Origin of the sequence: Pseudomonas sp. PSE1(2024), assembly GCF_050990555.1 — a bacterium.
GTDB classification, from domain to species: Bacteria; Pseudomonadota; Gammaproteobacteria; order Pseudomonadales; family Pseudomonadaceae; genus Aquipseudomonas; species Aquipseudomonas aphyarum.
This window is the reverse complement of sequence record NZ_CP158967.1, coordinates 2,725,172-2,782,842: the sequence shown is the minus strand read 5'-3', so window position 1 is coordinate 2,782,842 and position 57,671 is coordinate 2,725,172. Positions and strand designations below refer to the sequence as shown.

The following is a 57,671-nucleotide window of genomic DNA, read 5'->3' as shown; positions in this document are numbered from 1 at the left end:
GCAGGCGGCCAAGGGTGACGCCAAGGCCCGGCGTCAGGCCCGCGAGCTGGAATCGGCGCTGGCGGTGCTGTCGTCCTTCGACGAAGGCACGGATCTGGTGCTGTATTACAAACACCTGATGGTGCTCAACGGCGACAAGGAATACACCCTGCATTTCAACGAAACCGATGCGCTCAGCGACTCGCAACGCCGTTACGCAGAAGCCCAGTACACGCTGTTCCGTCACTGGTACGAAAACTGGTCGGCGGAACAGAACTTCGCCTGACCTGCCGCTGCGCTCAAGCCCGCCGCCCCCACGGCGGCGGGCCTTATTCGTGACCTGCTTTATTGATAAGGAATGCGCCATGACTCTGACGGGCCAACTGCTGATCGGTCAGCAAACCCTCACCGGCGACCGCGACGTCATCCACGGGATCAATCCCGCCACCAACTCGCCTTTGGAACCGGCCTACGCCGGCGGCTCTGCCGAGCATGTCGAGCAGGCCTGCGCACTGGCCTGGGCGGCGCTCGACCGTTATCGCGAGACAGCGCTCAAGGCGCGGGCCGAATTCATTGAAACCATCGCGGGCGAAATCGAAGCGCTCGGTGATGAACTGATCGACCGCGCCATGGCCGAAACCGGCCTGCCGCGTCCGCGTCTGCTGGGTGAACGGGGCCGCACCTGCCAGCAGCTGCGCTTGTTTGCCCGCACCGTGCGGGCCGGTGAATGGCTGGATGTGCGAGTCGATACAGCGCAACCGCAACGCCAGCCAATGCCGCGTTCGGATCTGCGTCAGCGGCAGATTCCACTGGGCCCGGTGGCCGTGTTTGGCGCGAGCAACTTTCCACTGGCGTTCTCGGTGGCCGGTGGCGATACCGCTTCGGCGCTGGCTGCCGGTTGCCCGGTGATCGTCAAGGCCCACGGCGCCCATCCCGGCACCAGCGAACTGGTTGGCCGTGCAGTGGCGCGGGCGGTCAAGGCCTGTGGTTTGCCGGAAGGTGTGTTCTCGTTGTTGTACGGCTCCGGCCGTGAAGTGGGGATTGCGCTGGTCAGCGATCCACGGATCAAGGCAGTCGGTTTCACCGGTTCGCGCAGTGGCGGCCTCGCGCTGATCAAAGCGGCTCAGGCACGGCCCGAGCCAATTCCGGTGTACGCGGAAATGAGTTCGATCAACCCGGTGTTGCTGTTTCCGGCAGCGTTGCAGAATCGCGCCGAGGCGTTGGCCCAAGGTTTTGTGGCTTCGCTGACATTGGGCGCCGGTCAGTTCTGCACCAATCCTGGTCTGGTCATCGCCCGTAAGAGCCCGGCGCTGGACGCCTTCATTGGCGCCACCACCGAACTGATCCAGCGCAGCCCCGCGCAGACCATGCTGACGCCGGGGATCTTCAATGCCTACGAATCCAGCGTGAATGCCCTCGCGGAAAATGCCCGGGCGCGCATTGCCGCTGTCGGCCAGCGAGCAACGGACCCGAATCAGGGCCAGGCCCATGTATTCGTCACCGAAGCCGCCGATTTCCTCGCCGATCATTCGTTGCAGGCCGAAGCCTTCGGCGCCGCGTCCGTGATTGTGCAATGCGCCAGCGACGCTGAAATCCGTCAGGTGCTCGAACAGTTGGAAGGCCAACTGACCGCCACGCTGCACCTGGATGACGAGGATCTGCAACAGGCCCGCGCATTGCTGCCAACCCTGGAGCGCAAGGCCGGGCGCCTGCTGGTCAACGGCTGGCCGACCGGCGTTGAAGTCTGCGATGCGATGGTGCATGGCGGGCCGTTCCCGGCGACTTCCGATTCGCGCACCACCTCGGTGGGCACCGCGGCGATCCTGCGTTTCCTGCGCCCGGTCTGCTATCAGGATTTCCCCGACAGCCTGCTGCCGACCGCGCTCAAACACGCCAATCCACTGTCGCTGCGTCGCTTGCTCGATGGCCAAAGGGAAACCGCGAAAAATGCCGAATGACCCGCACGACATCGCCGTGGTCGGCGCCGGCATCATCGGCGTCGCGAGTGCCCTGCGCCTTGCCCGTCAGGGTTTGCGGGTGGTGGTGATCGACCCGCAGGAACCGGGCCACGGCGCCTCGTTCGGCAACGCCGGGCACCTGGCGACCGAGCAAGTGTTTCCGATTGCCGACCGCTCGATCCTCAAACACCTGCCGGCCATGCTCATGGACCCGATGGGGCCGCTGCGCCTGGACTGGAAATACCTGCCCCGGGCCCTGCCCTGGTTTACGCGGCTGTTGCTGAACCTGCGCTCGGCGCCTTACCAGCGTACCGTTGCCGGATTGCGGGCACTGAATGAAAGCTCGCTCGACGCCTGGCACCGCTTGCTCAACGACATCCAGCGGCCCGACCTGCTGAAGATGGAAGGTTCGCTGCTGGTGTTCGAGCGCCCCGACTCACGCCCGGCCCTCGAAGCATTGCAGCGACGCATGCAACAGCAGCAGGTGCCAGTCGATTGGTGGCAGACCGGCGCGGTACGCGAGACCGCGCCGCAACTCAGCGAACAGATTCAGGGCGGACTGTTTTTCCCGAAAACCGGGCATTTCATCGATCCCTACCGCGTCGTGCGTGAGTTGGTGGAAGCGGCGAAAGCCAGCGGCGTGCAGTTTGTAAAGCAGGCGGTTCAGGGCGGGCAACTGCATGAGCATGGCGTCGACCTGATGACCGGAACCGGCACGCTGTCCGCTCGCCAGGTTTTGATCGCCTGCGGCGCCCACTCGGCAAAACTCACCGCAGCACTGACCGGCAAAAACGTCCCGCTGGACACTGAGCGCGGCTACCACCTGATGCTGCCTCACGAACACAACCGACTGCCCTTCCCCGTCACCTCGCTGGAACGCAAATTCATCATGACCCCGATGTCCGAAGGCCTGCGCCTGGCCGGCACCGTCGAATTCGCCGGCCTCGAAGCCTCACCCACCATGGCCCGCGCCTGGCAGTTGCATCGGTTGAGCAAGGGGTTGTTTCGCAAGGAGCTGAATGTCGAGGCAGCCACACCGTGGATGGGGTTTCGGCCGTCGCTGCCGGATTCGTTGCCGGTGATTGATCGGGTGTGTGGCGGGAAAGTGCTGCTTGCGTTCGGGCATCAGCATCTGGGATTGACGCAGGCGGCGGTGACGGCGGAGATGGTTGGGGGGATGGCCTTGCCATCGACGCAGAACGTGACTCGTGTTCTTCCGTCGAGCGAGCCTTATCGGCTGGATCGCTTTTGAGTGGCCGTCTATCTGGCGCCCTGCTGATATTCACGGGGCGTACACCCGAACTCTCGGCGAAACACCGTGTGCAGATACTGCGCGGATTTGAAACCGCACGTGCGGGCAACGTCCGCAATCGCCGTGTCGGTTTTTTCCAGCCCGCGAGTGGCCGCCGCCAGTTTGAAACGCAGAATCTCGTCATGCACGCTGCAACCACGCACCGCGCGAAAGTGCGACTCCAGCGAGGAGCGCGACACGCCGACATAAGCCGCCACCTGCGCGGTCTTGATGCCCTGGCAGGCATATTGGCGGATGAACAGCAGCGCCTGCATCACGTAGGGGTTGCCCAACGGTTGATGCAGGCTCGACACCTGCACGTTGATCGCTTCAGGCGGGATCAGGACATGCGCGCCCGTTGATGGTTTGCCGTGCAGCATCTGGTGCAGCAGTTGCGCGGCGGTGCGGCCCATGGTTTCAGTGCCCTGGATCACCGAACTCAGCGGGACCCGGGTCAGGCTGCGGGTCAGCGGGTCGTTGTCGATGCCGATCAACGCCACTTGCTCCGGAACGGCGATTCCGGCGGTCAGGCAGGCTTGCAGCAACTGCCGGGCGCGAGCGTCACTGACCGCGATGATGCCAATGGGCTTGGGCAGGCTCTGAAGCCAGGCGATCAGCTGTTCGACGGCGCTGTCCCACAGCGGCGCGCTGGTCCCCATGCCGCGATAGACCTCGGCGTGCAAACCGTCCCGCTGCATCAGTTTTAGAAAAGCCTTTTCGCGCTCCTGGGCCCATCGGTTCGCCTGCGCTTCGGGCAGGCTGAAGCAGGCAAACCGTTGCAGCCCGGCCTCGATCAAGTGCTCATAAGCCATGGTGATCAGCGCGTTATTATCGGTCGCAACGTACGGGATCCCTTTGGGGTAGGCCCGCTCATCCTGGTAAGAACCACCCACCGCCACCACCGGCAACTTGATGTCGGCCAGCGCCTCGCCAATCAGCGGATCATCGAAGTCGGCGATGATTCCGTCACCTTGCCAACGCTCGATGCCTTTCAAGCGGCAGAGAAAATCCTCTTCCAGGAACAGATCCCAGGACGCGCGCGTGCTGCTCAGGTAGTTGCCGATGCCGCTGATGATGCCGCGGTCATAGATCTTGCTCCCATTGAACAACAGGGCGATGCGGTGAACCGGCGGTACGGTTTTCATTGTTTTCAGGCTTGTTCCGGGCCCCTTGCCGTAGAGGCGGTTTGCACAGACTAGGCGCGCAGAGGGCGAATCTCAATACGCAAAATCGCACTCCGTGTTGGTGATTTTCGTAATCGGCAGGCACAGGGCCGTTGCTAGTATCGGGACACGCCCCAAGAACAACAACCGAGAACAACAACCAAGAACAACAAGGACATTGCCAATGCCGTACTTCCCCGATGTCGACCGGATTCGCTACGAAGGTCCTGCCAGCGATTCTCCCCTTGCCTTCCGTCACTACGACGCCGACAAGATCATCCTTGGCAAGCCCATGCGCGAACACCTGCGCATGGCCGCCTGTTATTGGCACAGCTTTGTCTGGCCGGGCTCCGACGTGTTCGGTGCAGGGACGTTCAAGCGCCCGTGGCAACACGCCGGTGACCCGATGGAGCTGGCCATCGGCAAGGCGGAGGCCGCGTTCGAGTTTTTCTCCAAGCTGGGTATCGACTACTACTGCTTTCACGACACGGATGTCGCCCCCGAAGGCCACTCGCTGAAGGAGTACCGCAACCACTTCGCCCAAATGGTCGATCACCTGGAACGCCATCAGGAAGAAAGCGGAATCAAGCTGCTGTGGGGCACCGCCAACTGTTTCAGCAATCCGCGCTTTGCCGCCGGTGCCGCCAGCAACCCGGATCCTGAGGTGTTCGCCTGCGCCGCCGCCCAGGTCTTCAGCGCCATGAACGCGACTCAACGCCTCAAGGGCTCCAACTATGTGTTGTGGGGCGGTCGCGAAGGCTACGAAACCCTGCTCAACACCGACTTGAAACGCGAGCGCGAACAACTGGGTCGCTTCATGCGCATGGTGGTCGAGCACAAGTACAAGATCGGTTTCAAAGGTGACCTGCTGATCGAACCCAAACCGCAGGAGCCAACCAAGCACCAGTACGATTACGACAGCGCCACGGTGTTCGGTTTTCTCCAGCAGTTCGGTCTGGAAAAGGAAATCAAGGTCAACATCGAGGCCAACCACGCGACCCTGGCCGGTCATAGTTTCCATCACGAGGTAGCGACGGCCGTCTCGCTGGGGATTTTCGGCAGCATCGACGCCAACCGGGGCGATCCGCAAAACGGCTGGGACACCGATCAGTTCCCCAACAGCGTCGAGGAAATGACCCTCGTCACTTATGAAATCCTCAAGGCCGGCGGGTTCGGCAATGGCGGGTTCAACTTCGACTCCAAGGTGCGCCGCCAGAGCCTCGACGAGGTCGATCTGCTTCACGGTCACGTCGGCGCCATGGACGTACTCGCCCTGTCACTCGAGCGGGCCGCCGCCATGGTCCAGAACGACCAGCTTCAGCGGCTCAAGGATCAACGCTACGCCGGCTGGCAGCAACCGTTCGGCCAGGCGGTTCTGGAAGGCGAGTTCAATCTCCAGTCACTGGCCGAGCACGCCTTCGCCAACGAACTGAATCCGCAGGCCGTCAGCGGCCGGCAGGAAATGCTCGAAAACGTCGTCAACCGTTTCATCTATCGCTGATCGCCAACAAGGACTGCGGGCGCTGTGACATTTGCGCGACAAATCTGTAGTCCGTTGCGTCAGCTGATTCTCTACAGTTCCACCAGCCCGATATTCATCGTCAGGCCGTGTCTTTCAAACAAAAATAAAAGGACGCACCACCATGAAGAACGTAAAACGCACGCTGTTTGCCGGCGCCCTGGCGTTGCTTTCGCTGCCGGTTATGGCCGACGCTGCCCACCCGAAAATCGGCTTCTCCATTGACGACCTGCGGCTGGAGCGCTGGTCCCGTGACCGGGATTACTTCGTTGCGGCAGCGGAGAAAATGGACGCCAAGGTCTTCGTGCAGTCGGCCGATGCCAACGAGCAGAAGCAGATTTCGCAAATCGAAAACCTCATTTCCCGTGGCGTCGATGTCATCGTCATCGTGCCGTTCAACGCCACCGTGCTGACCAATGCGGTGGCCGAAGCGAAGAAAGCCGGTATCAAGGTCGTGTCCTATGACCGCCTGATACTCAACGCCGATATCGACGCCTACATCTCCTTCGATAACGAAAAAGTCGGCGAGATGCAGGCCAGCGGCGTGCTGCACGCAGCGCCCAAGGGTAATTACTTCCTGCTGGGTGGTGCGCCCACCGACAACAACGCGAAAGTCCTGCGTGAAGGTCAGATGAAAGTGCTGCAACCGGCCATCGACAAGGGGGATATCAAGATCGTCGGCCAGCAATGGGTGAAGGAATGGAACCCTACCGAGGCGCTGAGCATTGTTGAAAACGCCTTGACCCGCAACGACAACAAAATCGACGGCATCGTCGCCTCCAACGACGCCACGGCCGGTGGCGCCATTCAGGCCCTGGCCGCTCAGCAACTGGCCGGCAAGGTGCCGATCTCCGGACAGGACGCGGACCTGGCAGCGGTCAAGCGGGTGATCTCCGGCACTCAAACCATGACGGTCTACAAACCGCTGAAACTGATTGCCTCCGAAGCCGCCAGACTCTCGGTGCAACTGGCGCGCAACGAGAAACCCGCGTACAGCTCGCAGTACGACAACGGCAGCAAAAAAGTCGACACCATCCTGCTCACCCCGACTCCGTTGACCAAGGACAACATCGACCTGCTGGAACAGGACGGCTTCTATACCAAGGCGCAGATCGCCGGAAAGTGACACTCACTGAGTGATGCCCCCGCAGGCGTTTTTCGCCTGCGGGATCAGTCCAGTATCTGTCGCTTATGAGTCTCTGCCATGTCCGACTATCTGCTGCAAATGAACGGCATCGTCAAAACCTTCGGCGGTGTCAAAGCGCTCAACGGCATCGACCTCAAGGTCCGGCCGGGCGAGTGCGTCGGGCTGTGCGGCGAGAATGGCGCCGGCAAGTCCACGCTGATGAAAATCCTGTCTGCGGTCTACCCCCATGGCACCTGGGACGGTGAAATCCTCTGGGACGGTCAACCGCTCAAGGCGCAATCGATCAGCGAAACGGAAGCCGCCGGCATCGTCATCATTCACCAGGAACTCACGCTGGTTCCCGACCTCTCGGTGGCCGAAAACATCTTCATGGGCCATGAGCTGACGCTGCCGGGTGGGCGGATGAATTACCCGGCGATGATCCACCGCGCCGAAGCCCTGATGCGCGAACTGAAAGTGCCGGACATGAACGTGTCGCTGCCGGTTTCGCAGTACGGCGGCGGTTATCAGCAACTGGTGGAAATCGCCAAGGCCCTGAACAAACAGGCGCGCCTGTTGATCCTCGACGAGCCGTCATCAGCCCTGACCCGTTCGGAAATAGAGGTGTTGCTGGACATCATCCGCGACCTCAAGGCCAAGGGCGTCGCCTGCGTCTACATCTCCCACAAGCTCGATGAAGTGGCCGCCGTGTGTGACACCATTTCGGTCATCCGCGACGGCAAACACATCGCTACGACCGCCATGGCGGATATGGATATTCCACAGATCATCACCCAGATGGTCGGTCGGGAAATGAGCAGCCTCTACCCCACCGCCCCCCACGATATCGGCGAGGTGATTTTCGAGGCGCGCCACATCACCTGCTACGACGTCGACAACCCCAAACGCAAACGGGTCGACGACGTTTCGTTCAGCCTCAGACGCGGGGAAATCCTCGGCATCGCCGGGCTGGTCGGTGCTGGTCGCACGGAGCTTGTGACCGCGCTGTTCGGCGCCTACGCCGGTCGCCACGAAGGCGAAGTCTGGCTGGACGGCAAACCCATAGACACCCGCACGCCGCTCAAATCAATCCGCGCCGGCGTGTGCCTGGTGCCCGAGGACCGCAAGCGTCAGGGGATCATTCCCGATCTGGGGGTCGGCCAGAACATCACCCTGGCCGTGCTGGACAGTTTCTCGAAATTGACCCGCATCGACGCCGAAGCCGAACTGGGCAGCATCGATCGGGAAATTTCCCGCCTGCACCTCAAGACCGCGAGCCCGTTCCTGCCGATCACCAGCCTGTCCGGGGGCAATCAACAAAAAGCCGTGTTGGCGAAGATGCTGCTGGCCAGGCCCCGGGTGCTGATCCTTGACGAGCCAACCCGAGGGGTGGATGTCGGCGCGAAGTACGAGATTTACAAACTGATGGGGATGCTGGCCGCCGAAGGCGTGTCGATCATCATGGTCTCTTCGGAACTGGCCGAAGTGCTCGGCGTTTCCGACCGCGTACTGGTGATCGGCGAAGGCCGGTTGCAGGGCGATTTCATCAACCATGACCTCACACAGGAACAGGTGCTTGCCGCGGCACTCAGCCAGCCTGACAGCCATAACAATAAAGATCGGAAATCCGCGTAAATGAATCAGGTCAAACAACTTTTCACCCGCTACAAGATGCTCGCACTGGTGTTTGCCGTGGCGCTGATCTGGCTGTTCTTCAGCTGGCAGACCGAGGGCGGATTCCTGACACCGCGCAACCTCTCCAACCTGCTGCGCCAGATGTCCATCACCGGGATCCTCGCCTGCGGAATGGTGCTGGTCATCATCAGCGGCGAGATCGATCTGTCGGTCGGCTCATTGCTGGGCCTGCTCGGTGGCGTGGCAGCCATTCTCGACGTTGTCTATCACGTACCACTGCTGGCGAACCTGAGCCTTGTGGTGGTGTGCGGATTGCTGATCGGCCTCGCCAACGGTTACATGGCTGCGTACCTGCGCATTCCGTCATTTATCGTGGGGCTGGGCGGGATGTTGGCGTTCCGGGGGATTTTGCTGGGAATCACCGGAGGCACCACCATCGCTCCGGTGTCGCCGGAACTCGTCTACATTGGCCAGGGTTATCTGCCGCATACGATCGGCGCGGGTCTGGGTGTCCTGCTGTTTGCACTGACGTTGTTCCTGACCTGGAAACAACGGCGCAATCGCGCCCTTCACGGCCTCGCGGCACACTCACTGGTGCGTGACGTGGCACGCGTGTTGTTGATCGGCGCGGTGCTGGCCGGGTTTGTCCAGACCCTCAACAGCTATGACGGCATTCCCGTGCCGGTCCTGCTTCTGTTGATTCTATTGGGCGGATTCAGCTACGTGACCAGCCAGACCGTGTTCGGCCGACGTGTCTATTCGGTGGGCAGCAACATGGAAGCGACGCGCCTTTCCGGTATCAATGTGCAGGCCGTGAAACTCTGGATTTTCGGGATCATGGGCGTGATGTGCGCCCTCGCCGGCGTGGTCAACACCGCGCGCCTGGCCGCCGGCTCCCCCTCGGCCGGCAGCATGGGCGAACTCGACGCCATCGCCGCCTGCTTCATCGGTGGCACCTCGATGCGCGGCGGTTCCGGCACGGTCTACGGCGCCCTCCTCGGCGCCCTGGTCATCACCAGCCTGGACAACGGCATGTCCATGCTCGACGTCGACAGTTACTGGCAGATGATCGTCAAGGGCAGCATTCTGGTGTTGGCGGTTTGGGTGGATGTGAGTACGCGGACTGGGCGGCGTTGATCGGGTGGTATCTACCCGAACGCCCCCCGCACGAAATCGATAAAGCTCCGCAGTTTGGGTGTCAGCCTCGGATCCGGCGCATACAACAGATTCATCGGCGAAACCGGCACCTTGTACTGCGGCAGCAGACTCACCAGCGTCCCGCTTCTCAGCGAATCCTTGACCAGCTCCAGCGGCAACATCACCACTCCCAGCCCCGCCACTGCTCCGGACAGCAACGGATCGCCCTGATTAATCGTCAATCGGCTTTTAATCGGCACGTCGATGCAGCCTTCCGGGCCTTCGAATCGCAGGTGTGAGCGGCCGTCCGAATAGGCGAACGCCAGGCATTCATGTTCCTGAAGATCCCAGGGTGTCGTGATGGGTGGGCGGCGGGCGAGGTAGGACGGCGCTGCGCACAGCACCATTTGATAGGGCATCAGCGGCAGTGCTTTCAGGCCGCAGTCGGCGAGTTCGCCGATGCGGAACACAGCGTCGTAGCCGCCGTCCACCAGGTCGACCAATTCGTTCGACAGCGTCAGGTCCACCGATACTTGCGGGTATCGGACCATGTACTCCAGCAGCTTCGGCGACAGCGAACTGACGCCGAACGTGACGGGCGCATTGATCCGCAGTCGGCCGCTGGGCACGCCTCGGGTCACGGCGGCCATTTCTTCGGCGGCGTCCATGTCGGCCAGAATCAGCTTCGCCCGCTGATAGAAGGTGCGGCCGAAATCGGTGAGGCTCTGCTTGCGAGTGGTGCGGTTGAGCAGCGAAACGCCCAGATGCTGCTCGAGCATTTTCACTTGTTTGCCGACCATTTGCGGGGACAGGTTGAGCTCGTCCGCCACCGCGCTGAAGGAGCCCAGCTCGACCGCTTTGACGAAGGTGGCCATGAGTGTGAGGCGATCCATTGGAAACTCGTTGTTTCTAGTGTTGCGCCATCCTAGGCCTTTATCCGGAGCAGGCCAAAGCCTAAATTGGCGTCCATGGCACCGGATCACGCCGGTGCAATTTCATCGATAACCGAGGAAGAGCAGATGGCACGCATTGTCAGGATTCATGAATACGGTGACGCGAGCGTCCTGAAACTGGAAAACGTCGACGTCCCGGCACCCGCAGCGGACGAAGTGCAGATCAAGGTCAAAGCCTTTGGCCTGAATCGCGCCGAGGTGATGTTCCGCAACCACGCCTATCTGCAGGAAGCGGAGTTTCCCAGCCGTCTTGGCTACGAAGCCGCCGGTGTGGTGGTGGCGGTTGGCGCCAACGCCAGCGAGTTCAAGATCGGTGATGCCGTCAGCCTGATTCCGCCGCTGGACATCGCGCGCTGGGGCACTTACGGCGAGCTGGCCAACGTGCCCGCCGACCTCACCGTCAAGCACCCGCAGAACCTGTCGTTTGAACAAGCGGCGGCATCCTGGATGCAATACGTCACCGCGTGGGGTGCGCTGGTCGAACAGGCCAAGCTGCAAAAGGACGATTTCGTGATCGTCACTGCTGCCTCCAGCAGCGTCGGCCTGGCAGCTTTCCAGATCGCCAAAATGGTCGGCGCCACCTCGATTGCCGTCACCCGAACACGCGCCAAGAAACAGGCCCTGCTGGACGCCGGCGCCGCACACGTGATCGTCAGCGACGAAGAAGACATGGTTGCAGCCGTCATGGCGCTGACCGATGGCAAAGGCGCGCGGGTGGTGTTCGATCCGGTGGGCGGCCCGTCGTTCGAACCGCTGACCCAAAGCATGGCGCGCGGCGGCATCCTGCTGGAGTACGGCGCCCTGAGCCCGGAGCCGACGCCATTCCCGCTGTTCACCGTGCTGGGCAAATGCCTGACGCTCAAGGGTTACCTCTACACGGAGATCGTCTCCGACCCGGCCATCCTGGCACGCGCCAAGGCTTTCATCGGCGACGGGCTGGCTTCGGGTGCGCTGCAACCGATCATCGCCAGGACGTTTGCCCTGGATGACATTCAGGAAGCGCATCGCTTTCTTGAGGCCAACCAGCAGGTCGGGAAGATTGTCGTCACGGTTTGAGGTGACGAGTCCCCTGCGCTTCTGTTTGCGGTAGAAACGACGAAAGCCTGCTTTTTTCAAAGCAGGCTTTCGTCTATTTGTAAGCATTGGTTTTTGGATGGTTGCGAGCTTGCGTAGCCGTTCATCAGGCTGTGGCTGTTCGGGACGCGCCGGCTGGAAAATCTGCGGAAGCGGCGTCATGCTATGCTCAGAGCAAGTGAACAAGGGCTTTCATAATGACTAAACCAGCCACTGACAGCGTCGCAACCGAGGTTCGTCGGCTTGCCAAGGCACATCACGTTACCGCAGACCGTGACAGCATGAGCTGCATGGCGGTTACCATCACTCGTCTGGCAGGAGATGTAGTTGAATTGGACGGTGTTGAGCAATTGCTCGTCAACCTCAAAAAGAAAGGTGTGCTGAACAAGTCCGAAATCATGTCGTACCAAGGACGCTACCTTGAGGAAAAGAGGCGTTCGAAAAAGAAGCTTAGTGCATGATATTTGATCCTTTCGGCGATTTCGAAACAGCGGGTTACCTTCAAAACTCGCTCAAGCTCAAAGACCCCACTGAAGTAAAAGAGTCCGAGCATCTCGCCTTCGAAGCGAGTATCGAAGACGCTTTGGCCTATCTGGCAAAGAGAAAAACCATCGATTTCAAATCCGTTCTAAAGACACATGAAATCCTGTTCTCCGGTTTCTATCCCTGGGCGGGAAAAGACAGGAACGAACTCGTCCCCCACCTCGCTGTTTTCAAGGGATCGAAAGAAGATCCTCACCACACAGTCTTTGAACGTCCCGACCTCATTAAAAGGTCCGTCGAGTACGCTCTTGAACTTGCAGCAAACAAGAAACGCTTCAGAGATCGTCCAGGGGAAGTGATGGGGCAGCTCGCCTCTGCTCACCCGTTTCTGGATGGCAATGGCCGCACAATACTGCTCGTGTACATGGAGCTGTGCTATCGGACGAGGTTTGCCATCGATTGGTCAGAAACCAACAAGGACGAGTATCTCCGCGCACTCAGTAATGAAATTCAAGATCCGTTCAAAGGGCATCTCGACACCTACCTGTTACCGTTCGTCATCGACATCTCCAGCCGTGACGAATGGCCGGAGATGATCGGCGGCATAAAAGGATTGGATGGTCTGGACAAAGAAGGCATTACGTACGGGAGCCTTGACGACCCAGAGATTCAGCAGCTCTATAAAACCTATAGAGCTCAGCCAATCGAATGACGGGCGCGTCCGGAGTAACGCAATAAAAACGAAAGCCTGCTTTTTTCAAAGCAGGCTTTCGTCCATCCAGCATCCGGTTATTTCTGATGCGCCGTCAGTGCCGCGTAACCATTCATCAAGTTGCGGTAGTTCGGGATGCGCTGGGACAGCAGGTTGCCCAAGCCTTCGATGTCGTTGCGCCAGTCGCGGTGCAGTTCGCAGGCGACCGAGAACCAGTTCATCATCTGTGCGCCGGCCTGGGTCATGCGGTTCCACGCGGCTTGCTGCACGGTGGTGTTGAAGGTGCCGGAAGCGTCGGTCACCACGAACACGTCAAACCCTTCCGCCAGCGCCGACAGGGTCGGGAACGCTACGCACACGTCGGTCACGACACCGGCAATGATGATCTGCTTGCGACCGGTGGCCTTGATCGCCTTGACGAAGTCTTCGTTGTCCCAAGCGTTGATCTGGCCTGGGCGGGCGATGTACGGCGCGTCCGGGAACATTTCCTTGAGCTCCGGCACCAGCGGGCCGTTCGGGCCTTGTTCGAAGCTGGTGGTGAGGATGGTCGGCAACTCGAAGAATTTGGCCAGATCAGCCAGCGCCAGCACGTTGTTCTTGAACTCGTTTGGCGAGAAGTCCTGAACCAGAGAAATCAGACCGGTCTGGTGGTCGACCAGCAGAACTACGGCGTCGTCTTTGTTCAGGCGGTTGTAGGATGGAGTGCTCATGTTTGAATCCCTTTTTAGTTGTGGAAGTGCGTTTGCGTTCAAGATGGGCACAGATTACTGACTCGCCTGAAAGCGATAAATCGCCTGAAAAGCGTTTCACCGTCAACCCAAAACGGACAATCCACTCAAACTGCCAGGCAGTTCACACAGCCACCCCGACCTTCGCGCCTATCCTTGTCATAATGTTCACCCGCTCAGAACGACCTCCAGGGAAATGTTGATGCCCGGACGCAAGACGCAAGCGCCCACTCCAGATGAAGCACCGCGCGCGCCCCGCAAAGGGGTGAAGGCCGGCTCGACCTTTCGGCTGACCGTCAGTTTCATGCTGATGGTGGTCGTGGCCTTTCTGGCGGTAGAGAGCTGGCGGACTTGGCGCGACTATCGTTCGGTCTTTGCGTCCGCGCGTGATTCGGTGACCAACCTCGCCCGCGCCACGGCGCAGCATGCCGAGGACACCATCCGCCAAGTCGATGTGCTGACTGCGGGGCTGGCCGAGCGGGTCGAAGGCGATGGTCTGCAGAACCTGGATGTGGCGCGGATTCACAAGCTGCTCATCCAGCAGTCGAAAATCATGCCGCAGCTGCACGGCCTGTTCATCTACGGTCCGGACGGCCATTGGATCGTGACCGACAAGGAGGTCACGCCCGAGACCGCCAACAACGCCGACCGTGATTATTTCCAGTACCACCGCACCCATGAAGACCGGCGCGTGCGCATCGGTCAGGTGGTGGAGAGCCGTTCCACCCACGACCTGATCATTCCGATCTCACGACGTTTGAATAACCCCGATGGCTCGTTCGCCGGCGTGCTGCTGGGGACGGTCAAGGTCAGTTATTTCGTCGATTATTACGGTGACTTCCGCATCGATGACAAAGGCGCGCTGGTGCTGGCGATGCGCGACGGCACGATTCTCGTGCGCCGGCCGTTCATTGCCTCGGTGGTCGGCAAAAGCCTGGCGAACAGCGAGATCTTCAAGACCTACCTGCCCAACGCCAATCAGGGCATTGTCCAGATCAGGGCGGTGGTTGACGACACTGAGCGGCTTTACGGCTATCGCGCACTAACCACTTACCCGCTGGTGGTCGAGGCCGGTTTGTCCCGGGATTCCATCATCGCGCCGTGGCGCCAGGACCTGCTGAAAAACGGCTTCGTGCTGGTGTTCCTGATTCTGGTGCTGGCCTGTTTCGGGCTCATCGTCCTGAGCCAGTTGCGCCAGCGGATGGCGATGGAACGGGAGATCCGTTCCGCGCACAAGACCATGCGCGACATGGCGCTGACCGACAGCCTCACAGGCCTCGGCAATCGCCGTCGACTGGACGCGGCGCTGACGGATGAGATTCGCCTGGCCCGACGTCAGGGTTCTCCGCTGTCATTGATCATGCTCGATGTCGACTACTTCAAGCGCTACAACGACCAGTACGGTCACGCTGCCGGCGATGACTGCCTGATCGCGGTCGGCGACGGGATTCGCAAAGCGGTCAAGCGGCCTTCGGATCTGGCTGTTCGCTACGGTGGCGAGGAATTCACCGTGCTGCTGCCCAACACCGACAGCGCCGGGGCAATTCAGGTGGCTGAAGACATTCTGCAGACCATTCGCTCGCTGGAGCTTGAACATGCCGGGCATCCACTGGGGTATGTCACTGCGAGTGCCGGGATCACCACGCGTTATCCGGTTGACGATGCGGTGACCCCGGCCACTTTGCTCAAGTCAGCCGATACTTGTCTGTATCAGGCCAAGCAGCAAGGGCGGAACCGCTGGTGCTCGGCGCAGGCATCCCGGCAAATCCAGCCGATTGCGGCGATGCCGCGCACGGATCGCTGAGTGCAACTAAAACCAGCCAATTCCAGCGTCCTTCACGTACATAAGCAGCGTCCTACAGCAGCCGTCCCTCACGCCTGATTACGTGGGCACCCTCGCCTTCGATACCATCTACTGCCTGATCCGGACAGAACACAGAGGATGCGAAGAAAAGGCGTCTTTCCGCTGGACCTCGATTCAAGCAACCAGGCACGAGAGGTGTCCATGAAACACAAGAAGCCAAAAGCTCAACCAGCGCTTGCTTCCAGACTTCGTACCGAAGAACCCGGTTTGCCCATCAGGGTTTCAGCCAGTCAGCGGCATTTTTTGAAAGTAGCCGCAACGTGTGGCAAAGAAATGGAGCCTGATGGTTGGCTCGCCGGTGGTGGGCAAACACCGTAAGCCGACGCTTCACGATTTATTTACCGGCTCAACCTTGGAATCGGCTCACACTCCCTCATATCAAGGAACATCTGCGACCCACTCGAGAGGAAGGACATGCCATGACCACTCAAACCGAAACTGCCATTCTCGCCGGCGGCTGCTTCTGGGGCATGCAGGATCTGTTGCGCCGCTACCCCGGCGTGCTACAGACGCGGGTCGGTTATTCCGGCGGTGACGTGCCGAACGCCACCTACCGCAACCATGGCAATCACGCCGAGGCCATCGAAATCGTCTTCGACCCTGCCGTGATCAGCTATCGGCAGATCCTTGAGTTTTTCTTTCAGATCCACGATCCGAGCACGCCCAACCGTCAGGGCAACGACCTCGGTCCGAGCTATCGTTCGGCGATCTATTACCTGAACGAGCAGCAACGCGATGTCGCCGAAGACACTGCGGCCGATGTCGACGCGTCAGGCCTCTGGCCAGGCCGGGTGGTTACCGAAATCGAACCGGCGGGACCGTTCTGGGAAGCGGAGCCGGAGCATCAGGATTACCTCGAGCGCATTCCGAATGGCTACACCTGCCACTTCATTCGCCCGAACTGGAAGCTGCCGAAACGCGGTTGAGGTGCAGCGGGGGTCGGTGCAGTAACCCGTTCATCTATTGCTGCAGCGACACCTGACTGCTTGTATCCTTGCGCACGATGAGGACGAACGGCTGCCGTTATTGCCTTGATCCAATAGCCTCTGGAACGGAAAAACGGACTTTCCATAAGGTAGTGACGTGAAGCGAGATACGCACCTGGTTGTGCTTTTGCTGTTGGTTATCGGCTGTTCCCTGGCCTCACTGACTGTCTGGAAGGTGCTGGCCTCTCGAGAGCGAGCGCTGGAGGAAGTGGACGTTCACGGGTTGAACCTGACCCAGGCGCTTGTCACCTATTCCGAAGGCATTGTCCGCCAAAGTTCGGCGCTTTTGCTCGGGCTCGTCGAACGCCTGGAAACCGAAGGCAGTGGCCCCGTTCAGATCCAGCGGATCAGTTCGCTGATCGACCGGCAGGAGCCGCTGATGCCACAGCTCAGCGGCATCACCATCTACGACAGTCAGGGACGCTGGCTGATGTCCTCCAACCGGCCGATTCCGGCCGGGGCAAATAGCAGTGATCGGGCCTATTTCATTCATCACCGCGATGATCCCTCCCCCGAGACCTTTATCGGTCCGCCCATTCAGAGCCGCTCCAATCAGGAATGGGTCATCACCGTCAGTCGACGCTTCAATGATGCTCGCGGTGAGTTTGCCGGAGTGGTCGCGGTGACCTTGGGCATCGAAAACTTTCTGCGGCTGTTTGGAAAGATCGATGTCGGCCAGGAGGGTGCCATCGGATTGTCCTATACCGATGGTACGTTGCTGGTTCGCTACCCCTTCCGCGAGCAGGACATGGGGCGCAATTTTTCAAAGTCGCCGATCTACGCCAAGTACCTGGTGGATCGCTCTGTCGGCACCGCCTCGTTCACGTCCAGCCTGGACGGTGTGGAAAGGCTCTACGCCTTTCGCAAAAGTGACCGGCTGCCGCTGATCACGACCGTCGCTCTCGGGAAACGCGAAGCCCTCGCCGCGTGGCGAACGGAGGCGCTGCTATCGGCCGTGGTGGTAACGGGCTTGCTGGCGCTTACCGGTCTCATCGGCTGGTTTTTGATACTGGATATCCGACGCAGAACCCAAGTAGAAGCGGAGTTGATGGGCACTCAGCAGCAGTTGCTTTCGTCAAACAGGCAACTCGAGCTGTTGGCGATGAAGGACGCCCTGACCGGTCTGGCCAATCGACGCTGTTTCGATGTGACGCTGGACCTGGAGGCGCGACGAGCGCAGCGCGACGGCACGTCCTTGGCACTGCTGATGATTGATATCGACTACTTCAAACTGTTCAACGATTCCTACGGGCATGTTGCCGGCGACGATTGTCTGCAACGCGTTGGCAACGTCGTGGAGACGTGCGTGCGCCGTCCCTCGGATCTTGTGGCGCGGTATGGCGGTGAAGAGATGGGCGTCATCATGCCCAATACCGACAGCGAAGGTGCGCAGATCGTGGCGCAACTGATCCTCGACCGGTTGCAGCAAGCGAACATTTCCCACGAATCCAGCCCGTTGGGACGAGTGAGTGTCAGCATCGGGATTGCCACTGCCGCCGGTTCCCGACTCACCCCCGTGCAAGGTTTGATCGAAGCCGCCGATCAGGCACTGTACAGTGCCAAGGCCTTGGGGCGAAACAGGTCGGTGAAACTGCCCGGCTTGATCTAGCCTTAAGTGAAACCACGCGGGAGAAAACCACCATGCCCCTCCCCCCCAAACACCTGTTCGCCCTTGCCATGGGTGTCGTCTCTTGCATGACGGCGCATGTTCAAGGGGCTGACACACTACAGCCACCCGCAATACTCCCGGTGCAATCCGAATCGGCGCCGCAGCTCATCGCCTACCCGCCCCTCCCTGCGCCACTTGCCCGTGGTGTTGTCATCATCCAGTACCGAACCGAACATGCCCGAATCATGCCGGTGTTTGGCAATGCGGCGGCGGAAGTATCACCTCGTCTCGGTCACCTGCATGTCACTGTCGACGACTGGAAAGGCACCTGGGCGCACACCAGTGAAGATCCGATCATCCTGGTGGGGCTGACACCCGGCAATCATAAGGTTCTGCTTGAAGTGGCGGATCCGACTCACCGGGTTCTCACCAGTGCGACAGTCAATTTTGTCGTTCCCGAGAAGACGCCCTGAAGAGGCCATACATCGAAAAGCGCCCATGCCCTCCACGCTTATCAGCCTCGTCACCTGGCTTGCCCTTGTAGCGCCCGCCCAGGCTGACACCTGCCCCGCCGGCGAAAAACAAGTGTGCCTCGACAGCTGCATTTGTCTGCCGGACCCGGGGCGTCTCTCTGAAGACCTCTTTCGGATCGCGGCTCCCGCGCTGGCCATGGGATTGACTCAGGCCCGCGCCGAAGCCGCCAGCACCGACATCAAATCGATTCCCCCGCATATCCGGGAGCAACTGCTGCGCTGGTATGAACCCAGTTTCCTCGATGCCGTGCACTACAAAATCACCGACGACGGCCAATACAACGCCGCCACGGCCATCCTGCAAAACCCGGATGTCGGCGCGGTGACGCTGATCGACATCATCCTGTTCCGCGACGCTGAGACCGCAGAGCAGAACGTGGCGCTCTGGGCGCACGAACTGAAGCACGTGCAGCAGTTTCAGGAATGGGGAGTCGACGGTTTTGCGCAGCGGTATACGCAGGATTTCAATGCGGTCGAGGCACCGGCGTATGCGATACAGGGCGAGGTCAGACGTTGGCTGCGAGCCGAAGCCCGATGATCGGACATCCCCTGCGTCCATGCCGGGGATAGCCCCACCGTTCAAGCACCAGAAAAACCCTAGGCCTTGCCCGCCGAAACCGCCGCCCTCACCTGCCCATGCTGCCGCGTGGTCACCAGCCCGATAAAGGAAATCGCCAGCGCCAGCCCAATGGTCGACGTCACTTCCAGACGATGCTCGGGCGTCACCATCATCACCGCCAGCGCAGCGCAGATGAACGCGATCACCAGCCACGTCAGCCACGGAAACAGCCACATGCGAAACGTCAGCTCGACGTTCTGCCGACGCAGCATCCGGCGCATACGCAATTGCGAAACCGCGATCACCAGATACACCAGCAACGCAATCGCGCCGGAGCTGGCGAGCAGAAACTGAAACAGCCCGGCCGGCATGAAATAGCTGAACAGCGTCACCCCGGCACCGATCACGGTGCTGGCGATCACCGCCGCCCTCGGCACGCCCGCCGCGGAGGTCACCTTCAGCGGTTGCGGAGCATCGCCGCGTCGGCCCAGCGAGAACAGCATCCGCGAGGAAATGTAGATCGAGGAATTCATGCAACTGGCCACCGCGATCAGCACGACCACATCAACCAGGAATTTGGCGTTGGGAACGTTCATCAGCTCCAGCGCGCGCTGGTAAGAGCCGACGGACGCCAGCAGCGGATCGTTCCAGGGCACCACGGAAATCACCACGAAAATCGACAGTAGATAAAACACGCCGATGCGCCAGATCACCGAGCGCGTGGCCTTGGCGATGTTCTGCGCCGGGTTGCTCGATTCGGCGGCCGCGATGGTCACCGCTTCCGTCCCGATAAAACTGAACATGATGGTGATAAAGGCCCCGACCACCGCCGACAAACCATTGGGCGCAAACCCGCCATGCTCTTCCATCAACCGGCTCAAACCGCTGGCCTCACGCTCCGGAATCCAGCCCATCAACACCGAAAAACCCAGCCCGATGAACCCGATGATCGCCACCACTTTGGCCATCGCAAACCAGAACTCGAACTCGCCGTACTTGGACACGCTGAACAGGTTGGTTACCACCAGCAAAATGATCGACAACAACGCGAACAACCACGCATCGACCTGGGGAAACCACTGATTCAACACATGCCCGGCGGCCAGCGCTTCGATCGGAATGACCAGCACCCAGAACCACCAATACAACCAACCGATGGTGAACCCCGCCCAGCGCCCGATGGCCTGATCGGCATAGGTGGAAAATGATCCCGTGTCCGGATGGGCCACGGCCATTTCGCCGAGCATGCGCATGACCAGCACAACCAGCAGACCGGAGAAGAGATAAGCGAGCAAGACGGCCGGGCCGGCGGCGGCAATGGCGTGGCCGGAGCCGACAAACAGCCCCGCACCAATGATGCCGGCGATGGAAAGCATGGTGACATGACGCGGCTTGAAGCCCTGCGCCAACTGACCGTTCGAGTCCTTCGAGTTCAGACTATTCATTGTTTTTTTTGTTCTCTGGTGATCGACGTTTGGGCGTACTGACGACGTGTCAGGCGATCATCATTTCTTCCTGTTGCCCTGCTCCAGAGCGGCGCACCTCAAGCGCTGCAGCGTTACAAATCGGTCGGACGACGACGCAGGGCGATGAAATGATGCGTCACCTTACGTGCCTGGAGTTGATCGCAAATAGCCTGGGAGCGGCACGACGGTGTCTGATTTCGACATGGTGAATAGCGTTCGGGCCCGTTCGAGAGCGCCTTCACAAAATTAAAAAAGGGGACTGATTTATTTAGGAAAAATAGATCAGTCCCCTTTTTCTGGCCGTCCCCTTTTTCTGGCCGGTGTCAGCCCTTGGTCAGATCAACCAACGGTGTCTGCCGCACCTCGGTCTCCCGCCCGCCCTGAATGTCGCTCACCTGCTTCAAGGCCCTGTCCACCGCCGCCTTATCCGCCAACAAGCTGTAGCTGATGCGGAACTGTTTGTGTTCCTTCGGCCCGATGGTGGGAACCAGGTTCAGTGGCCGCTGATAACGGCGGTTGTAGGAAAAACTCGTCCCCGGCTCCAGCCCGGTGACATAACCCTGACCTTGGGTATCGGTGTTCTTCCACAGGGAAAACACCGGCAATGTCTGAGTATTGAAGCCAACCGAAACGCCCAGGCTGCCGGCCTTGTTATGCAACACGGTCAACGTATCGCCCTTGGCATCGGCATAGGGCACGACGTTGTAAACCGTTTCGTCGTAGTCCTTGGTCGGTGCGCGGTAGGTTTGCCATTCAGCCAAATCGCCCTTGGCTTTGTCGTTGAACGGCGACACCTGTTTCACCGGCGCGGCGAAACGAGCGCCCTGCTCCAGGAACGGGGTGCTGAAGTTGCTGTGGTACAGCGCCTGGTATTCCTTCGGATAATCACCGTTGTTGGTCAGGGTGTCGTTAAGCGCGAACACTACGCTGCCGGGTTCGGTGACCAGTTCGGTGGCGACGGAGAAGTCGACTTTCTTGAACGCCTGCTCTTTCAGTTCACCGCGCAGGGTGATGGCGTACGGTGGCGTTTCATCGATGTGCAGGGTGACTTTGTTCGCAGGAATGTTGGCGGCCCGGCCGTGCAGGGTCAGCAGTTCGCCGTTGTCGACGCCGGGGTGGCCGACCCATTCGTATCCGCAGCGGGTCACCAGTTCGTTGAAACCCTCCAGCCAGCCCAGCCCCCCACGGCCATTGAGTTCGATGAAGGACGGATTGACTACCTCTTTGACTGGCGAATCCCAGCCCATGCGCACATTGCCGACCGAAGCCTGCAAGACGTTCATTCCCCGCGTCGGCACTACCGAGAGTTTCATCGTGCCGTTATCGATTTCGACAATGCTGACGCCCTCCTGCCGACCGCCATGCAAGGTGCGCAGGCTGACGCTGAAAGGTTTGTCGGTTTTCACGCCGAGTTGCTGGCTGGTGATCTGCCAGTTCTGAGCGGCTTTGTCGGTGTCGAGCAGAACGTAATCCCAGGCCATGGCGTGGGAGGCAGCGGACAGTGCGCTGAGAGCAACAACGAGTTTGAGCGGGGTCATGGGAGCAGCCTTTCTTGGAGTTGTGCCGTTTTTATAAACCTGCTGAAACGTTTCATCAAGCTTAAAAAGCGACGCGCGCTGGTAGATGACGAGAAAGAATGGGGACGGAGAGGAAAATTGAAATCGATGTGATGGGGTTATCCCGCAGACGGGAGTCCGCTTTTTTCAGGAATGGCATGGACGTCTGATTTCGACATGGCGAGGGCGACGTGTTTAAGCGTTTTATGAATGGTGTTTAGAAACGCCCGGCATTACTTCCCCACGGCTACAGCGTCTTGCGTCATTGCCTACGACTACGCCAGAATCCGCCGGCTTGTGCGTCAGGGGTGCGGGTTTTATCGTTTCCGGGTCACTGAAAAACAGTGATCGGGTTTGGTAGCCCGCAGCGCTGACGCATCGCGTCACCTCATTCAGTTGCATTCATGCGACTGGATTTATGGTGGCCATGCTCAGGGCTTCTTCGGAAGCGCCGGTTCCAGTGCTCCGGTCTACCAACCTGCGTATGGTCGCCACCCCTCGTTTGGTAGCGAGAGTGGATGACTCCCCTTTAATAAGTGCTGGAGATTCATCTATGTTCAAACCAACTCCGAACCCACCGGAAACCGATCCGGTTTCTCCCTACAAATTTCCCGATTCCCGGACACTCAACGAAGCGGCCGAACGCGCGCTCGACCACTATCTCACTCCGCAGCAACGGATCATGGGCAGCCATCACAAACACGACCCCATGTACCTGGCCAACCCGGCCTACAACACCGAATCACTCCTGGCCAACGCCAGCGAATCACTTGGGTCCGCCAGCGAAATGCTCAACAACTTCGCCGCCACGCTGGAGCCTGCTCATCGCAAAACCGCGATCGGCATTGCGCAGTTGGTGATGTTGAGTGAGTTGGCGGTGAATCAGGCGTTGGATCATGTTGAGGTTAAGAGCTAAACCCCTGCCCTCTATAGCGTCCGGATAGTACGCATCGACAGAGGGAATGAGCGTTGCCAATAGCTGCCATGGTAAATGGCAGCTATTGGCCAAGAAGAGACAGTGGACATTACCCACGCCAAGGCGCTAGCGTCAGCCCCTTCAATGTGAGGGCTACAACATGGACGCTATTGCCGACTACTCAAATGAACACCACCGCCGTTGCGTCGTGCAACTCTGGCAAACCGTTTTCGGCTACGAAACCGCGCACAACACTCCCAGCCTTGCCATCGACAAAAAACTGGCCGCAGCGGATGGCCTTTTCTTTGTTGCCCTGTCAGGAAATGAAGTTGTTGGCACCGTTCTCGCCGGATACGACGGCCATCGTGGATGGTTGTATTCGGTGGCGGTTCACCCGTCGCATCGCAGAAAAGGCATAGGGATCAATCTGGTCCGTCATGCAGAGGGGGCTTTGACGGCGCGAGGCTGCATGAAAATAAATCTGCAAATCGTCAGCTCAAATGAAAGTGTCAAAGCTTTTTATGAGTCTCTGGGCTACTCGACCGAACCCCGCATCAGCATGGGGAAGAAGATCGAGTCGAATATAGTGGTGCCTGAAGAGAAGCCTTGGTGAGCGTCCGCTTTGGGCTACAGCTCTTCGCGAAAAGCATTATCCGGCTAGATGAGTCTCAGATTTATTTTCCGTTTTTTGGTAGAAAATAAATCCGTCCATTTTTGCGCCCCCATTTTTGCGTTTTGGAATTTTTGTTATCGGTATTTGCCAATTGGTATTGCGTACGGTGTGCGTATCGCCCGAGCGATACGCGTCAGTTTGTGAGCCAAGGCAACATACTACGAAATTTGAGAAGCCTCACGGTGTAACTACTTTCATTAGCTCGCCATATACAAGCCGTGCCTGTTGAGAACTACTTTCTTCAGTACAGGGCTCCCAATTAGATACTGCGCCATAGATTCTTCTCAAGCCAGATGGTTTAAAACACCTTAATTCATCAGTTATAGATACAGCGTAACCATAAAACTCTAGCCAATGGCCTGTATAACCCCCCTTTGCACCTTGACAATACTCGATGCCTTGATAACCTCTCATTCTAAAGTACATGCCTAGAACTTCACACCAAGCTTTATTTGTTTCATCTTTTGCAAGCTGGAAGCTTTTGGGAATTGCACTCCAATCCAGCTTGCGTAGAGACATATTAATCTCCGTGAACTCATACTCTATAAATTTTGGCTTTAAATTTAGCTTTATACGATACTTCTCGATTTCGTCATAAGCTTCTCGAATTGTTTTGACCCCTCTTAATGGATCATCACTATCATCCTCCAGACTTAGCCTATATGACTTCAATGCCTCCTTGAGCTCACTACTGAACTCCATGCATACCACTTCTATGATTGTGATGCACAGCGAGCTAAGAAAAAAGATCTCTGCAATAGAGTTTGGATGATCCTGATTCTTAGTGTAATCACTCAGCAAAATAACTTCATCCTTCCTGCCGTCCACCCTGAAGTTATGAGCAGCCAGTGCATTTCTATAATCTCTCAACCCTTTTAATCCTTCGATCCTTTCTAAAGCTGGCTTGGTCGCCCTGCATACACCCTTGACTCTTTCGCTATCTTTAGCCAAGGATCTGAATGCTTTAAATTCATCTAAAAACGCGCATACATCAATAACTTGCTTTAAGAACAATGACTGTTTGAGATCCTCATTGAAGTGACCAAGATCCTTGCATCGCTTACTGTATTTTTTTGTCAAAGACACGGAAAACTCAATTAAAAACAAGTCTTTTTCGAACTTCTCTTTAAGGAGGTCGAAAATTATCAAACTATTGTACAACTGCTTCATTAAATTACCTCTAAGTTATTTTTTACCTTCAAGCAAAACAGTGCAAGCTTAAACAGCAAAAGAAAAAAATAGGAAAAATGGGGACAGATTTATTTTAGAAAAAAATCCGTCCCCATTTTTGCTCAGTTCATCCCCGGACGCGGCACAATTCCGGCGTCATAATTTGTGAGTTACTGCATAATTGAGGGATCGTCTGATAACCAACTAATCCGGTTACGTCATACTCTGATACCGCCATTCGGACTCTATTACCATCGGACTACTCATACCACCTTGGCGATATAAAAATTTTCACATCAACCTTGCCGCGCAGTTTTTCGATATCTGTCAACAGGACTAAAGGATCCCTGATCCGAGTCTCGGGATCGTAGATAAAAAACACAATCTTATTGATGTGTTCATAAGCTGAATATCGAATTATATCAACGATGAGCTCATTCGATAGTTCTCGATCTGACAAACTCCCTCGCGTCTTCTTTATTTCAATAAGCACTCCTTCGTTGACGAGCTGAAAGTCCACCCTGGAAGCTGATCCGGCGATATCCGGGCCCCAGACTTCACGCTTGACGATTCCGAACTCCATTTGCAGCATAGGTAGCATCAGGTCCTGAACATCATACTCATCGTTAACCTCAAAAGATGGTTTTCCGCGCTGACGGGAATTCAGGGATACTACAAAAGCGTTAAATCGTTTGAAAATAAGAGCGAGCCGGTTATCTACTCCAAGCATTTCACGGGTAGGCGGCAATCGTTCTCTTGGTGAAAAATGATTTTCAAGCTCTAGCTCCTCGAGTCGGATCAGCGCTGCAGGCGAGCGACGGGATAAAAATAATAGACCAGAGACCAGCAGCATGCTCATCAAGAAAACAAACCATATGAGGTGAACAAAATTCAGCGAAACCTTGAATTTATTTTCAAATTTGTACTGAGGAGTGCCGTCCGGCCTGTGCCGTGTTCCGGGCACTACACTCACCTCGTGCTTGACGATTACACCTAGAGTAGGGAAATAGAAACTCAAGTGTGGAGGTAACGAATCGGCCACCCCCTTATTGTACCGCTCCAGCTGCCGCCCCTCATCCCGCATAGCGCTCCCATAATAGTCTGACGACAGGTACTCCCTGATGGCCGAATTCCCTAAATCAAAATCTTCGAAGACCGCATGCACCCACATGATGTAATTAGAGCCTATCGAAATAAAAGCGCATACACCCATAACTTTCGCAAAGAAGACAGCACTTCGAGTGTTTAGTATCGTGTCGACGAGGGACCGTTCTTCCCGCAACAACCCTAAATAAATGAGTATTCGATTAAACATTTTAGATCCTAAAACCTTACTTCTTTATGGTTGCCCATCGAAGCGGCAGACAGTTGGTCGATTGATATGGTTACATTGGATTGCTCTAATGACCAGCCGTCGCTAGTCGAACCGAGATTATTGCGTTCCTGTGGAGTACCACAAAAAAACGCGGAATCTTTTCAAGCTCACGATTGAAGAAATTACAATCGGATTACAGTCACTGGTTCTGGCAAGCATTAGCAGCCATGAGGGGCCGGCCTGGGTCGATAGCTGCCCTTCATGAACGGCAGCTTTCGGCCAATAGCGGCCATTCACGTAAAGGCTGCTCTCGGCCCCAAAACACTGTTCAATTGGGCGTGTAAGTATTGAGAATTATCTCCGGGCAGTTATCGGCTAATCCGCAAGCGAATGCATAGATCGCACATCATTCATCGACCATCTTTTCGAATTTTTTCATATGACGCGCTCCAAAAATCGCACTGAGAATATCAAACTCATCTTTGTGAAGTGACTTCGGCTTAAAGTTTTTCAACGCTGATTGATTAACAAGCTGATTGCTCGCTTCGGCAATACGCCCTTTTGTCGAATTGGTGGCGGCAACCGAGAACACGTCCATCAAACGAACTGCCATTTCAGCCTTGAGATCTTGAGAGTTAAGTACGCTCATGACAATTGTGAAATCGTCGAATACCGCCTTGATAGTCTGATCTGCATTAGCGAGCGCACTAATTTTGGGAAGCAGTGATAGAAAAAATGGAGCGCCTAGTTCTTTGACCCTCTCAATTGCATAGGCCCATAACCGACGCCTGTGAATATCCTCCAGAACATCCTCTGCCAGCACCTCCGCCATCAGTTCTCGTCCTGTGTCCTCCTGAGATTGGAGCCACATACGGATTGCCAAATCAGGTTGCTCTTCACTCCCTTGTGGCCCTTGCTGAAGAAGCCGCACGAGAACCTCATTCGAAGCAGGGCCATTCTTATTGGCAGCAATACACTTCCAAGCTTTTTGTAGCGTCTCTAGGTGATCGGAATTTGCCCATTCTATGGGTGACGTTAGATTGGCAGCTTGCTCAGGAGTTAGCTCGCAATACTCCCGCTCGAAAGAGCTCAATGAGACACTTGGATTAGCTGACCAGGCTGAACAACTGGCAGCAATTAATTTCTCGCGCCCCTCTTGCCCTACCAAGTCCCGTCGGAGCATATCGTGCATAGATAGTAAAATCCCTTGTCTCGTATGCGCTGGATAAGTCACTGCAAAAGCGCCAGCCTCATCGAAGATAACTTTAGGGTCGTAGCCTGAAAGGTTATCTGACTTCACTGGCCAGTATTGAGCTAGGCAGAGATGCATCCATGAAAAGTAGCCTGGATAACTTTTCCCCTGAACAAAGAGCTGCTGAAGGTAAGGACCCAAAATGCTCGGCGATGCGAATTTTAAGAGAGGAACGCTTGGTTTCAGTAGAGATCTAATGAATGCCTCATTGCTCACTTGGGCCGCGAGATGCTGAATGAGACTGTCTACATAGCTGTGCAGCGGCCCGGCTTTCCAAGCCGATGGCGGCGTATTAAGAATAAACACTTTGTATCTTTCCAAAGCGGAATCAACTGCAGCGGTGCTTGTGAGACAGGCGGAGAGAGAGGCGGCGACTGCGGTCTTAATAGGATCAGTCAATGTGTCAAATTGAGCTGCCACCAGCTTGGCGCAATCGATGGGGAGGCTTACGAAAAGCTGCGGTATCCATCCACCAATGATTCGCATGTAGTCCGTTTCGTCATTTTTTCGTAACGCAGACAGTAACGCGCACGCTTGTTCAGTCAGGAAATCGTTTTTAGCCCACATATCAGCTAAGTCGGCGGTGGCTTCTACAGTTTCAGCATCCAGAGCATCTACTCGTTCGTAAACAAACTTTAGCAGGCTTGATGCTGCGATCTCATGCTCCATCGTAGACTCTTCATCATCGAAATCCTTCGACAGTCTTGCGACGAAATTACTGACGAACTGACAAATATCATCATCGTCCGCGTGCTGAATGTTGGTTTGAGCAACCTCCCACGCCATGCGCACAGCCGACGTACCGGAAAGAGATACATAACGTGCCAACGGAGCCCAAAGCAGGGGCCTTGACTCGTTGCCCTGATCCATCATTTGATCAAATATTTTGCGTGCTCGACTAACGCTGGGAAGCATATCGAATTGAGAAGTCTTACTAGTCTCTAGCTCGTCTGCGAGCGCATTTATATAATTAAGGCCTAAGGCTGAAGACAGATTGTCGCCATAATCCTCTAGCCATTGCTCTAGCTCTTTAAAGGAAAGTTGCGTGTGTTTGTTGCCAATTGAGATATTCCGATTGAGCAACCAACTGAGTAGTTGTTCGTCTGCTCTACGCTCTAAACTGATGTTTGCACGCACGGTTAGAATCATCGGGACTGCCAAGCGAACCATATCGACGGCTTCATCAAGACTAGGCGGTTCCATGGTCTCGCGCAGAAGCTTCACTGCTTCGGAACCGCCCAGTAAGTCACCAACAAGGCGAGACGCGATAACACGCTGGTCGTCAGTAACGGCAGATCGCAGAATCTTCCCGATTTTCTCTACCCCAAGCTGCGAGCGTAGATCGAGAGAATCCCCAATTTCACGACAGAGCATACTGATTAGCTGGTAAGCAGGTGGTTCAGGCAAACGTTCTACTAAGTCAGCTACAACCCGTGATGCACGCGCTCTAAGCGCAGGTAGCTCCTGCCGAAGGTCTTCAAACATCTGATAAAGCGCTCGGGCTTCGTTTTCGTGAAGAAGAGCGTTGTCACTATGCCTTGCAAACCCCTCCAATACCCCTTGAGTATTGCCGGAAACAAAATCACCGTAAATTGGCGCTATTTTCGGTCCCAAACGTCGAGTAACAGGGTCCTCGGATAGCAGAAGCAGGCTTTGTAGCGAAGGCGGCCATCTTAAACCGTCCAAGCTTGCGACAAATTGTCGGAGTGGTCGATGTTCAGCCTTGAGAATGAACACACCTTCAGTAGTGAGCTTGAAATAGCGCTCCTTTAGACGGTCCTGCGTTTGCAGGGGTTGATCATCCAAGTTCAGCTTACGAATAACGACATCAGTGAAGCGCTGCAAAAATAAGGGATCTTCTTGAAGGTCGCGGTAAAAGTCAGGAAAACTTACCTTCATCGCACATAGTGCTCCAAGTGAAATAGGGTGCGATGTGACAGCTCCTTCGTGCAATCCACCAGGCTTGTTCGTACCAAGTCCTTCTGCCTCTCTCTTTTGAGCCACCCACCAGGCTTGAGCAAAAGCATTCACGATTTGAAGAGCGTTTCTCGGGTCTTGGACGCTCACATGAATCATTCGATCAATAATCGGAGCCAGATGGATACCACGGGCATTAAGATCCGCCGTGACGCTGGTCAGCTTAGCCAAATGAGCACGGGCGAATTCTCGCATGTCATGCCGAGGGGGCGGTGGTATCTCTAAGCGAAACTGGAAGATCCTATCCAGATATCTACGCGCATCGTTGTGGGTGACCACTGAGCCAGGAAGATCACTATTCCTTCGGCCTCTAGCAAGAGCGTCAGCTACTTTTGCCTCGTCACAAGAAATAACAAATACCAATCCAATGCCCTTTGGCAGACGACTAGCAGGTATCTCCATGAACGTGCGAACAGCATCCAGACCAAGTACCATTTCCTCGGATGAAAGACGGTCTAAATCATCAACAAACACCACCAACCTTTCACACGTTTTCCCAGAGCGACCCTCTAGGGATTGGCAGTCACCAGATTTGTAGCTCCGAATTTGATCGAGGAGCAGATCCTCGTATTGTTCAGAAGTGGTATTTGGAAGCTCTACTCGCGTGACAGGCGTCGACGAAGCAACTGCAGGTGGTTTTATATTTTTTAAAAGATATGTGTATGCCCACGTGACGCATAAAACGACGACGCTTTTCAGAAATTCGCTTTGAACATTCAATCCGATCAACGTCAGCCAGCAAATCCCAAACAATAGGGCCATTGCAGATATAAGTGCGGGTACTGGAAGTGCCCATGCCCTGAGCGTCTCCAGGGTAATTTTTAACCAACTCTTAGGTTTTTGCGTTGTCTCGCTAATCTGCCGAAACAGCTTGTCGTGGAGGTGATCCTCTTTGCCACCGAGCTCTAGGAACACATGACGCAACAAAGCACGCTTGATGTCCTGATCGTGCCCACCAAATCGCCAGGCGTTGAAAGTGATGCAATGGAATCGATCCTTTCTCAACCTCCCTTCTTGTTTGGTTGCGTCGTTTTTCAAATGGTTTGTGTATAGCTCCTTGATGCTACTTTTGCCGGTCCCCCAACCACCGAGGAGACCTATGCTAAACGGAGGAGACAGTTCCTTTGATTCGATCAGGCTTTGTAGGCCCTCAGCGAAATGCCTGTGGCCAAACGCATCCTGATCGGCACCTGAAATTTCACGATCCAGAATGGCGGGCATGACTTTTTTGTCGGTGGGCATCAATCAATCCTTCGGCCGATGGCATTTAGCTACACATACTGTAGACACTTCGATAAGGCTGCAATAGTTATCCCCACTCAATAGGACTGTACAGGCCGCGAACGTAGCCGGCATCCTTGTCTTTTTAATATTCCAAAAGAAAGAAATTGGATTGACCTCTAGGGCTAATTGCGGACTCTCATGAGCGGAAGCTATTGACCGATTCAGCGGGAAGCAGCCAATTACGAGCGCTTCTTGGCCAATAGCAGTCCTCCCAAGCACCATCACTCCCACTCAAACCGCCCCACCGAAAACAACGAAAGATCCAGCTCACTCTCCCCCCGCAAACACCACTGCGCAAACGCCTCCCCCAGCGCCGCCGAGTGTTTGAAACCATGCCCGGAGCACGCCGACACCACCAACGTGTGCTGCAACCGTGGATGTTCATCAATAATGAAATGCCGATCCGGCGTAACGGTGTAGGCACAAACCGCTGACTTCACGACCCGATCCGTCAGCCCGGCAATGCGCCCCTGCACCTGCTGCTCGTACATCTCGCGTTCTTCCTCGGCCGAGACTGTGCGATCCAGAGTTTCAGGCGTGGACGTGCTGTGATATTGCGCCGTCGCCACCTTCAAACTGCCCTCCTCCGGCAATGCGGGAAAGCCGTAGAAATCGTCGTCCGGGCCGTGAGTGAAGATGAACGTGGGTGAGTGGCCGACCAGTTCCGCGTCGGGCTCGGTTTCGAACCAGAACAGTTTTTGCCGATAGACGCTGAGCAGCCCGTCGAACGGCGCGCCAAGCAAGCCGCCCGCCCAGTTGCCGGCGGTGACCACCAGTTTGTTCGCCCGCACGGTGCGCTGGTCGGTGGTGACGGTGACGCCCTGTTCGTCCGAGCTGATGTGGGTCACGGTCTCGCCCTTGTACAGCGTGGCGCCGTGTTGTTCGGCCAGTCTGAGTTGCACGTCGATGCAGCGTTCGGGCCGTACAAAACCGCCTTCGGGCTCGAAGTAGCCAATGGCGTCGTCGCGCACCTGGGCAAACTGCGGAAAGCGCTGGCGGATCTGGGCAGCGTTGAGGACTTCGTGTTTGATGCCGTAGGTCTGTGCCAGTGCGATGGTGCGCAGGGTGAAGTCGGTTTCGTCGGCGGGGTCGAAGTCGGGGCTAGAGGTCAGCACCAGCAGGCCGGTCTGTTCGAACAGGGACTCGCCCGACAGCGCTTCCAGTTCACGCCAGATGCGGTGGGAGTTGCGCACGATGGGCACGTATTGCGCGCCCTCGCCCACGGACAGCCGGGTGATGCGGGTGTCGCCATGGCTGGAGCCGAATGTGTGCGGCGGATGGTGGCGGTCGATGCCGACCACGTTGACCCCGGCCTTCGCCAGTTGATACACCGTGGCCGCGCCCATGGCGCCGAGGCCGATGACCAGTGCTTCGCATCGTTCCATGATTGATTTCCGCTCAGGCAAAAGAGCCACAGTGAAGCGGATCAGACGATGGAAAACAATCCGCTGAAAGCCGCGCGCTGGCAAAAACGCGAAAAACCAAAAGCCGTGCGATTACCGGCCAGACTCGTTTGTCCCGTCTTGCATCGCGGCATACCCTCTGACGCCAATAAAAACCATAAGAGAGAGTCCCGCCTTGATCCGTTTCTGCAAAACTTCGCTGTGCCTCGCCGTTCTGTCCTCGTTCGTTGCCACTGCCAGTCATGCCGCCGATGTGCCTTGGGTCGATAGCGCCGTGAGCACGGTCAATCAGGAAGTCGTCGACCTGCGCCACACGATTCACCAGCATCCGGAGCTGGGCAATCTTGAGTTCAAGACCGCCGCGCTGGTGGCCGAGCGGCTCAAAGCATCGAACATTGAAGTGCGCACCGGGGTCGGCAAGACGGGTGTTGTGGGGGTGCTGAAAGGCGGATTGCCGGGGCCGGTGGTGGCGTTGCGCGCGGACATGGACGCACTGCCGGTCAAGGAGATGACGAACCTGCCGTTCGCCAGTCAGGCCACCAGCACGCGGCTGGGCAAGAGCGTGCCGGTGATGCACGCCTGCGGGCACGACACCCACACCGCCATGTTGCTGGGCGCCGCGAAGGTGCTGGCCGAGCATCGCGATCAGGTGCGCGGGACGGTGGTGTTTCTGTTTCAGCCGGCTGAAGAAGGTGCGGCCGATGTCGATGAGTTCCAAACCGACACTCTGATCGGTGCACAAGCGATGATCCGCGATGGCGCGCTCGATTCGCCCAAGGTCGAGGCGGTGTTCGGGGTGCATGTAATGGCGGGTTATCCGACCGGGCATCTGTTCTATAAATCCGGGACCGTGCTCAACAGCAGCGATTCGTTCCGCATCACGGTCAAGGGCCAGCAGACTCACGGCTCGGCGCCCTGGAGCGGTGTCGATCCGATAGTCGCCAGTCAAGGCATCATCAGCGGATTGCAGACGCTGGTCAGTCGGCGCGTCGACCTGACCCAGGGCATGGGCGTGATCAGTGTCGGCACGATCAACGGCGGCTCGGCAGCCAACATCATTCCCGAGACCGTGGAAATGACCGGGACCATTCGCACCAACAACGCCGACATCCGTGACACGATCCTGAAAAAGATGCCGCCGCTGGTGAACAGCATCGCCAGCGCTTACGAGACCCAGGCCAATCTGCTGCTGGTGAACAATGCGCCCGTGACCACCAACGATCCGGCCCTGACCGAAGCCATGATCCCGGCCCTCGAACTGGCAGCGCCGGGCAAAGTCGAGCGCCTGCCCGCCTCGCTGTCGCCGAGCGAAGACTTCTCCTATTACGCACGCAAGGTGCCGGGACTGTTCGTGTTCCTCGGCGCCACGCCGGAAGGCCAGGACATGAGTAAAGCGCCGAACAACCACAGCCCCTACTTCACCGCCGATGACGCGACAATGGCCACCGGGGTGAAGGCGCATGTGCAGTTTGTGCTCAATTATCCGGGCCGGGGTCAGCGGGGCTGATTGGCTTATGTGAAAAGGGGGCGGATGTATTCTCGTGAATACATCCGCCCCCTTTGCGGGTACTAACTGTAGTCAAACGAAATTTGGTAGTCGTTGGTACTCAGAGCGATCTGATGCTGAAAGTACGGCTGAATGGTCGCAACCCACTGTTCGACGACGTTGAAGCTGCCATTATTGATGTTGCCCTCTACTGGAATGCCTAAGGCATTCAATACTGATTCATCATCCCCCAGATCTCTTGACGACTCCTCGCCCTGGAATTCCAGGGTTGCTGCGTCGTACCACTCCAGTCTCAGTTCCATTCCCATCTCTTTCTCACAAATATCTTTTTTGACGAAAAAAGGGACAGTGGCCCCGTCCCCTTTGCTCTCCGCAGTATCAGTACTTCACACAGGTGCCCATGAAATACTCCAGACCGTCCGGGAAGCTGACATTCAGCAGGGCTCCCAGTGCCGCTACCTGATCCTCGCGCAGTAACAACTCACCTGGCTCCAGTTCGCTCAGGGGCTTGGACTCAATGAGTTGTGCAACTTTTTCATTCATTTCGCTACCGTCGATATCCAACTCGAACTGCAGCGTGTCGTCTCGGACGTCATCCGGGTATAAGCCGGTTATTGAAAGGAAGAGCATCGCTTGTTCCTTCATGAAAAAAGGGCCGGATATATTCTCGTGAATAGATCCGCCCCCTTTACTTTTTCTGTCTATACATTGCATGTCAGTTGGAAATAGAAATTTCGATCTTCAATCGACCTACCGACAAGCTCTTCGATTGCTTGCATTTGCGGCTGGCTCAAATCATAGCCTTCCCACCCCTGCGGTTCTTCTTTCCAACCCATGATGGCTTTGATTTGTTCATCACATCCCTGTGGCAATTCGATAACGAAAGCCTGGAAGTCTGTCTCGATGTCAAAAGCTTCTACTAGAAACCTCAAGGTTCAACGCTCCTTTTCTTACCTTTTTTTGATTTTTTATTCTTTTTTGTAGATGTCGGCTCGCCTGTGTTCGGATCGAACTCTCCGAGGTGTTTACCTCTCGCATCATATTTTTCGACTGTACCGTGCATAGAGTCCCATTCAAGAATCAAACCCTTTGCAGTTTTCCATCTTTTGCGCTTCGCCCCACCACCTTGTACAGCCGTTTTACGGCCTACGATTCTTGCATCAGGAAAGGCGGGGAGCACGTCGGGAGCCGGATGGTACTCGTGGTCCCCCGCGCGGGTGCTGACAACAATGTAAACCGGCTTAACCCCCGACCCCACCGGAAACACCAGAATGAAATCCCGATACTCCGGCGGATAAACCGGATTCACCAGAATCCCGTCCGCCGCTTTCGTCGGCGGATACACCCAGATATGCGGCGCCTGCGGAGCAGCCTCCAGTGCCGGAATACCAAGAATGTCGGAACCGTCCACGGCGGGCGTCCAGACCAGCTCAACACCTTCACCAAGGTCTGCAATAAACCGGCTACCACGTGCCGTGAACTGCACGACATCTACCATTTCCCAATCGCGATTCTTGCCCGTGTAGAAGCCGTAACCCTTGAGGCTCCCGTCGGCCTGCTGTTCAACACGCAAGCGCACACGGGTTCGGGCCTGTTTGAGGGCGAGCAACTGGTCTTCGGTGTAAAGCGCGCTGTCGCCCAGGTTCGAGGGCATGAACATCGCCACCAAACCGAGCAGCGGGCTGATGACAGCAGCAGAGGCCATCGCGGGCAACGCCTTGAACGCTTCCCCCGCAAGGGCAAAAGTGCCCAGCCCCGCAGGAATTGCCGTGCCGCTGATTTTCTTGAGTGCAACGCCACCGCTGTCATCGGCTTCCCGGCCACCCAGCAAAATCAGCTCGCCGTAATCCTTCAGGCTGTCAGTCGGCACCATCCCCGAAGGATTCGAGTAATCGATGATCGCGTCCGGCAACCTACAGGACTTGGCAAACACGCAGCCGGCACGCACCGCATCAGGCTTGTTCGCCGCCACCTCACGGCTACGCTCGAAAGCATCCTGTCTCGCCAGCATGGCGTCGTACTTGTTTTGTCGTTCTTGCTGATCGGCCAGTTCGGTGGCCGTCATGTAGCGGTAGGTGACGTGATGCCCGTCGCCTGCCGGTGGGTTGTAAACCCGGGGAATGTCCTTTTGACCAGCCACTGATTGTCCTTTCGTTCATGCATCGGCAGCCCCTCGCAAGAGGCTGCACGACGTTAACGAAGCAGGAAAATCGTGGCTGTAGGACGTATCTCTAAAGACGTGGGGATTGTTCGACGTGAACGAATTGCATCTCGGCAACGACCGCCTCAATCACACACAAAGCCGTCGGCGACAGGCTTCTACCCTGCAAACTCACCACGCCAATTTCAGAATGAAATCCCGGCCTGTCGACAACATGAAGCTCAATCAAACGCCCCACCCGAATGTCTTCGGCCACGGCGCCATGAATGACGCCGAGGATGGTGTCGGTTGAACCGGCGACGGTCTTGAGCAACGCCACATCATCACACTCCAGCACGATGGGCAGCGCCTGGCGGGTGGGGATGCCGAGGGTTCGGGCGGTCTCGAGTTTCACCACTTCCGGCAGGCGCGTCGTGGCGATGCCGTAGCCTTCCAGTTCGCCCATCGGCACCTGGCGTCCGGCCAGCGGGTGCTCCGGTCGTACGAAGAAGCCTGCCGAAACCTGGCCCAGCGAACGGATCAGCAGATCGGATTCCGCCGTGAAGTTACGGATATCGGCAACAAAAAATTCGATCGCTTCAGCGCGCAGCCGCGCCTCGAGAATCTGCCAGTTGTTCACTTCCACACGCAGCGTGACCGCCGGGTGATCCAGGCGCAGTCGCGGCACCACTTGATGCATCAACATGGCCGCCGGGAACGGGCCGACGCCAAAGGCGAGGCTGCCCAGTTGGCGATCGCTGTAGAGCGCCATGTCCCGCTCCAGCGACCGGGCATCGAACAGCAGCTGCCGCGCCCGCTCGATCAGGAACTCCCCCGCCGGCGTCGGGCGGACGTCGCCGGTGTCGCGATCGAACAGGCGCTGCCCGGTTTCGCTTTCCAGCGCCTGAATGCTGCGGCTCAGGGCCGGCTGGCTGAGGTGCACGCGTTCGGCGGCGCGACCGAAATGGCGTTCATCGGCCAGCGCGAGAAGGTGTGACAGTCGTTTGAGGTCCATTCGCCCGATGCTAGCGACGCATTATCAGGATGTAAACAATGCATTGGATACATCACCGCCCTACCCCTAGGCTGGAGCGCATTCGACCCTCGGAGAACAACAAGAATGAAACCGACCCTCTACACGATCATCGCCCTGACGCTGGTCTCCCTCGGCGGCTGTGACAACAAGCCGAGCGCCGCTGCGGGAGATGCCACGCCCGCCACGGCAGCGGTGATCCAGGCGTCGATCAAGGGCCTGGACCTCAGCGACAACCGGGACATGGAAGATGCTCAGCGCGGCTTCATCGCCCGGCCCACCGGCAAGATCCTCGGCGCTGACGGCAATGTCCTGATCGATTTCGATGCGTACCGTTTCGTCGAAGGCCAGGCGCCGGCCACCGTCAACCCGAGCCTGTGGCGGCACGCGATGCTCAACGCGCAGATCGGCCTGTTCAAGGTCCGCGACGGGATTTACCAGTTGCGCGGTTTCGACATCGCCAACATGACGCTGATCGACGGGCAAACCGGCTGGATCGTGGTCGACCCGCTGACCTCCCGTGAATCTGCCGCAGCGGCGTTGGCATTTGCGCGCGAGCATCTGGGCAACAAGCCCGTCACCGCGATCATTTTCACCCACGACCATGCCGACCATTTCGGCGGTGTGCTGGGCATCACCTCGAGCAGCGAAGTGGCCCAGCGCAACATTCCCATCGTCGCGCCCGCCGGGTTCATGGAGGAAGCCACCAGCGAAAACATCCTGGCGGGTCCGGCGATGGCGCGGCGTTCGATGTATCAGTTCGGCAAGAACCTGACGCCGGGCGCCACCGGCATTGTCGACACCGGGCTGGGCAAGAACGTCGCCTACGGCAGCATGGGCATCCTGCCGCCGACGCAGATCATCGACCAGCCGATCCAGCCGCTGGAGCTCGACGGCGTCAGCTTCGTGTTCCACAACATGCCCGGCGCGGAAGCCCCGGCCGAGCTTACCTTTTCGATCCCCGCGCTCAAGGCGTACGGCGGTGCGGAGCTGCTGGCGCAGACCATGCACAACCTGCTGCCGATCCGTGGCGCCAAGGTGCGCGATGCGCTGCGCTGGTCCGACTACACGCAAATCGCCCTCGACGAGCTGGGCGACACCGAGGTCTACTTCGGTCAGCACAACTGGCCGATCTGGGGCAACGAGCGGATCCGCGAATTCATCACCAAGCACCGCGACGTCTACAAATACCTGCATGACCAGACCGTGCGCCTGATGAACGCCGGCTATACCCCCAACGAGATCGCCGACAAGATCCAGTTGCCGGATTCGCTGGCGTCGTACTTCGGCACCCGTGGCTATTACGGCGACCTGCGCCACAACGTCAAAGCGATCTATCAAATGTACCTGGGCGCCTACGATGGCAACCCCGCACACTTGAATCCGCTGGTGCCCAAAGAATCGGCAAAGCGCTACGTCGAATTGATGGGAGGCAACGCCAAAGTGGTCGAAGCCGCCCGCGTGGCCTACGACAAGGGCGAATACCGCTGGGTCGCCGAGCTGCTGGATCAGGCCGTGCTGGCCAAACCCGACGACACGGCCGCCAAGGAACTGCTGGCCCGCGCTTACGAACAGATGGGCTATCAGGCGGAATCGGCGACCTGGCGCAACAGCTACCTGACGGCGGCCATGGAGCTGCGCAACGGCCCGCCAGCCAAGGGCGTCAAACGCTCCGATCTGATCGAACTGATGAAGCAGACGCCCACCGAACGCTTCCTCGAAGCCATGGCCGCGAGCCTCGACGGGCCGGCGGCGGATGGCAAGAACTGGACATTCAATCTGGTGCTGACCGATACCAATGAATCGTTCGTGCTATGGATCGAGAACGCCGTGCTGCACTACCGAAAAGGCCCGTCGGCGGCGAACGCCAACGCAACGCTGACCGTCACCAAGGACCTGTTCGTCCAACTGCTGGGCGGCACCGCCGGACTCAAGGAAACGCTAACTTCCGATGATCTGAAAGTGGATGGCAGCAAGGTCGATCTCGTGAGATTTCTGGGGCTGCTGGAGAAGGCGCCGGGGAATTTCGCGATTGTCGCCCGTGCAGGAAACTGACCCACCGAGGCCATTGATCGACGGAACACGCGGTCGATGGCCTCTGGACGGTTACCCAAGAAAAATCCAATGAAAACCGGAGGCTCGGACAAAGTTTTCCATTGAGTTGTTCAGCATCCTGCGCAACCCGATCGCCGCGAAGCCATCCAGCGTATGGAAGTAGAATCAGCACCCGACCGCAACCTGGAACCCATCGTTTTCATCATCGATGATGACGCCCCTCTGCGCGAGGCCCTTGGCAGCCTGTTGCGCTCCATCGGCCTGCAAGTCGCGCTGTTCGGATCGGTCGCCGACTTCATGAAATTCGAGCGACCTGACCTGCCCAGTTGCCTGGTGCTCGATGTGCGATTGCAAGGCACCAGCGGGCTGGTCTTCCAGCAGGCGCTCGCCGACGCCAAAATCGGTCTACCGATCATTTTCATGACCGGGTACGGCGACATCGCCATGACCGTTCGCGCCATGAAAGCCGGTGCCGTCGACTTCTTGGAAAAACCGTTTCGCGAGCAGGCAATGATCGATGCCGTCGTCGCCGCGCATACGCGGGACAGGTCGCGCCGCGAGTGCGAACGCCGCCATCAAGAGTTGCTCACACGCCACGGGACACTGACGGTCAGAGAACAATCGGTGATGGCATTGGCCGTTTCGGGCCTGATGAACAAACAGATCGCCAGTGCCATCGGCCTGAGCGAGATCACCGTGAAAATCCATCGCAGCCAGGCCATGCGCAAAATGCGTGCGCAGTCGTTCGCCGATCTGGTTCGAATGGCCGAAAGTCTGGGTATCAACCATTAGATGTAAAGCTCTTGTTCAGCGCACATTGAAAGTTGTTTATATACGTTGGTATGACTTCTCCATACGCTGGAAGGATAAAACCAGACTTATGCAACATGGTTGATCCCTACCGCCAACAGTAAAATCCCTCCATCAAATGCAACGCCCTGCAAAGTCATTGACTTCGCGGTTTCCGTTCGCGCCGAAGCTTGTCCACCCACTTATTAACGCAGGGATGGCTGAACAACATGTATGACTTTTTTGAAGACTCGCATCGCGTGCTGAAGCTGTCCCACGTATTGCTGATCGGCGGTCTGGGCATGTTGATGGCGGGGATTTTCCTGGCTTATGTGTTTGACGCTCACCTGACCTTGCCCACGCTGGTCGGTGCGCACGGGATGACGATCCTCGGGCCGACCGCGATCAAGTTGGGTTATGTGATGCGCCTGATTGCACATAACCGAATTCGCCTGGCCACGCAGGAACATGGCATTCCTCATTAGAAGTAATCGATTGAATTAAAACCTGTCTGGTTGCACCCGGAAGTTCATTAACGAAATCCCACCACGACTCAGGATGATCACGATGAAAACTATTGGATTGGTATTACCCGTCGCCATTGTTTCAGCCACCTGGATAGTTGCCACTCATGCATTCGGCGCAAATTGCCTGCCCGACATGCCGGTTGCCAACAGGCAGGAAACCAGTGCTCCGGATTCAGAAACTTCATCAGTGCAACAGTACCGGGCCAGAAAGGCGCCTACGCAGATTGCCGAAGGGGGTTCGGATCGGCTGATGGAACGGCGCGTCGCCGAGGGCGGATCGGACCGACTGATCGAACGTCGCGTTGCCGAAGGTGGCTCCGATCGCCTGATCGAACGCCGTGTTGCCGAAGGCGGCTCCGATCGCCTGATCGAACGCCGCGTCGCCGAAGGCGGCTCCGATCGCCTGATCGAACGTCGCGTTGCCGAAGGCGGCTCCGATCGCCTGCTCGAACGCCGTGTTGCCGAGGGCGGATCCGATCGCCTGATCGAACGCCGGGTAGCCAGCAATCAGTACGACGCCGCGATGAACATGCGAATGCATTTCTCGATGGACTGACGTGATTTCACCGAAATCGATCCGCAGGATCAGGCAAGTAATCGGTAGAAATGCACTACAGGCTGTGCGAGCAATCCGGGAAGAATGGTCCTTCGACACATTCATCAAGGACTACTCCCATGCTCGTACACGCCTACGGTGCCCACGCCGGCGATAAACCCCTTGAGCCGATGCAGATCAATCGCCGCGCGCCGGCGGCCCATGATGTGCAGATCGATATCGCCTTCTGCGGCATCTGCCACTCCGACCTGCACCAGGTGCGCGCCGAATGGGCCGGGACGCAATTCCCGTGCGTACCCGGGCACGAGATTGTCGGCCGCGTGTCGGCGGTCGGCGCCCATGTGTCCGACTATAAGGTCGGTGATCTGGTGGGGGTCGGCTGCATCGTCGACAGCTGCAAACACTGCGACGACTGCGAAACCGGTCTGGAAAACTACTGTGACGGCATGATCGGCACCTACAACTTCCCGACCCCGGACGCACCGGGCTGGACCCTTGGCGGTTATTCGCAAAACATCGTGGTGCATGAGCGTTACGTGCTGCGCATCCGCCATCCTGAAGCTCAACTGGCCGCCGTCGCGCCGCTGCTGTGTGCGGGTATCACCACGTACTCGCCGCTGCGTCAGTGGAACACCGGGCCGGGCAAAAAGGTCGGTGTGGTCGGTATCGGTGGCCTGGGCCACATGGGCATCAAACTGGCCCATGCGATGGGCGCGCATGTCGTGGCGTTCACCACCTCCGAGTCCAAGCGCGAAGCCGCCAAGGCACTGGGCGCCGATGAGGTCGTGGTGTCGCGCAACGCCGAGGAAATGGCCGCGCACACCAAGAGCTTCGACTTGATCCTCAACACCGTCGCCGCGCCTCACGATCTCGACGCGTTCCTGGTGCTGCTCAAGCGCGACGGCGCCCTGACGCTGGTCGGTGCCCCCGCCTCGCCGCATCCGTCACCGAACGTGTTCAACCTGATCATGAAACGCCGGACCATTGCCGGTTCGATGATCGGCGGCATTGCCGAGACTCAGGAGATGCTGGATTTCTGTGCCGAGCACGGCATTGTTTCCGACATCGAGCTGATTCGCGCGGACCAGATCAACGCGTCCTACGAGCGGATGCTGCAGGGCGATGTGAAATATCGTTTTGTGATCGATAACGCGACGCTGGCTGGCTGAACCGTTACTCCGGCAACCCCGCCAACCGCAAACCTTCGGCAAACCGGGCAACATCTTCAGGCCGTTGAATGGGCAGCCACGCGCTCAGGCTGGACACCCGCAAAGTCGGATCCAGCTGACGCACCCGTTCCATGGCCTGCCCGGCTTTGTCGGTTCGCCCACTCAGCGCCTGGCTTGCGGCGATCAAGGCCGGCGCTGCCAATAGACTGGGCAGGTTTCCCTGCGCTTTCTCGGCCCAGGAAGCCGAGAGTTCAAAACGACCAGCGAAGAAGTGCGCCAGCGCCATGCCCACCTGCATGCGGAACATTTCCGGATCCAGCGGGCTCAGGCGCACGGCATGTTCGAGGTTGGCAATGGCGGCGTCGGTTTCGCCACGCAGGGCGCGCAGGATACCGCCGAGAAACCACGCTGGGGCCAGGTTGGGATTGAGCAGTCGAGCCCGATCGAGCAAGGCGATGCCACAGTCGACATCCCCGGTCAGATGGGCCAGGGCATGACCGCTGCGGGTCAGCGCCACGGCGTCGTCGCGCCCCAGCTCCACACCCATTCGCGCCAGCCGCGCACCTTCGGCGATTTCCCGAGGCCGGTCGGTCATCCAGCCGTTGAGCTTGCGCCAGAAGTGGCACCACGCAGCCATGCCATACGCCGAGGCAAATTCCGGATCCAGTTCAAGCGCCCGGTAGAACAGCGCCAATGACTGCTCGATCGCCTCACGGGTGCCGATATGCAGCTTGGCCGTACCACGCAGGTAATAATCGTAGGCATCGAGGCTGTCAGTGGGTTTGCGTTTGGCCCGCTCGATTTCCGCGCGCTCCAACTGCGGCGCGATGGCGCCCACGACGCTTTCGGCCACTTGATCCTGGAGTTCGAAAATATCGTCGAGCAGGCCTTCGAAGCGCTCGGCCCACAGGTGCGTTCCGCTGCAGGTATCAATCAACTGGCCGGTGATGCGGATCTTGTTGCCGCACTTGCGCACGCTGCCTTCCAGCACATAACGCACACCCAGTTCCTGACCGACACCTCGCGCATCCACCGCCCTGCCCTTGTAGGTGAAGCTGGAGTTGCGAGCGATGACGAACAGCCAGCGCAGACGCGACAACGCGGTGATGATGTCTTCGACGATGCCGTCGGCGAAGTAGTCCTGTTCGGGGTCGCCGCTGAGGTTCTGGAATGGCAGGACGGTGATCGAAGGCTTTTCCGGCAGGACAAGTGTCGCGGCCACCTCGGGTTTCGCAGGCGCTTCAGGCGTATTGACGGGGCTATCGCACGGGATGATTTCACCGACAAAGCGATAGCCCTTGCGCGGCACCGTGCGCACCAGACGTTGTTGCTCGCCGGTGTCGCCGATGGCCTTGCGCACCGCGTTGATGTGGCTGGTGATGGTCGATTCGGAAACGATCCGGCCACTCCACACAGCGCTCAACAATTCGTCCTTGCTGACCACCCGCTCGCGGTTGCTGACCAGCAGCAACAGCAGATCGAAGACCTGCGGCCCGACAGTCACAACCTCCCCGCGCCAGGTCAGTTCCCGGCGCTGCTGGTCGAGCACGTAGTCTTCAAACACGAATGGCACGGTGGCTGTTCTCTGGTCTGGCGCCCCCGACTCCGTGTTCGAGCGGGCGATTGTCGTGCGCTCAATGATACGGCAGACCCTGGGCCACCGCACCGGTCTGCACGCTGGTCTACGCGTCTGCCGACGGATTGGCCTGTCTGGACAGAAAACCAAGGCAAATCCAAGGTCACCACAAGGATTTGCTGAAGCGCCAACGGCATGCTCAACCCACATCGACAGCAATGGTTGCCGTCGGCAAGTGGAGAGATGCCATGAAGATCGTCGTTATCGGAGGCACCGGCCTCATCGGATCGAAACTTGTGAACAATCTGCGCGAACGCGGCCACGACGCCCGCGCCGCCTCCCCTAACACCGGCGTCAACAGCATCACCCGCGAAGGCCTGGCCGAAGCGATGGACGGCGCCCAGGTGGTGGTCGACGTTTCCAACGCCCCTTCGTGGGAAGACCAGGCCGTACTAGACTTCTTCGAGAACTCCACCCGCAACCTGCTCGCCGCCGAAGCCGCCGCCGGGGTTCGCCATCACGTGGCGCTGTCGATCGTCGCCAGTGAGCGCTCGCCTGCCAACGGCTACTTCCGCGCCAAGGTCGCGCAGGAGAACCTGATCAAGGCGTCGAGAATTCCGTACACCCTGCTGCGGGCCACGCAGTTCTTCGAATTTGTCGGCGGCATCGCCCAATCCGCCACCGTCGGCGAGGAAGTGCGCCTGTCCCCGGCGTTGATTCAGCCCATGGCTTCTGACGACGTCGCTGCTGCACTCACCGACGTTGCCCTGGCAGCGCCGATCAACGGCACGCAGGAAATTGCCGGCCCAGAAGCCATGCCGCTCGACGAACTGGTCCGGCGTTTTTTCCACGCCACCCACGACACCCGCAAAGTGATCCCGGACGTCCACGCCCGTTACTTCGGCGATGTGCTCGACGACCAGTCGCTCACCCCCGGCAGCAGCAATCCACGCCTGGGCCCGACGCGCTTTGAAGACTGGCTGGCGAAATCGACCCAGCGCTGAAACACCCCACCTAATTTGAAGGAGTATCGCCATGTTCAGCCGAATCCTGCTGGCCGCCACGTTTGCGGCCCTGTCGATTTCATCCGCCTCGGCCGCCGAGCCGCAGGGGGGCAAGGTCACCGTGGTGTTCGACCGCGCCCTGCCAAACGTTCCGGGCAAATCCATGCGGGGCGTGCTGGTGGAATACGCGCCCGGTGGATCTTCGCCGGCGCATTTTCATCCGAAGTCTGCGTTCATCTACGCCACGGTGCTCGAGGGCGCCGTGCGCAGCAAGGTCGGCGACGGGCCGGAGAAGGTCTACAAGGCCGGAGAAAATTTCGTCGAACAACCGGGAGATTTCCACGCGGTGAGCGCCAATGCCAGCACCACTGAACCGTCCCGTCTGCTGGCGGTGTTCGTGCTCGACAGCAGCGAGACCGACCTGGTCAAACCCGTCAAGCCGTAACCGATCCATTCGCCAATCCACCTTCGGCATCCCGACTGCCGGAGGTGTCGGCCTTGCGCAGGACCCCGAACATGAACGCGCCCCAGCCCACCACCGCCAGCACGGTGCAATCCGAAACGACGCCCGCGACACCGCACGAAGGCAAACGCAAGGCGGCAGGACTGCTGTTGTGCGCCGCCGCTCTGGCGATCGTGGCGGGCGGTTATGTCGTGCTGTACGGCGGCAAAAGTATTTCGACCGACAACGCCTATGTGCGTGGCGATGTCACGTCCCTGGCGGCCAAGGTCGCCGGCTACGTCACCACCGTCGAGGTGCGCGACAACCAGTCGGTGCAGAGCGGCGATGTGCTGTTTCGCATCGACGATCAGGACTATCGCGCCCGCCTCGCCCAGGCCGAAGCCAACTTCAAGTCGGCGCAGGCGCGCCTGAGCGATGTCGATGCCCAGACGCAACTGCAACATGCGCAGATTCGCCAGGCCGAGGCCGAGCGCCGCTCCGCCGCCGCGCAGATGAATCTCGCCGGCAAGACCCACGACCGCAACCGCAAACTGATCGCCAGCAATGCCGTGAGCATGGCGCTGGTCGATGAGACGGCGGCGGCCCAGACGCGCGCCTCTGCGGCGGTGGACGCTGCTTCGGCGTCGGTCGAGGCCCAGCGCCAACGCCTCGCCGTGCTGCTGGCCCAACGCGGCGCTGCCCTCGCCGCCATGGCCCAGGCCGAGGCATCACGCGATCTGGCACGGATCGACCTGGACAGCACCGTGGTGCGTGCGCCCGTCACCGGGGTGGTCGGTAACCGTCAGGTGCGGGTCGGCCGTTACGTCACGCCGGGGGTGGCCTTGCTCGACATCGTTCCGGTGCAGGACGTGTGGGTCGTGGCCAACTTCAAGGAAACCCAGCTGGAGCATATCCAGCCCGGTCAGCCGGTACGGATCACCGTCGACGGCTACCCCGACGACGCGCTGGAGGGCGTGGTCGACAGCTTTGCCCCCGGCAGCGGCTCGGCCTTCAGCCTGTTGCCGACCGACAACGCCACGGGCAATTTCGTCCGGGTGGTGCAGCGGGTGCCGGTGAAAATCCGCCTCGCCAACAACCCTTTGCCGGGGCGCATCGTGCCGGGGCTGTCGGCGCGGGTCGACGTGGAGCGTGGAGACGGGTCATGAACCGGTCTGCCGCAGCCCGGCCCGGCGTGTTGTTGATGATCGGCATTCTGCTGGCCAGCCTCACCGAAGCGATCGCCGGCACTGCGCTGGTGCTGGGCCGTAACGACATCATCGGTGACACCGCCGCCACACCTGACGAATTTGCCTGGCTGGACATCGGCTACACCGGGTTCAAGCTGATCGGTTTCCTTACGGCGTCGTGGCTGCTGGCGCGCTTCGCCCCGCGCAACGTCATCGTCGCTGCGACCCTGGCCATGGGGTTGGCCTGCGCCATCGCTGCCGGCAGCACGTGGCTCGATCTGCTGATAGCGCTGCGCATCCTGCAGGGTTTTGCCGGCGGCACACTGCTGGTGGCCGCTCAGGTGCTGATCTTTCGCAGCTACCGGCGCCAGCTGCAACCCGCGCTGCAAGCGCTGTTCGCCATCGGTGCAGTGGTCGCCTCCGCCGCGTTGACGCCCGCCCTGCAAGGCTGGCTGGTCGACAGCCAGTCATGGAACTGGATTTTCCTCAGCGTCGTGCCGCTGGCCATGATTGCCAGCGGACTGTTACTGATCACGGCCACCCCGACACCCGCCCGAGCCAGCCAGCATCCATTCGACGGTCTGGGCGTGCTGCTGAGCGCCACCGCCCTGCTCTGCTTCACCTACGTGCTCAGCCAGGGCGAACGCTGGGACTGGTTCGAAGCGCCGCGCATCGTCTGGCTGACGCTGGTCGGCAGCGCAGCTCTGCTCGGGTTTCTCGGCCAGCAACTGTTGATCAGCGGCAAAGGCGTGCTCGACTTCAGTCTGTTCAGGTCGAGCGATTTCTCGTTCGCCTTTATTGTCAGCTTCGTCGCAGGGGCAGCGCTGTTCGGCAGTGCCTACCTGATTCCGGCGTTTGCCGTGTCAGTTCTGGGTTTTACCCTCACCGAGGCCGGCCTGCTGCTGTTGCCCAGCGGCGCACTGTTTGTCGGCGCGTTGCTGATCGCGGCCTGGCTGATGCAGGCGCGCGGCGTGGCGCCGTTTGCCACGGTGCCGTTTGGCATCCTGATGATCATGATTGCCATGTGGCTGTTGTCCGGTTCGACCCGCGAAAGCGGCAGCGCAGACATGATGGGCGCCATCCTGCTGCGTGGGCTGGGGCTGGGCTTTCTGTTTCTGTCGATCACCCTGATCGCGTTCACTCACCTCAACAGCCGCAACCTGGCGGCCGGCATCGGTCTGTTCAATACCGGCCGGCAACTGGGCGGTCTGATCGGCGTGGCCGGGCTGCAAACGCTGATCGAACACGGGCATGCGGCCAACGCCGTGATCCTGGGCAGCAGCGTCACACCCGGCAGTCCCGCGCTCATCGAACGGCTGACAAGCACCGGCGCCTGGCTGACGGGCAAAGGCATGGAACCTGCGGCGGCGGCCCGTGCCGCGACCAGTCTGCTGGGGCGGACGGTGTCGGAGCAGTCGCTGGTGATCGCCTTCGACAGTGCGTTCATGGCAATGACGTTGCTGTTTGCGGTGGCGGCGCCGCTGCTGGTGGCGATCAAGATCGGCTTTGCGAAACACGCCGGATCAAACCATTGATCTTTCGCCCCACACCCAGTAAAAAACCGTCTTCCCTTTCCGCCCTTGCAAGGAGCAGCGGATGCTCGAGCTCACCACGCAACGCCTGGACCTGCGCACGATGGTCGAATCCGACTGGCCGCTGTTCCTCAGGCTGCATTCCGAGCCGCAAACCATGCAGTACGTGTTCGGTGAAATCGCCGAGGACCAGGTGCGCAAAGGCTTCGAGCATCGGCTTCCGGCCTGGGGGCCGCAGTCGGATCACTGGTTGTGTCTGGTGGTGACCGACAGGGCCAGCGGGCAGGAACTGGGCGTGACCGGATTTCGCATCCTGTCGCCGGGGCATGCCGAGGTCGGTTGCCTGCTGTTGCCGGAACATCAGGGCAAAGGCTTTGGCACCGAGTCGCGCCAGGCGATCATCGACTATGCCGCCGCCATCGGCCTGGACTCGTTGGAGTCGACCGTGACCGACGGTAATATCGCGTCCTGCAAGGTGTTGGAGAAATGCGGTTTTGTATTCGAGCGCCGCGTGCCGCAGGCCTATCAGATTGGAGATCAGTGGTTTGACGACCTGATCTACCGCTATCAAATCAGCTGACCCCCGTTTTATCAGCGACCGCCAAGGAGGCCCTCGTCGTGAATCCTTATCAATGCCTGCCACCCCGCGCTTTCTGGCGCACCGCCGTGGCTGACAAGCCCGCGCTGAACATCGATCAACTGTGGACGCCACAATTCGAGATCGGCAACAAGGACGCCATCGTCACCGCCGGCTCATGTTTCGCCCAGCACATCGGCCGGGCGCTGGTAGAGCGCGGCATGAACTGGCTGGATGCGGAACCGGCCCCGGCCGAACTGCCCGCAGCCGACTGGAAGGCCCACAACTACGGGGTGTTCTCGTTCCGCACCGGTAATCTGTACACCCCGGCGATGCTGTGCCAATGGCTGGAATGGGCGCTGGGCGTGAGCCTGCCGCCCGACGAAACCTGGGCCCATGACGGGCGTTTCTTCGACCCGTTCCGCCCCGCCGTGGAGCCCGACGGTTTTGCCTGCGAGGACGCGCTGTTCGCATCGCGCGAAGCCACCCTCGACGCCATCCGCACCGCCCTGCGCCGGGCCAAAGTGTTTGTGTTCACCCTCGGCCTGACCGAAGCCTGGCAAAACCGCCAGACCGGTCTGGTGTATCCCGTGTGCCCCGGCACCGTGCGCGGCACTTTCGATCCGCAGCTTCACAAGTTCTGCAATTTCGGCTTCATGGACACCTATGGCGACATGGTCCGGGCGCTGGAGTTGATGCGTTCGATCAACCCGCAATTGCGCGTTCTGCTCACCGTGTCACCGGTGCCCCTGACGGCGACGGCCACAGGCGAGCATGTACTGAGCGCCACCACCTATTCCAAATCGGTCCTGCGTGCCGTCGCCGGGCAGCTGTGTGAAGACCTGCACGACGTCGACTATTTCCCCTCCTACGAAATCATCACCGGTACACCGTTCAAGGGCGCGTTCTACCAACCCAACCAGCGCGAGGTCACGCCCGAAGGCGTGGCGTTCGTCATGCAGCAGTTTTTTGCCGGGCTCGACGCGGTTCAACCCGTGCACACGCCGGCCAGCGTCCCCTCTACCTGCATATCCAGCGAGGAGCTTGTCTGTGAAGACGCCGTGCTCGATTACTACGCCTAGGTTTCTGCTGCTGGGCGACTCCCATGCCGGGGTCATCGGCAAGGCGGCGCAGGCCCGCGGGTTGCCTTTCAGCGGCGGGCCGCTGGGCACCGGCAGGGATTTTGCGGTCGATTTTTTCAGCCTGACCCGCCATGACGTGGTGTTTCGGGAGGCCGAGATGGAGCGCCTGTATCGCCAGGCCCTTGAGCCGTTCGAAGTGCCGCAACTGGCGAAGGTCGGTGTGCCGCTGGTGAGTACCATTGGCCTGGGCCTGCACTACCTCGCCACCGCGCCGAACTGGACGTGTTACCAGACCCCGGACGGCGAGTTCGACGAAGGTTTTCTCGCAGGTCCCCTGTTCAAATCCATTGTCGACACGCTGTCCGGACCTGCGCTGGCGTTCTATGAACAGGCCCGGGCGATGAAGCTCAAGGTGTTCGCCATACTGCCGCCGCAGCGGGTGCCGGAATTGTCCGACTCGCGAGTGTTCATGGCGGCGCAGACGCTGCTGATCGAGCGCCTGCAAGGACTCGGCATCGAGCTGATCGACGTGCGCGCAGCGGCGAACGATGAGCAGGGTTTTCAGCGATCGGCGTACTGCGAAGTGGATGACCCGCTGCACGGGAATCAGGCGTTCGGCGAGTTGATCGTCGAGCAACTGCTCAGACAAGGAATTTAGACCCGAACCTGTGGGAGCGAGCTTGCTCGCTCCCACAGAGGGATTTTCAGGGGCATCACGCCTTCGGCTGAGTCCCCAGAATCGTCACCCGCTCGCCATACCGCGAGTGCGGGAAATAATCCCAGACCGCATGGTGCTGGGTGCAGCGGTTGTCCCAGAACACCAGCGTATTCGGCGCCCAACGTACGCGGCAGCTGAGGACCGGTTCGCGGGCGACCAGATCGAACAGCATGTTCAACAGCACCTGGCTTTCGCCGCCGGACAACTGGACGATGTGCGACGTGAAACCTGAATTGACGAACAGCGATTTGCGCCCGGTTTCCGGGTGGCGAACCACCACCGGGTGTTCGGTTTTCGGCAAGTTGGCCGGCGCCTCATAACCCTTCCATGGGATCGCGCCGTCGTGGATCGCCGTCAGTTCGCCAAGAAACTGCTGCATCGTCGGCGACAGCATTTCCAGCGCCAGGTGCATGTTGGCGAACAGCGTATCGCCGCCGGTGCCGATGGCCGGGGTTTCCTTGACGTACAGCATCGAACCCATGGACGGCGCCAGGTCGGCGGTGCCGTCGGTGTGCCAGGTTTCGCCGGCCACGTAGCGCGATTGCGCATTGGCGCGGATCACCACCAGTTCCGGGTCATCGCCGTCGATGTCTTCCACCGGCAGCGCCCGCAGCTCACCGAACAGCCGGCCAAACGCCTTGTGCTCGTCCACGGTCAGATGCTGGTCGCGGAACACCACCACGTGGTTCTCCAAAAAGGCCCGGCGGATTTCTGCGAGCTGCTCGTCGCTCAGCGGTTGCGACAGATCGACGCCGCCGATCTCGGCCCCGATGATCGGCGTGATTCGCTCGACCGTGATGTGCTGATACGGTGCGCGCCGTTCTGCGGCGATGCGCTCGATTGCCTTGAGTGCCAACTGATCCATGTTCCCTCACCTTTTTTATTGGAACGACACCGATGACTGCTCGCGCAGCGAGCGCGGGCGCATGTCGATCCAGTGTTCGTTGATGTAATCCAGACAGATTTGGCGTTCGCCGCGCATCCCCGCCTCGCTCCAGCCGCTGGCCATCGGCTTGCCCGCCGGCCACAGGGAATACTGGCCCTGAGCGTTGATCACCACATCGAATTGCAGTTGTGCGTCATTCATGTCGTTCTCCTGTTGAACGGGATTGCAGCGTGGCCAGGCTTCGCTCGAGCCCGGCGGCGAGTTGGTTGAGTGCGGCATGCCGCTGTTCGTCGCTCGAAGCGCAAGCCCCGACGTAAACCCGCACGGATGCCCCGCAAATCTGCGCGCAGGTGTCTGCGTCTTCGTCCGTGAAGGCCCGGGCCGACACTTCGGCGTTGGCGCTGGCATGGGCCTGGGCAAACGCGTTGGCGGCGGCCTCGGTATTCAGTTGCGCGTAGTACTCGGCGAACGCCTCGGCATCGCCGAAGTGCTCGGTAATCATGGCGCTGTTGGCAGGTGCGAGGCCGTAGGTCAGCGCACTGGCATGGGCCTTGGCGTACGCCGCGTCGTAGGCGTAAGCCTTGCGATACAGCGCCAGCAACACCGGTTTGAGCGTGGCCCGCCATTCTCCCTGACGCCCGATCACGCCGAGCGCCGCTCGCTGATGCAGGCTTTGCAGAGCGAGCAGCGCTTGCTGATGTTCTGGCAAGGCTTCGCCGAGCATCGGCATGACCACGTCGGCCTCCCAGAGATGAAACAGCTGAAACGGCACCTGTCCGTGGAATCGGCTCAAGCGCAGACGCAAGGCCTCCTCCGGTTCGGCTTCGCACAACACCTTGGTCAGGGCCAGCCACCATCGCGGCATCAAGATCGGTTCATTCATGGCGCCGGCTCATCCGTACCGATCACCTCGGCCAGCAACCGCGCCCAGCGGCCCGCCACGATGCCGTAGTGATCGGTGTCCAGGGTTTGCCAGCTGCGCAACTGCGGCAGCAAGGCGTGCCAGTTGCGTTGCAGGTCGTCCGGGTTCCAGTCGTTGCCCAGCCCATAAGGATTGGCGTGCCCGGCGATGAATAGCCGCACCGCCGTGGTCGCCAGCACCGGCGGCTGGAAGTCGATCATGCTGATCATGTTGTTGCGGCAGCACACCGTCAGCCGTTGCAGATACGCCTGACGCTCTTCGGCCATGCTTTGCCCTTCGACATCCGGCCAGCGCTGGGCAAATTCGCGCTGGAACACCTGCTCGATGGTCTGTTCGTCGATCCCGGCCAGTTCCGCACCGGCATCTGGCGCGGGCGGGTCAATCAGGTACAACAACGGCTGCCTGAATCCGTCAGTCTGGGCCTGATGACACAAGGCCTGCGCCACCCACGCACCGAACGACCAGCCTGCAAGACGCCAAGTGCTACCGTGCGGAAGATGTTCCTTGATCGCCTCCAGATACCAGAGTCCACGCTCCTCCACGCTGATGTTCGGCAACTGCGGCAGGCGCAGCGCCGGGTCGGCGATCACGCACACGCCCAACTCCGCCGGCAGCGCCGACACCAGTTCCCTATAGGCCTGAACATCGCCGCCCACCGGGTGGATCAGGTACAGCCAGTCACGCCCGGCTCCGGCATGCCATTGATCGATCCGCACTGCGTCGCGCCAGCCGTGGGGCACTTCTTCAACCGTAGCGGTCGAGACCAGTCCCAGCACCTCGCTCAGGCTGACCTTGTGGCTGAATTGCGACAGCTGGAACACTTCACCGGTGGCCGCTTGCAGTTCGTCGATCAGGTCGAGCAGCGTCAGCGAATCAGCGCCCAGGTCGTACAGCGAATCGTCATCTTCCAGCTCGGCCACACCGAGCCACTTGCACAGGCACTCACGCAAACGCGTCGAAAGATCCACGCCCTTCGGCGCCTCGACCGGGGTGGCCACAGCACCGTGACGAACCGGATAAAACCGCCGCGCCGTGTCGATGCCGGTGGTGGAGATCAGCAGTTGCGGCAGCTGGGTCGCCATCGCCAGATCGAACACCCGACAGCCCTCTTCGGCCGACAACCCCACCGTCAGATGCTCCAGATGCGCGGCGTCTGCGCCGTTACTGGTGGTGGCCATGCCGATGTCGCGCCAGATGTCCCAGTTGATTACGAGGCGCAGGCAAGTGTCGGCGGGGTTCGGGCGATAGTGGGTGAAACCGTCGAGCACCCCGCTGGCCGCTGCGTAGTCCAGATGCCCCGCGCCGCCGAACAGTGCCGACATCGACGAGCAGTACAGGACAAAATCCGGTGTCAGGTGTTCGATCAAGGCTTCGACCGCCAGCATGCCGCGAGTTTTGGCGGCCATCGCCTCGGCCATTTGCCGGGCATCGCGGTGACGAATCAGGCTGCCTGCACCGACGCCCGCCGCGTGAATCACCCCGCTCAGGCGACCGTAGCGTACGGCCAGTTGATCGAGAGTCTGTGGCCAGCGCGGCAGGTCAGCGATGTCCGCTTTGATGCAGTCGATACGCGACGTGTACGCCGCCAGTGACTCAGGCAATTGCCCTTGGCGCGAAATCAGCACTACACGGCGCGCGGGTGCCTGTAGCAGGTGTTCGCACAAGGTGCGGCCGATGCCGCCGCTGCCGCCCAGCACCAGAAACGTGCCGTCTTCTGGCAGAAGTCCGGTTGTGGTTGTTGGGCCGGTTATTGGCTGGGGCATCAAGCGTGGCTGCCACAGGTAACCGTCGCGCACTGCCATTCGCCGAGGCAATGAAACCGGATCGGCAAGCAACGCTGCCAACTCGCCGGCCTGCGCTTCGAGGCGCGACGACGGCAAATCCAGCCAGTGGCAACGCACCGGGTATTCCTGCGGCACCACTTCGGTGATGCCGGCCAGCGCTGCCAGCTCGGGACGTCGCACTTCGCCGTCCACCGGACATGCCTGCCATGACATCAACCAGAGCCGCAGCCGTGTCGTGCGCGGGGTTTGCCCCCAGGCCTGCATCAACGCACTGACCGTGTCCAGACAGGCCCACTGCGCCAGATCCAGCGATTGCTCGTTGACCGCGCCCGACACCGCCAGCGGCAAGGCGTGCAGCCAGTCGAGTTCGCCGAGTTCAGGTTCTGCGACCTCGGCGAGCAACCGGTTCAGGGCTTCGGTGTCCAGCGGATCGAGCTCGAAACGGTCCGGGCTCAAGCGCTTGAAACCGTTGCCGGTGCGCACTTGAATCACGCGTCGGTACACAGCGTTCAAGCTCGTCAGCAATGTCGATTCCGGCGCCACATGGCTGCACAGAATCAGCACCTCACGGGATCCGACCGTCGCTGTCGCGCTCAGGCGCCGGGTGCGCAGCCACTGACGTTGGTGAAACCAGTCCGTCAGCGGTTGTCGCTCAAGGGCTGTCGCGTCAGGTTGGTTAGCCACGAGAGTCTGGAAACGATACGGCTGAAGATCGAACGACGACGGCGGCAGATCCCAGGGCGGCGGTGCCGAGCGCTGCGGCCATTGGATATTCGCGCCTTCGTACCAGGCGTCCAGCAGTTCCTGCGGCGATTGATCACGCGAGATCAACTGCGCACTTGAGACCGTGACCTCTTTGATCGCTGTTGGCTGCAACGGAATGTCGTCACTCGGCAGGCAGACCATCCCGAAGCGCCAGCGCAGTTGCCGGCGACCTGACTGCAAGTGCCGCAACAACGCGGTGTGCTGCTCAGAATTCTTTTGCAGATATTCACGAATCACCGCGATATCGCGCAGCAACTCCGCCCGGCTGTGAGCCGAGATCATCAACAGCGGCAACGTTTCCTCGCCCCCTTCCTGCGCCGTGGGGGCAGCACCAACAATGACATGCGCATTGGTCCCGCCAATCCCGAAACTGCTGACACCGGCCAGTCGCCGCCGCCCTTCCGGCCATGGCCGGGACGTGGTCGGCACGTAGAATGGTGAATGCTCCAGATCGATCTGCGGGTTGATCCGGCCAAATCCGAGGTTCGGCGGCAGCACGCCATGGAACACCGCAAGACTGGCACGAATCAGCCCGACCACCCCCGCCGCCGCGCCCAGATGACCGATCTGGCTTTTCACTGAAGCCAGCGCGCAATGGCCGGCCGGTGCGTCACCGAAAGCCTTGGTCAACGCCGCAACCTCGATCGGATCGCCCAACAAAGTGCCGGTGCCGTGGGCCTCGATGTAGCCGATGTCGGCACCGGTCAACCCGGCGCGGCTCAAGGCATCGCGGATGACCGCGCTCTGCCCGGCCACCGACGGTGCGGTGTAACTCATCTTGGCCCGGCCATCGTTGTTCAACGCCGAGCCTTCGAGCAGCGCATAGATCCTGTCGCCGTCGGCCCGCGCCTTGGCCAGCGGTTTGAGCACCACGACGCCGTAACCACTGGCGCCAAGGGTGCCGCTGGCGTCATCGCTGAACGGACGACACAGACCATCGGCGGAGAAGATGTGCTGCGAGCGATGCCGGTAGCCCTCGGTCAGGGTCGGGTCGATCAACACCCCGGCCGCGAGCATCACGTCACTGTCCCCCTGCCGCAGCATCGAACTGGCCAGGTGCACGGCGATCAGCGAACTGCCGCAAGCGGCCTGCACGCTCAAGGCCGGGCCGTTGAGGTCCAGGTGATACGCGGCCTTGGTCGCCAGAAAATCCTTGTCGTGGTGCAGCGCCAGTTGAAAACCGTCCGGCAGATCGTCTTCGGCGGTTTCGCGCAGCATCTGCTGGAAGTACGTGGTTTCGCCGCAACTGGCGATCAGACCGATGCGCGGGCCATCCGCCGATGGAACGATGGCCGCGTGTTGCAGGGCCTGCACGCACGCCATCAGCAGATGCCGCTGTTGCGGGTCCATCAGCCGCGCTTCCTGGCGGCTGATGCCGAAGTACTCGGGATCAAAATCGAGCATGCCCGCCAACTGACTGCGGGCACCGACCAGGCCTTCTTCAGCAGCAAAATGCTCGATGCCCAACCCGTTGCCTTGCACCATTGCCCAGAACTCGGACAGGTTCTGCGCCCCGGCCACATTGACCGACATGCCGATGATCGCCATCGGCTGATGGCCTGCATCGGTCTGCCGTACACGCTCCACCACGTCAACCGGCGCGGTCGACAGATGCGCCGCCAAACGCCGCACCGTAACGTGTTCGAACAGGTCGGCCATCGTCACCTTGTGCGGCAGCACTTCGGCGTAACGGCCATGCAAACGCATCAGACCGAGGCTGGTGGCGCCGGCCTCGAAGAAGGTCTGCTCCGGCTCGATGTCACGGCCGATCACGGCCTGGAACAACTCGCTCAGTTGCCGCTCCAGCGCACTCAATTGAACAACCGGTTGTGGCGTGCTGCGCCGCTCCAGCGCCTCGCCCAGATTCGGCAAAGCCTTGCGGTCGATCTTGCCACTGGGGGTCCGTGGCCAGCGGTGGATCCGTCGGTATTCATCGATTCGCACATGGGCCGGCAGCAATCGCACGACCTGACGATCCAGCGCTTGCGACGTTGCAGGTTGGCCATCGAGTTGCAGCCAGGCGATCAGCCGTGGCGGATCGGCCTGAACGGCGACCACCGCGTTGACCACTTCCGGCACTTGCATCAGCGCCGCCTCGATCTGCCCCAGTTCCAGACGATGGCCGCTGAGTTTGATCTGCTGATCGTCACGTCCGAGATAATGCAGGCAGCCCTGGGCATCGGCCCACGCCAGATCGCCGGTGCGGTAGTACAAACAGCCGTCTGCCAGCTCGCCAAACCGCGCAGCGTTCAGGGCAGGATCAGCCAGATAGCAACGGGCAACCATCGGCCCAGCGACCAGCAGATAGCCGCGACTGCCGATCGGCACCGGGCGGTCGTGTTCATCCACCAGCAGCAACCGCGCATTGCCGACGGCATGGCCGATCGGCGCGCGCAACGGCCAGTCCCGCGCCACGGGCGGCAGGCGCAAGGCGCTGACCACATGGGTTTCAGTCGGGCCATAGTGGTTGAACAGCGAGGCCTGCGGCATGCCGCCGAACCAGTTACGCAGCGCATCGGTGCAGAGCAGCTGCTCGCCGGCCGTGATCACCTCACGCAACGCCGACGGGTAAATGCCCCGGGCCACGGCGGTTTGCGCCAGATGCTGCAAGGCCACGTATGGCAGGAACAGCCGCTCGATCCGCGCCTCGACCATGTAATCCAGCAACGCCTCGGCATCCTGACGCCAGCGCGGCGTGATCAGGTGATAACAACCGCCGCCGCACAGGGTGCTGAAAATCTCCTGGAACGACACATCGAACGACAGCATCGAGAACTGCAGGGTCACCGCTTTCGCCGGCAACTGCCCTTCGGTGCGCTGCCATTGCAGCAGATTGCACAGGGTGCGCTCGGACACTTGCACACCTTTCGGCGTGCCGGTCGATCCGGAGGTGAACAGCGTGTACAGCGGCCGTTCGCCGGCGTGGCGCGGACGTTCGAACGATCCGGCATCGGCGTGAAGATCGACCCGATGCGTGGCGAATCGTCCGGCGTTCAGGTCATCGAGTGGGGCCGCCGTCGTGTCGCTGAACAGCACGCAATGCGGCTGCGCCTGCTCCAGCACCTGACGCTGGATCGCCACCGGGTAAGCAGGATCCAG

At 59.3% G+C, this 57,671-nt stretch carries 49 protein-coding genes (2 of these 49 running past the window's edge); 30 read left to right on the top strand and 19 right to left on the bottom strand.

All coding sequences use genetic code 11. The annotated features are described in order from the left end of the window. The 3 genes from ABTV87_RS12495 to ABTV87_RS12485 form a co-directional block, all read left to right on the top strand. On the top strand, nt 1-265 hold the end of the coding sequence (locus ABTV87_RS12495; RefSeq protein ID WP_433899633.1) for a dihydrodipicolinate synthase family protein. Its footprint begins 683 nt before the window's first position; only the last 265 of its 948 coding nucleotides appear in the window; its start codon lies beyond the left edge, outside the window; it ends in the stop codon at nt 263-265. Nucleotides 266-344: 79 nt separating this feature from the next. Beyond that, nucleotides 345-1,937 carry an aldehyde dehydrogenase (NADP(+)) gene (locus ABTV87_RS12490; protein WP_433899632.1) on the top strand — a complete coding sequence of 531 codons (1,593 nt, stop codon included), beginning with the start codon at nt 345-347 and terminating at the stop codon, nt 1,935-1,937. Next, a complete protein-coding gene (locus ABTV87_RS12485; RefSeq protein WP_221533478.1) occupies nt 1,927-3,189 on the top strand; it encodes an NAD(P)/FAD-dependent oxidoreductase in 1,263 nt (420 codons plus the stop codon). The genes ABTV87_RS12490 and ABTV87_RS12485 overlap by 11 nt, the downstream gene beginning before the upstream one ends. An 8-nt stretch (nt 3,190-3,197) precedes the next feature. On the opposite strand, the gene ABTV87_RS12480 is transcribed toward ABTV87_RS12485, so the two are convergent. Continuing rightward, the gene (locus ABTV87_RS12480) at nt 3,198-4,373 is read right to left on the bottom strand and encodes a XylR family transcriptional regulator (RefSeq protein WP_258713362.1); all 1,176 of its coding nucleotides are present in this window, start codon (nt 4,371-4,373) and stop codon (nt 3,198-3,200) included. Nucleotides 4,374-4,575: 202 nt separating this feature from the next. Between ABTV87_RS12480 and xylA the strand changes: the two genes are divergently transcribed. The 4 genes from xylA to ABTV87_RS12460 all read left to right on the top strand — a co-directional run bounded on the left by xylA (nt 4,576) and on the right by ABTV87_RS12460 (nt 9,808). Next, a complete protein-coding gene (xylA, locus tag ABTV87_RS12475; RefSeq protein ID WP_433899631.1) occupies nt 4,576-5,892 on the top strand; it encodes a xylose isomerase in 1,317 nt (438 codons plus the stop codon). A gap of 142 nt (nt 5,893-6,034) precedes the next feature. Next, nucleotides 6,035-7,036, top strand: coding sequence for a D-xylose ABC transporter substrate-binding protein (gene xylF, locus ABTV87_RS12470; RefSeq protein ID WP_433899630.1), 1,002 nt, complete (start codon nt 6,035-6,037; stop codon nt 7,034-7,036). 78 nt (nt 7,037-7,114) lie between these two features. After that, nucleotides 7,115-8,671 carry a D-xylose ABC transporter ATP-binding protein gene (xylG, locus tag ABTV87_RS12465; protein ID WP_433899629.1) on the top strand — a complete coding sequence of 519 codons (1,557 nt, stop codon included), beginning with the start codon at nt 7,115-7,117 and terminating at the stop codon, nt 8,669-8,671. Continuing rightward, complete coding sequence (locus ABTV87_RS12460; RefSeq protein ID WP_085604860.1) at nt 8,672-9,808, top strand: sugar ABC transporter permease; 1,137 nt, start codon at nt 8,672-8,674, stop codon at nt 9,806-9,808. An 11-nt stretch (nt 9,809-9,819) separates the two neighbouring features. On the opposite strand, the gene ABTV87_RS12455 is transcribed toward ABTV87_RS12460, so the two are convergent. Then, complete coding sequence (locus tag ABTV87_RS12455) at nt 9,820-10,701, bottom strand: LysR family transcriptional regulator (protein WP_127797798.1); 882 nt, start codon at nt 10,699-10,701, stop codon at nt 9,820-9,822. Between the two features lie 126 nt (nt 10,702-10,827). Here ABTV87_RS12455 and ABTV87_RS12450 point away from each other — a divergent pair, with 126 nt between their 5' ends. The 3 genes from ABTV87_RS12450 (at nt 10,828) to ABTV87_RS12440 (ending at nt 13,030) form a co-directional block, all read left to right on the top strand. After that, nucleotides 10,828-11,817: a zinc-dependent alcohol dehydrogenase family protein gene (locus ABTV87_RS12450; RefSeq protein WP_258713356.1), complete on the top strand. Its 990-nt coding sequence runs from the start codon at nt 10,828-10,830 to the stop codon at nt 11,815-11,817. Nucleotides 11,818-12,032: 215 nt separating this feature from the next. After that, complete coding sequence (locus ABTV87_RS12445) at nt 12,033-12,296, top strand: hypothetical protein (protein WP_007958136.1); 264 nt, start codon at nt 12,033-12,035, stop codon at nt 12,294-12,296. Then, nucleotides 12,293-13,030, top strand: coding sequence for a Fic family protein (locus ABTV87_RS12440; RefSeq protein ID WP_007958137.1), 738 nt, complete (start codon nt 12,293-12,295; stop codon nt 13,028-13,030). Before ABTV87_RS12445 ends, ABTV87_RS12440 begins: the two co-directional genes overlap by 4 nt. A gap of 77 nt (nt 13,031-13,107) precedes the next feature. On the opposite strand, the gene ycaC is transcribed toward ABTV87_RS12440, so the two are convergent. Further along, nucleotides 13,108-13,740, bottom strand: a complete 633-nt coding sequence (gene ycaC / locus ABTV87_RS12435; RefSeq protein ID WP_221533484.1) for an isochorismate family cysteine hydrolase YcaC — start codon at nt 13,738-13,740, stop codon at nt 13,108-13,110. A 220-nt stretch (nt 13,741-13,960) separates the two neighbouring features. On the opposite strand from ycaC, the gene ABTV87_RS12430 reads away from it, so the two are divergent. The 5 genes from ABTV87_RS12430 (at nt 13,961) to ABTV87_RS12410 (ending at nt 19,288) form a co-directional block, all read left to right on the top strand. After that, nucleotides 13,961-15,562: a sensor domain-containing diguanylate cyclase gene (locus tag ABTV87_RS12430; RefSeq protein ID WP_433899628.1), complete on the top strand. Its 1,602-nt coding sequence runs from the start codon at nt 13,961-13,963 to the stop codon at nt 15,560-15,562. Between the two features lie 479 nt (nt 15,563-16,041). After that, complete coding sequence (msrA, locus tag ABTV87_RS12425; protein ID WP_085604879.1) at nt 16,042-16,548, top strand: peptide-methionine (S)-S-oxide reductase MsrA; 507 nt, start codon at nt 16,042-16,044, stop codon at nt 16,546-16,548. A 157-nt stretch (nt 16,549-16,705) separates the two neighbouring features. Next, the gene (locus ABTV87_RS12420; protein ID WP_221533486.1) at nt 16,706-18,217 is read left to right on the top strand and encodes a GGDEF domain-containing protein; all 1,512 of its coding nucleotides are present in this window, start codon (nt 16,706-16,708) and stop codon (nt 18,215-18,217) included. Nucleotides 18,218-18,249: 32 nt separating this feature from the next. Continuing rightward, nucleotides 18,250-18,690, top strand: coding sequence for a DUF6130 family protein (locus tag ABTV87_RS12415; protein WP_085604885.1), 441 nt, complete (start codon nt 18,250-18,252; stop codon nt 18,688-18,690). 25 nt (nt 18,691-18,715) lie between these two features. After that, nucleotides 18,716-19,288 (top strand): eCIS core domain-containing protein, encoded by a 573-nt coding sequence (locus tag ABTV87_RS12410; RefSeq protein ID WP_433899627.1) that lies wholly within the window; start codon nt 18,716-18,718, stop codon nt 19,286-19,288. 59 nt (nt 19,289-19,347) lie between these two features. On the opposite strand, the gene gabP is transcribed toward ABTV87_RS12410, so the two are convergent. Continuing rightward, a complete protein-coding gene (gene gabP, locus ABTV87_RS12405) occupies nt 19,348-20,754 on the bottom strand; it encodes a GABA permease (protein ID WP_433899626.1) in 1,407 nt (468 codons plus the stop codon). A 344-nt stretch (nt 20,755-21,098) separates the two neighbouring features. Then, nucleotides 21,099-22,313 (bottom strand): aldose 1-epimerase family protein, encoded by a 1,215-nt coding sequence (locus ABTV87_RS12400; RefSeq protein ID WP_433899625.1) that lies wholly within the window; start codon nt 22,311-22,313, stop codon nt 21,099-21,101. A gap of 571 nt (nt 22,314-22,884) precedes the next feature. Between ABTV87_RS12400 and ABTV87_RS12395 the strand changes: the two genes are divergently transcribed. Together ABTV87_RS12395 and ABTV87_RS12390 are read left to right on the top strand one after the other, a co-directional pair. Beyond that, nucleotides 22,885-23,247 (top strand): DUF6124 family protein, encoded by a 363-nt coding sequence (locus ABTV87_RS12395; RefSeq protein ID WP_085690553.1) that lies wholly within the window; start codon nt 22,885-22,887, stop codon nt 23,245-23,247. A 160-nt stretch (nt 23,248-23,407) separates the two neighbouring features. Next, entirely contained in the window at nt 23,408-23,860 is a 453-nt protein-coding gene (locus ABTV87_RS12390) for a GNAT family acetyltransferase (RefSeq protein WP_273903630.1), read from the top strand. Between the two features lie 237 nt (nt 23,861-24,097). Here the strand turns inward: ABTV87_RS12390 and ABTV87_RS12385 are convergent, their stop codons facing one another. The 4 genes from ABTV87_RS12385 to solA all read right to left on the bottom strand — a co-directional run bounded on the left by ABTV87_RS12385 (nt 24,098) and on the right by solA (nt 32,303). Beyond that, nucleotides 24,098-25,090 (bottom strand): hypothetical protein, encoded by a 993-nt coding sequence (locus ABTV87_RS12385; protein ID WP_273903632.1) that lies wholly within the window; start codon nt 25,088-25,090, stop codon nt 24,098-24,100. Nucleotides 25,091-25,349: 259 nt separating this feature from the next. Further along, complete coding sequence (locus tag ABTV87_RS12380) at nt 25,350-26,405, bottom strand: hypothetical protein (protein WP_433899624.1); 1,056 nt, start codon at nt 26,403-26,405, stop codon at nt 25,350-25,352. A gap of 406 nt (nt 26,406-26,811) precedes the next feature. Then, the gene (locus ABTV87_RS12375; protein ID WP_433899623.1) at nt 26,812-30,876 is read right to left on the bottom strand and encodes a KAP family P-loop NTPase fold protein; all 4,065 of its coding nucleotides are present in this window, start codon (nt 30,874-30,876) and stop codon (nt 26,812-26,814) included. 263 nt (nt 30,877-31,139) lie between these two features. Further along, a complete protein-coding gene (solA, locus tag ABTV87_RS12370) occupies nt 31,140-32,303 on the bottom strand; it encodes an N-methyl-L-tryptophan oxidase (RefSeq protein ID WP_433899622.1) in 1,164 nt (387 codons plus the stop codon). Between the two features lie 193 nt (nt 32,304-32,496). Between solA and ABTV87_RS12365 the strand changes: the two genes are divergently transcribed. Further along, a complete protein-coding gene (locus tag ABTV87_RS12365) occupies nt 32,497-33,828 on the top strand; it encodes an amidohydrolase (RefSeq protein WP_433899621.1) in 1,332 nt (443 codons plus the stop codon). 62 nt (nt 33,829-33,890) lie between these two features. Here the strand turns inward: ABTV87_RS12365 and ABTV87_RS12360 are convergent, their stop codons facing one another. The 5 genes from ABTV87_RS12360 to ABTV87_RS12340 form a co-directional block, all read right to left on the bottom strand. After that, nucleotides 33,891-34,130 carry a colicin E3-like toxin immunity protein gene (locus ABTV87_RS12360; RefSeq protein WP_433899620.1) on the bottom strand — a complete coding sequence of 80 codons (240 nt, stop codon included), beginning with the start codon at nt 34,128-34,130 and terminating at the stop codon, nt 33,891-33,893. Nucleotides 34,131-34,206: 76 nt separating this feature from the next. Then, nucleotides 34,207-34,458, bottom strand: coding sequence for a pyocin S6 family toxin immunity protein (locus ABTV87_RS12355; RefSeq protein ID WP_433899619.1), 252 nt, complete (start codon nt 34,456-34,458; stop codon nt 34,207-34,209). 71 nt (nt 34,459-34,529) lie between these two features. Beyond that, a complete protein-coding gene (locus ABTV87_RS12350; protein WP_085688188.1) occupies nt 34,530-34,760 on the bottom strand; it encodes a DUF7683 domain-containing protein in 231 nt (76 codons plus the stop codon). Further along, entirely contained in the window at nt 34,757-35,968 is a 1,212-nt protein-coding gene (locus ABTV87_RS12345; RefSeq protein ID WP_433899618.1) for a colicin E3/pyocin S6 family cytotoxin, read from the bottom strand. Before ABTV87_RS12345 ends, ABTV87_RS12350 begins: the two co-directional genes overlap by 4 nt. Nucleotides 35,969-36,059: 91 nt before the next feature. Then, on the bottom strand, nt 36,060-36,983 hold the full coding sequence (locus ABTV87_RS12340; protein WP_433899617.1) for a LysR family transcriptional regulator: 924 nt from the start codon (nt 36,981-36,983) through the stop codon (nt 36,060-36,062). Between the two features lie 105 nt (nt 36,984-37,088). Between ABTV87_RS12340 and ABTV87_RS12335 the strand changes: the two genes are divergently transcribed. The 5 genes from ABTV87_RS12335 (at nt 37,089) to ABTV87_RS12315 (ending at nt 42,097) form a co-directional block, all read left to right on the top strand. After that, nucleotides 37,089-39,056 (top strand): alkyl/aryl-sulfatase, encoded by a 1,968-nt coding sequence (locus ABTV87_RS12335; protein ID WP_433899616.1) that lies wholly within the window; start codon nt 37,089-37,091, stop codon nt 39,054-39,056. Nucleotides 39,057-39,209: 153 nt separating this feature from the next. Further along, nucleotides 39,210-39,848, top strand: coding sequence for a response regulator transcription factor (locus ABTV87_RS12330; RefSeq protein ID WP_433899615.1), 639 nt, complete (start codon nt 39,210-39,212; stop codon nt 39,846-39,848). A gap of 227 nt (nt 39,849-40,075) precedes the next feature. After that, complete coding sequence (locus ABTV87_RS12325; RefSeq protein WP_085604944.1) at nt 40,076-40,330, top strand: transmembrane sensor/regulator PpyR; 255 nt, start codon at nt 40,076-40,078, stop codon at nt 40,328-40,330. 82 nt (nt 40,331-40,412) lie between these two features. Next, nucleotides 40,413-40,928 carry a phage infection protein gene (locus ABTV87_RS12320; protein ID WP_256578495.1) on the top strand — a complete coding sequence of 172 codons (516 nt, stop codon included), beginning with the start codon at nt 40,413-40,415 and terminating at the stop codon, nt 40,926-40,928. A 119-nt stretch (nt 40,929-41,047) separates the two neighbouring features. After that, entirely contained in the window at nt 41,048-42,097 is a 1,050-nt protein-coding gene (locus ABTV87_RS12315) for an NAD(P)-dependent alcohol dehydrogenase (protein ID WP_433899614.1), read from the top strand. 4 nt (nt 42,098-42,101) lie between these two features. Here the strand turns inward: ABTV87_RS12315 and ABTV87_RS12310 are convergent, their stop codons facing one another. Continuing rightward, nucleotides 42,102-43,670, bottom strand: coding sequence for a winged helix-turn-helix domain-containing tetratricopeptide repeat protein (locus ABTV87_RS12310; protein ID WP_433899613.1), 1,569 nt, complete (start codon nt 43,668-43,670; stop codon nt 42,102-42,104). A 251-nt stretch (nt 43,671-43,921) separates the two neighbouring features. On the opposite strand from ABTV87_RS12310, the gene ABTV87_RS12305 reads away from it, so the two are divergent. The 7 genes from ABTV87_RS12305 to ABTV87_RS12275 all read left to right on the top strand — a co-directional run bounded on the left by ABTV87_RS12305 (nt 43,922) and on the right by ABTV87_RS12275 (nt 50,155). Beyond that, the gene (locus tag ABTV87_RS12305) at nt 43,922-44,677 is read left to right on the top strand and encodes an SDR family oxidoreductase (protein ID WP_433899612.1); all 756 of its coding nucleotides are present in this window, start codon (nt 43,922-43,924) and stop codon (nt 44,675-44,677) included. A gap of 31 nt (nt 44,678-44,708) precedes the next feature. Next, nucleotides 44,709-45,122 (top strand): cupin domain-containing protein, encoded by a 414-nt coding sequence (locus ABTV87_RS12300; protein WP_085747530.1) that lies wholly within the window; start codon nt 44,709-44,711, stop codon nt 45,120-45,122. A gap of 71 nt (nt 45,123-45,193) precedes the next feature. Further along, complete coding sequence (locus ABTV87_RS12295) at nt 45,194-46,285, top strand: HlyD family secretion protein (protein ID WP_433899611.1); 1,092 nt, start codon at nt 45,194-45,196, stop codon at nt 46,283-46,285. After that, nucleotides 46,282-47,841, top strand: a complete 1,560-nt coding sequence (locus tag ABTV87_RS12290; RefSeq protein WP_433899610.1) for an MFS transporter — start codon at nt 46,282-46,284, stop codon at nt 47,839-47,841. Before ABTV87_RS12295 ends, ABTV87_RS12290 begins: the two co-directional genes overlap by 4 nt. A 61-nt stretch (nt 47,842-47,902) precedes the next feature. Then, nucleotides 47,903-48,418, top strand: a complete 516-nt coding sequence (locus tag ABTV87_RS12285) for a GNAT family N-acetyltransferase (protein ID WP_085688175.1) — start codon at nt 47,903-47,905, stop codon at nt 48,416-48,418. Between the two features lie 38 nt (nt 48,419-48,456). Then, nucleotides 48,457-49,497 (top strand): GSCFA domain-containing protein, encoded by a 1,041-nt coding sequence (locus ABTV87_RS12280; RefSeq protein WP_433899609.1) that lies wholly within the window; start codon nt 48,457-48,459, stop codon nt 49,495-49,497. Continuing rightward, nucleotides 49,466-50,155 carry a hypothetical protein gene (locus ABTV87_RS12275; RefSeq protein WP_433899608.1) on the top strand — a complete coding sequence of 230 codons (690 nt, stop codon included), beginning with the start codon at nt 49,466-49,468 and terminating at the stop codon, nt 50,153-50,155. The genes ABTV87_RS12280 and ABTV87_RS12275 overlap by 32 nt, the downstream gene beginning before the upstream one ends. 55 nt (nt 50,156-50,210) lie before the next feature. Here ABTV87_RS12275 and ABTV87_RS12270 read toward each other — a convergent pair whose 3' ends face one another. The 4 genes in view from ABTV87_RS12270 to ABTV87_RS12255 are tightly spaced (at most 15 nt apart) and all read right to left on the bottom strand, a layout consistent with a single transcriptional unit that may run on beyond the window. Continuing rightward, nucleotides 50,211-51,080, bottom strand: a complete 870-nt coding sequence (locus ABTV87_RS12270) for a TauD/TfdA dioxygenase family protein (protein WP_433899607.1) — start codon at nt 51,078-51,080, stop codon at nt 50,211-50,213. Nucleotides 51,081-51,095: 15 nt separating this feature from the next. Beyond that, nucleotides 51,096-51,302 carry an MbtH family protein gene (locus ABTV87_RS12265; RefSeq protein WP_085649153.1) on the bottom strand — a complete coding sequence of 69 codons (207 nt, stop codon included), beginning with the start codon at nt 51,300-51,302 and terminating at the stop codon, nt 51,096-51,098. Further along, nucleotides 51,295-51,984 carry a hypothetical protein gene (locus tag ABTV87_RS12260; protein WP_433899606.1) on the bottom strand — a complete coding sequence of 230 codons (690 nt, stop codon included), beginning with the start codon at nt 51,982-51,984 and terminating at the stop codon, nt 51,295-51,297. The genes ABTV87_RS12265 and ABTV87_RS12260 overlap by 8 nt, the downstream gene beginning before the upstream one ends. After that, nucleotides 51,981-57,671, bottom strand: the 3' portion of a protein-coding gene (locus ABTV87_RS12255; RefSeq protein ID WP_433899605.1) for an amino acid adenylation domain-containing protein. It continues 3,393 nt past the right edge of the window; the window shows 5,691 of its 9,084 coding nt (coding positions 3,394-9,084); the start codon falls outside the window, past its right edge; its stop codon occupies nt 51,981-51,983. Before ABTV87_RS12255 ends, ABTV87_RS12260 begins: the two co-directional genes overlap by 4 nt.

Coding starts and splice junctions, on each gene's coding strand:
- ABTV87_RS12325 (WP_085604944.1), top strand. CDS start 40,076: ATGTATGACTTTTTTGAAGACTCGCATCGCGTGCTGAAGCTGTCCCAC.
- ABTV87_RS12440 (WP_007958137.1), top strand. CDS start 12,293: ATGATATTTGATCCTTTCGGCGATTTCGAAACAGCGGGTTACCTTCAA.
- ABTV87_RS12340 (WP_433899617.1), bottom strand. CDS start 36,983: ATGGACCTCAAACGACTGTCACACCTTCTCGCGCTGGCCGATGAACGC.
- ABTV87_RS12450 (WP_258713356.1), top strand. CDS start 10,828: ATGGCACGCATTGTCAGGATTCATGAATACGGTGACGCGAGCGTCCTG.
- ycaC (WP_221533484.1), bottom strand. CDS start 13,740: ATGAGCACTCCATCCTACAACCGCCTGAACAAAGACGACGCCGTAGTT.
- ABTV87_RS12305 (WP_433899612.1), top strand. CDS start 43,922: ATGAAGATCGTCGTTATCGGAGGCACCGGCCTCATCGGATCGAAACTT.
- ABTV87_RS12485 (WP_221533478.1), top strand. CDS start 1,927: ATGCCGAATGACCCGCACGACATCGCCGTGGTCGGCGCCGGCATCATC.
- ABTV87_RS12320 (WP_256578495.1), top strand. CDS start 40,413: ATGAAAACTATTGGATTGGTATTACCCGTCGCCATTGTTTCAGCCACC.
- xylF (WP_433899630.1), top strand. CDS start 6,035: ATGAAGAACGTAAAACGCACGCTGTTTGCCGGCGCCCTGGCGTTGCTT.
- ABTV87_RS12300 (WP_085747530.1), top strand. CDS start 44,709: ATGTTCAGCCGAATCCTGCTGGCCGCCACGTTTGCGGCCCTGTCGATT.
- ABTV87_RS12295 (WP_433899611.1), top strand. CDS start 45,194: ATGAACGCGCCCCAGCCCACCACCGCCAGCACGGTGCAATCCGAAACG.
- ABTV87_RS12410 (WP_433899627.1), top strand. CDS start 18,716: ATGCCCTCCACGCTTATCAGCCTCGTCACCTGGCTTGCCCTTGTAGCG.
- ABTV87_RS12260 (WP_433899606.1), bottom strand. CDS start 51,984: ATGAATGAACCGATCTTGATGCCGCGATGGTGGCTGGCCCTGACCAAG.
- ABTV87_RS12445 (WP_007958136.1), top strand. CDS start 12,033: ATGACTAAACCAGCCACTGACAGCGTCGCAACCGAGGTTCGTCGGCTT.
- ABTV87_RS12335 (WP_433899616.1), top strand. CDS start 37,089: ATGAAACCGACCCTCTACACGATCATCGCCCTGACGCTGGTCTCCCTC.
- ABTV87_RS12360 (WP_433899620.1), bottom strand. CDS start 34,130: ATGGAACTGAGACTGGAGTGGTACGACGCAGCAACCCTGGAATTCCAG.
- ABTV87_RS12385 (WP_273903632.1), bottom strand. CDS start 25,090: ATGAAGCAGTTGTACAATAGTTTGATAATTTTCGACCTCCTTAAAGAG.
- ABTV87_RS12380 (WP_433899624.1), bottom strand. CDS start 26,405: ATGTTTAATCGAATACTCATTTATTTAGGGTTGTTGCGGGAAGAACGG.
- ABTV87_RS12330 (WP_433899615.1), top strand. CDS start 39,210: ATGGAAGTAGAATCAGCACCCGACCGCAACCTGGAACCCATCGTTTTC.
- ABTV87_RS12265 (WP_085649153.1), bottom strand. CDS start 51,302: ATGAATGACGCACAACTGCAATTCGATGTGGTGATCAACGCTCAGGGC.
- ABTV87_RS12390 (WP_273903630.1), top strand. CDS start 23,408: ATGGACGCTATTGCCGACTACTCAAATGAACACCACCGCCGTTGCGTC.
- ABTV87_RS12490 (WP_433899632.1), top strand. CDS start 345: ATGACTCTGACGGGCCAACTGCTGATCGGTCAGCAAACCCTCACCGGC.
- ABTV87_RS12375 (WP_433899623.1), bottom strand. CDS start 30,876: ATGCCCACCGACAAAAAAGTCATGCCCGCCATTCTGGATCGTGAAATT.
- ABTV87_RS12430 (WP_433899628.1), top strand. CDS start 13,961: ATGCCCGGACGCAAGACGCAAGCGCCCACTCCAGATGAAGCACCGCGC.
- xylG (WP_433899629.1), top strand. CDS start 7,115: ATGTCCGACTATCTGCTGCAAATGAACGGCATCGTCAAAACCTTCGGC.
- xylA (WP_433899631.1), top strand. CDS start 4,576: ATGCCGTACTTCCCCGATGTCGACCGGATTCGCTACGAAGGTCCTGCC.
- ABTV87_RS12290 (WP_433899610.1), top strand. CDS start 46,282: ATGAACCGGTCTGCCGCAGCCCGGCCCGGCGTGTTGTTGATGATCGGC.
- ABTV87_RS12395 (WP_085690553.1), top strand. CDS start 22,885: ATGTTCAAACCAACTCCGAACCCACCGGAAACCGATCCGGTTTCTCCC.
- ABTV87_RS12355 (WP_433899619.1), bottom strand. CDS start 34,458: ATGCTCTTCCTTTCAATAACCGGCTTATACCCGGATGACGTCCGAGAC.
- ABTV87_RS12285 (WP_085688175.1), top strand. CDS start 47,903: ATGCTCGAGCTCACCACGCAACGCCTGGACCTGCGCACGATGGTCGAA.
- ABTV87_RS12455 (WP_127797798.1), bottom strand. CDS start 10,701: ATGGATCGCCTCACACTCATGGCCACCTTCGTCAAAGCGGTCGAGCTG.
- ABTV87_RS12400 (WP_433899625.1), bottom strand. CDS start 22,313: ATGACCCCGCTCAAACTCGTTGTTGCTCTCAGCGCACTGTCCGCTGCC.
- gabP (WP_433899626.1), bottom strand. CDS start 20,754: ATGAATAGTCTGAACTCGAAGGACTCGAACGGTCAGTTGGCGCAGGGC.
- ABTV87_RS12460 (WP_085604860.1), top strand. CDS start 8,672: ATGAATCAGGTCAAACAACTTTTCACCCGCTACAAGATGCTCGCACTG.
- ABTV87_RS12415 (WP_085604885.1), top strand. CDS start 18,250: ATGCCCCTCCCCCCCAAACACCTGTTCGCCCTTGCCATGGGTGTCGTC.
- ABTV87_RS12480 (WP_258713362.1), bottom strand. CDS start 4,373: ATGAAAACCGTACCGCCGGTTCACCGCATCGCCCTGTTGTTCAATGGG.
- solA (WP_433899622.1), bottom strand. CDS start 32,303: ATGGAACGATGCGAAGCACTGGTCATCGGCCTCGGCGCCATGGGCGCG.
- ABTV87_RS12270 (WP_433899607.1), bottom strand. CDS start 51,080: ATGGATCAGTTGGCACTCAAGGCAATCGAGCGCATCGCCGCAGAACGG.
- msrA (WP_085604879.1), top strand. CDS start 16,042: ATGACCACTCAAACCGAAACTGCCATTCTCGCCGGCGGCTGCTTCTGG.
- ABTV87_RS12315 (WP_433899614.1), top strand. CDS start 41,048: ATGCTCGTACACGCCTACGGTGCCCACGCCGGCGATAAACCCCTTGAG.